The 50,960-nt window shown below is 33.2% G+C and carries 46 protein-coding genes and 5 tRNA genes; 7 read left to right on the top strand and 44 right to left on the bottom strand.

Annotated elements, in window-relative coordinates:
- Positions 1-203: 203 nt before the first annotated feature.
- Entirely contained in the window at positions 204-1,124 is a 921-nt protein-coding gene (locus tag ACWIUX_RS04310; protein WP_448589492.1) for a radical SAM protein, read from the bottom strand.
- A 170-nt stretch (positions 1,125-1,294) separates the two neighbouring features.
- On the opposite strand from ACWIUX_RS04310, the gene ACWIUX_RS04305 reads away from it, so the two are divergent.
- Both ACWIUX_RS04305 and ACWIUX_RS04300 read left to right on the top strand, forming a co-directional pair.
- Positions 1,295-1,738: a DUF3842 family protein gene (locus ACWIUX_RS04305; RefSeq protein WP_448589491.1), complete on the top strand. Its 444-nt coding sequence runs from the start codon at positions 1,295-1,297 to the stop codon at positions 1,736-1,738.
- 1 nt (position 1,739) lies between these two features.
- A complete protein-coding gene (locus tag ACWIUX_RS04300; RefSeq protein WP_448589490.1) occupies positions 1,740-1,934 on the top strand; it encodes a CooT family nickel-binding protein in 195 nt (64 codons plus the stop codon).
- Here ACWIUX_RS04300 and speE read toward each other — a convergent pair.
- From speE to pyrR, 16 genes are all read right to left on the bottom strand, one after another.
- Entirely contained in the window at positions 1,931-2,788 is an 858-nt protein-coding gene (speE, locus tag ACWIUX_RS04295; RefSeq protein WP_448589489.1) for a polyamine aminopropyltransferase, read from the bottom strand. The genes ACWIUX_RS04300 and speE overlap by 4 nt on opposite strands.
- Positions 2,779-3,243: a pyruvoyl-dependent arginine decarboxylase gene (locus ACWIUX_RS04290; protein WP_448589488.1), complete on the bottom strand. Its 465-nt coding sequence runs from the start codon at positions 3,241-3,243 to the stop codon at positions 2,779-2,781. The genes speE and ACWIUX_RS04290 overlap by 10 nt, the downstream gene beginning before the upstream one ends.
- A gap of 37 nt (positions 3,244-3,280) precedes the next feature.
- The gene (locus tag ACWIUX_RS04285) at positions 3,281-4,015 is read right to left on the bottom strand and encodes a TrmH family RNA methyltransferase (protein ID WP_448589487.1); all 735 of its coding nucleotides are present in this window, start codon (positions 4,013-4,015) and stop codon (positions 3,281-3,283) included.
- Complete coding sequence (gene cysS / locus ACWIUX_RS04280) at positions 4,012-5,481, bottom strand: cysteine--tRNA ligase (protein ID WP_448589486.1); 1,470 nt, start codon at positions 5,479-5,481, stop codon at positions 4,012-4,014. Before cysS ends, ACWIUX_RS04285 begins: the two co-directional genes overlap by 4 nt.
- A 2-nt stretch (positions 5,482-5,483) precedes the next feature.
- Positions 5,484-6,146, bottom strand: coding sequence for a serine O-acetyltransferase (gene cysE / locus ACWIUX_RS04275; protein WP_448589485.1), 663 nt, complete (start codon positions 6,144-6,146; stop codon positions 5,484-5,486).
- Positions 6,147-6,169: 23 nt separating this feature from the next.
- Positions 6,170-6,952 (bottom strand): septal ring lytic transglycosylase RlpA family protein, encoded by a 783-nt coding sequence (locus ACWIUX_RS04270; RefSeq protein WP_448589484.1) that lies wholly within the window; start codon positions 6,950-6,952, stop codon positions 6,170-6,172.
- A 57-nt stretch (positions 6,953-7,009) separates the two neighbouring features.
- Positions 7,010-8,896 (bottom strand): ATP-dependent zinc metalloprotease FtsH, encoded by a 1,887-nt coding sequence (ftsH, locus tag ACWIUX_RS04265; RefSeq protein WP_448589483.1) that lies wholly within the window; start codon positions 8,894-8,896, stop codon positions 7,010-7,012.
- A 64-nt stretch (positions 8,897-8,960) separates the two neighbouring features.
- Entirely contained in the window at positions 8,961-9,491 is a 531-nt protein-coding gene (gene hpt, locus ACWIUX_RS04260) for a hypoxanthine phosphoribosyltransferase (RefSeq protein WP_448589482.1), read from the bottom strand.
- Positions 9,488-10,168, bottom strand: a complete 681-nt coding sequence (locus ACWIUX_RS04255; protein WP_448589481.1) for a DUF554 domain-containing protein — start codon at positions 10,166-10,168, stop codon at positions 9,488-9,490. The genes hpt and ACWIUX_RS04255 overlap by 4 nt, the downstream gene beginning before the upstream one ends.
- On the bottom strand, positions 10,165-11,463 hold the full coding sequence (gene tilS / locus ACWIUX_RS04250; RefSeq protein ID WP_448589480.1) for a tRNA lysidine(34) synthetase TilS: 1,299 nt from the start codon (positions 11,461-11,463) through the stop codon (positions 10,165-10,167). Before tilS ends, ACWIUX_RS04255 begins: the two co-directional genes overlap by 4 nt.
- Before the next feature lie 7 nt (positions 11,464-11,470).
- Positions 11,471-11,545: transfer RNA gene (locus ACWIUX_RS04245), tRNA-Met, on the bottom strand.
- A 90-nt stretch (positions 11,546-11,635) separates the two neighbouring features.
- Positions 11,636-14,866 carry a carbamoyl-phosphate synthase large subunit gene (carB, locus tag ACWIUX_RS04240; protein ID WP_448589479.1) on the bottom strand — a complete coding sequence of 1,077 codons (3,231 nt, stop codon included), beginning with the start codon at positions 14,864-14,866 and terminating at the stop codon, positions 11,636-11,638.
- Between the two features lie 58 nt (positions 14,867-14,924).
- A complete protein-coding gene (gene carA, locus ACWIUX_RS04235; protein WP_448589494.1) occupies positions 14,925-16,043 on the bottom strand; it encodes a glutamine-hydrolyzing carbamoyl-phosphate synthase small subunit in 1,119 nt (372 codons plus the stop codon).
- Positions 16,044-16,091: 48 nt separating this feature from the next.
- On the bottom strand, positions 16,092-17,420 hold the full coding sequence (locus tag ACWIUX_RS04230; RefSeq protein ID WP_448589478.1) for a dihydroorotase: 1,329 nt from the start codon (positions 17,418-17,420) through the stop codon (positions 16,092-16,094).
- A gap of 30 nt (positions 17,421-17,450) precedes the next feature.
- A complete protein-coding gene (locus ACWIUX_RS04225; RefSeq protein ID WP_448589477.1) occupies positions 17,451-18,383 on the bottom strand; it encodes an aspartate carbamoyltransferase catalytic subunit in 933 nt (310 codons plus the stop codon).
- Positions 18,380-18,904 (bottom strand): bifunctional pyr operon transcriptional regulator/uracil phosphoribosyltransferase PyrR, encoded by a 525-nt coding sequence (gene pyrR / locus ACWIUX_RS04220; protein ID WP_448589476.1) that lies wholly within the window; start codon positions 18,902-18,904, stop codon positions 18,380-18,382. The genes ACWIUX_RS04225 and pyrR overlap by 4 nt, the downstream gene beginning before the upstream one ends.
- A gap of 114 nt (positions 18,905-19,018) precedes the next feature.
- Between pyrR and argS the strand changes: the two genes are divergently transcribed.
- The 5 genes from argS to hypB are packed head-to-tail and all read left to right on the top strand — an operon-like array spanning position 19,019 to position 23,626.
- Complete coding sequence (gene argS / locus ACWIUX_RS04215) at positions 19,019-20,647, top strand: arginine--tRNA ligase (RefSeq protein ID WP_448589475.1); 1,629 nt, start codon at positions 19,019-19,021, stop codon at positions 20,645-20,647.
- Positions 20,644-21,474 carry a hypothetical protein gene (locus ACWIUX_RS04210; protein WP_448589474.1) on the top strand — a complete coding sequence of 277 codons (831 nt, stop codon included), beginning with the start codon at positions 20,644-20,646 and terminating at the stop codon, positions 21,472-21,474. Before argS ends, ACWIUX_RS04210 begins: the two co-directional genes overlap by 4 nt.
- Before the next feature lie 46 nt (positions 21,475-21,520).
- On the top strand, positions 21,521-22,564 hold the full coding sequence (locus ACWIUX_RS04205) for a M48 family metallopeptidase (protein ID WP_448589473.1): 1,044 nt from the start codon (positions 21,521-21,523) through the stop codon (positions 22,562-22,564).
- Positions 22,565-22,906, top strand: a complete 342-nt coding sequence (gene hypA, locus ACWIUX_RS04200) for a hydrogenase maturation nickel metallochaperone HypA (RefSeq protein ID WP_448589472.1) — start codon at positions 22,565-22,567, stop codon at positions 22,904-22,906.
- A gap of 42 nt (positions 22,907-22,948) precedes the next feature.
- Positions 22,949-23,626, top strand: a complete 678-nt coding sequence (gene hypB, locus ACWIUX_RS04195; protein WP_448589471.1) for a hydrogenase nickel incorporation protein HypB — start codon at positions 22,949-22,951, stop codon at positions 23,624-23,626.
- Here hypB and ACWIUX_RS04190 read toward each other — a convergent pair.
- The 27 genes from ACWIUX_RS04190 to ACWIUX_RS04060 all read right to left on the bottom strand — a co-directional run.
- Positions 23,604-25,703, bottom strand: a complete 2,100-nt coding sequence (locus tag ACWIUX_RS04190) for a transglycosylase domain-containing protein (protein ID WP_448589470.1) — start codon at positions 25,701-25,703, stop codon at positions 23,604-23,606. The two genes, hypB and ACWIUX_RS04190, sit on opposite strands and share 23 nt — an antisense overlap.
- Before the next feature lies 1 nt (position 25,704).
- Positions 25,705-27,423: a proline--tRNA ligase gene (locus ACWIUX_RS04185; protein ID WP_448589469.1), complete on the bottom strand. Its 1,719-nt coding sequence runs from the start codon at positions 27,421-27,423 to the stop codon at positions 25,705-25,707.
- On the bottom strand, positions 27,420-28,472 hold the full coding sequence (gene ispG, locus ACWIUX_RS04180) for a flavodoxin-dependent (E)-4-hydroxy-3-methylbut-2-enyl-diphosphate synthase (protein WP_448589468.1): 1,053 nt from the start codon (positions 28,470-28,472) through the stop codon (positions 27,420-27,422). The genes ACWIUX_RS04185 and ispG overlap by 4 nt, the downstream gene beginning before the upstream one ends.
- The gene (gene rseP, locus ACWIUX_RS04175; RefSeq protein ID WP_448589467.1) at positions 28,469-29,491 is read right to left on the bottom strand and encodes an RIP metalloprotease RseP; all 1,023 of its coding nucleotides are present in this window, start codon (positions 29,489-29,491) and stop codon (positions 28,469-28,471) included. The genes ispG and rseP overlap by 4 nt, the downstream gene beginning before the upstream one ends.
- The gene (gene dxr, locus ACWIUX_RS04170) at positions 29,491-30,618 is read right to left on the bottom strand and encodes a 1-deoxy-D-xylulose-5-phosphate reductoisomerase (RefSeq protein ID WP_448589466.1); all 1,128 of its coding nucleotides are present in this window, start codon (positions 30,616-30,618) and stop codon (positions 29,491-29,493) included. Before dxr ends, rseP begins: the two co-directional genes overlap by 1 nt.
- Positions 30,615-31,388, bottom strand: a complete 774-nt coding sequence (locus ACWIUX_RS04165; protein ID WP_448589465.1) for a phosphatidate cytidylyltransferase — start codon at positions 31,386-31,388, stop codon at positions 30,615-30,617. The genes dxr and ACWIUX_RS04165 overlap by 4 nt, the downstream gene beginning before the upstream one ends.
- Entirely contained in the window at positions 31,385-32,068 is a 684-nt protein-coding gene (gene uppS, locus ACWIUX_RS04160) for a polyprenyl diphosphate synthase (RefSeq protein ID WP_448589464.1), read from the bottom strand. The genes ACWIUX_RS04165 and uppS overlap by 4 nt, the downstream gene beginning before the upstream one ends.
- A 2-nt stretch (positions 32,069-32,070) precedes the next feature.
- A complete protein-coding gene (rpoD, locus tag ACWIUX_RS04155; RefSeq protein WP_448589463.1) occupies positions 32,071-33,141 on the bottom strand; it encodes an RNA polymerase sigma factor RpoD in 1,071 nt (356 codons plus the stop codon).
- A 33-nt stretch (positions 33,142-33,174) separates the two neighbouring features.
- Positions 33,175-33,249: transfer RNA gene (locus ACWIUX_RS04150), tRNA-Val, on the bottom strand.
- 27 nt (positions 33,250-33,276) lie between these two features.
- Positions 33,277-33,352 (bottom strand) — tRNA-Glu (locus ACWIUX_RS04145).
- 93 nt (positions 33,353-33,445) lie between these two features.
- Positions 33,446-34,627 (bottom strand): chromate efflux transporter, encoded by a 1,182-nt coding sequence (gene chrA / locus ACWIUX_RS04140; RefSeq protein ID WP_448589462.1) that lies wholly within the window; start codon positions 34,625-34,627, stop codon positions 33,446-33,448.
- 430 nt (positions 34,628-35,057) lie between these two features.
- The gene (locus ACWIUX_RS04135; RefSeq protein ID WP_448589461.1) at positions 35,058-35,831 is read right to left on the bottom strand and encodes a dienelactone hydrolase family protein; all 774 of its coding nucleotides are present in this window, start codon (positions 35,829-35,831) and stop codon (positions 35,058-35,060) included.
- Between the two features lie 31 nt (positions 35,832-35,862).
- Positions 35,863-35,939: transfer RNA gene (locus ACWIUX_RS04130), tRNA-Arg, on the bottom strand.
- 10 nt (positions 35,940-35,949) lie between these two features.
- Positions 35,950-36,025, bottom strand: a tRNA-Gly gene (locus ACWIUX_RS04125).
- A gap of 44 nt (positions 36,026-36,069) precedes the next feature.
- Complete coding sequence (locus tag ACWIUX_RS04120) at positions 36,070-37,203, bottom strand: branched-chain amino acid ABC transporter substrate-binding protein (protein ID WP_448589460.1); 1,134 nt, start codon at positions 37,201-37,203, stop codon at positions 36,070-36,072.
- Between the two features lie 90 nt (positions 37,204-37,293).
- On the bottom strand, positions 37,294-38,190 hold the full coding sequence (locus ACWIUX_RS04115) for a proline dehydrogenase family protein (RefSeq protein WP_448589459.1): 897 nt from the start codon (positions 38,188-38,190) through the stop codon (positions 37,294-37,296).
- On the bottom strand, positions 38,190-39,821 hold the full coding sequence (gene pruA / locus ACWIUX_RS04110; RefSeq protein ID WP_448589458.1) for an L-glutamate gamma-semialdehyde dehydrogenase: 1,632 nt from the start codon (positions 39,819-39,821) through the stop codon (positions 38,190-38,192). The genes ACWIUX_RS04115 and pruA overlap by 1 nt, the downstream gene beginning before the upstream one ends.
- A gap of 43 nt (positions 39,822-39,864) precedes the next feature.
- Positions 39,865-40,785 (bottom strand): site-specific tyrosine recombinase/integron integrase, encoded by a 921-nt coding sequence (xerA, locus tag ACWIUX_RS04105; protein WP_448589457.1) that lies wholly within the window; start codon positions 40,783-40,785, stop codon positions 39,865-39,867.
- On the bottom strand, positions 40,754-41,287 hold the full coding sequence (locus ACWIUX_RS04100) for an NUDIX hydrolase (RefSeq protein ID WP_448589456.1): 534 nt from the start codon (positions 41,285-41,287) through the stop codon (positions 40,754-40,756). The genes xerA and ACWIUX_RS04100 overlap by 32 nt, the downstream gene beginning before the upstream one ends.
- Positions 41,288-41,319: 32 nt before the next feature.
- The gene (gene hisD, locus ACWIUX_RS04095) at positions 41,320-42,606 is read right to left on the bottom strand and encodes a histidinol dehydrogenase (RefSeq protein WP_448589455.1); all 1,287 of its coding nucleotides are present in this window, start codon (positions 42,604-42,606) and stop codon (positions 41,320-41,322) included.
- Positions 42,603-43,229, bottom strand: coding sequence for an ATP phosphoribosyltransferase (gene hisG / locus ACWIUX_RS04090; RefSeq protein ID WP_448589493.1), 627 nt, complete (start codon positions 43,227-43,229; stop codon positions 42,603-42,605). Before hisG ends, hisD begins: the two co-directional genes overlap by 4 nt.
- Positions 43,229-44,443, bottom strand: a complete 1,215-nt coding sequence (locus ACWIUX_RS04085) for an ATP phosphoribosyltransferase regulatory subunit (RefSeq protein WP_448589454.1) — start codon at positions 44,441-44,443, stop codon at positions 43,229-43,231. Before ACWIUX_RS04085 ends, hisG begins: the two co-directional genes overlap by 1 nt.
- 60 nt (positions 44,444-44,503) lie before the next feature.
- Positions 44,504-47,917 carry a DNA polymerase III subunit alpha gene (gene dnaE / locus ACWIUX_RS04080; RefSeq protein WP_448589453.1) on the bottom strand — a complete coding sequence of 1,138 codons (3,414 nt, stop codon included), beginning with the start codon at positions 47,915-47,917 and terminating at the stop codon, positions 44,504-44,506.
- A gap of 1 nt (position 47,918) precedes the next feature.
- Positions 47,919-48,374: a nuclear transport factor 2 family protein gene (locus ACWIUX_RS04075; RefSeq protein ID WP_448589452.1), complete on the bottom strand. Its 456-nt coding sequence runs from the start codon at positions 48,372-48,374 to the stop codon at positions 47,919-47,921.
- A 44-nt stretch (positions 48,375-48,418) separates the two neighbouring features.
- On the bottom strand, positions 48,419-50,155 hold the full coding sequence (locus tag ACWIUX_RS04070; protein WP_448589451.1) for a PHP domain-containing protein: 1,737 nt from the start codon (positions 50,153-50,155) through the stop codon (positions 48,419-48,421).
- A complete protein-coding gene (locus ACWIUX_RS04065) occupies positions 50,143-50,637 on the bottom strand; it encodes a hypothetical protein (RefSeq protein WP_448589450.1) in 495 nt (164 codons plus the stop codon). The genes ACWIUX_RS04070 and ACWIUX_RS04065 overlap by 13 nt, the downstream gene beginning before the upstream one ends.
- Before the next feature lie 46 nt (positions 50,638-50,683).
- Positions 50,684-50,960 (bottom strand): phenylalanine--tRNA ligase subunit beta-related protein (locus ACWIUX_RS04060; RefSeq protein WP_448589449.1); only part of this gene is annotated, 277 nt, incomplete at its 5' end.

Below are 50,960 nucleotides of genomic sequence, written 5' to 3'. Positions count from 1 at the left end.
AAATATTCTTTTACAAACTTTACTACTTCCCTTTCGGTCTTACAGTTTCTTAAAAATTCTTTATATAAATCTGCAAACCTAAATATTTCTTCCTTACTTGACACAAACCATGCATTCCTTTTCTTTCTAAATAAAACGTCTTTTAAATCTGACATATAGACCTCCAGATATTCTAATTTTTGATTTTACAAAGCAGTGCACAATCATTTCTTAATAATAAAGTTTTTTCCCTCATATACCTTTTGGCTAATTTTACCCTCCTCAGACAGTTTATTTAATATTCTAGATATATCTTCATCGTTTGCACCAAACACGTCCATCAGCTCTTCTTTAGAACAAGGTCTGATGCTTACCATTTTAGCAATAGAAAGTTCTAAAAATTCATGAAAATCCATATTCTTATCTGCAAAGGGTTTTATCAACTCAGCATTTAAATCCTTTAACTCAGAGTAAACGTGCATTAATTCAAAGTTCGTTAATTTTCTAGCCATTTCCTCAGCAGGCGGCCTGTCTATTGTGCCAATTTGAAATCTGTGAGGGTTTATAAACTTAACTGCCCTTTTCAGGTCGCTAATATCCTTCTCGCTATCGTTAAGGTCCTTTACAAACAAGACTTCAAGCCACACTTCCCCTTTAAACTTGTCTCTAAATTCCTTTATTCCATTTATGATTTCATCAATCTTTAGACTGCCATGAGGTCTATTAATCTTCCTAAAAGCCTCTTGATTTGCAGCATCAAGACTTGGTATTACCACATCAGCATCCATCAAATCTTGTTGCACATCATTTAAATTTAAAAGACTTCCATTGGTAAGAACGGCAATCTTAGCAAGGTTAAAGCTCTTAACATATCTAATAAGCCTACCAATATCCTTATTTAAAGTAGGCTCTCCGCTACCAGAAAAGGTTATAAAATTAAATTTCCCCATTTTCTTATAATTTTCTCTAAAGTCTCTTTCAATCTCAACTGGATCGTAAAAGGATCTTCTATCATTTATAAGATTCGTTGTCCTTCCCACTTCACAATAGACACAATTAAAATTACAAACTTTGTGAGGAATTATATTTATCCCGAGGCTCAATCCTAGTCTTCTTGAGGGCACAGGCCCAAATAAAAATTGCATAAGAACCTCCTGCTTTTTTAATATATATCTAGTATAGTATAGACCAAATTACTTTTAAAATATAAAAAGGAAACACTAAACTTTACAAGCTTAAATTTTCCCTAAGAAACAGCCTTATTTTTACTGAAAACAAAATTTGATATAATAGTAAAAGCAAATTAGGAGGGCAAATGGACGAGAAAATCATTAAAATAGCTATAGTTGATGGACAAGGCGGAGGAATAGGACAACAAATAGTACTAAAAATTAGAGAAATTCTATCAGAAATTATCGAAAGAATAGAAATAATTGCACTTGGAACAAATGCGTTTGCCACAGTTAACATGCTTAAAGCAAAAGCAAACAAGGGCGCATCAGGTGAAAATGCCATAGAAAAAAACGTTTTGGAAGCAGATTATATTCTTGGTTCAATTAGCATTTTAGTTGCAGATTCTATGATGGGAGAATTTACACCAAAAATGTCAGAAGCTATTGCAAAATCAAAAGCCATAAAGATCCTTCTACCAATTAATCAATCAAATATTGATATTGCCCTCACTCAGCAAGAACCCCTCCCCCATCAGGTTGAAGACGCAGTGATGCGTTTAAAAAATTACATTGAAAGGATGAATTGAAATGTGTGAAGCGAGCGCTTTTTATAAAAACCAGGAAAACACAGAAACCCTTATTTTAAGAGATGTTGCTCTCTTAAAACCAGAAGAGAACAATTTATGGTTTTTAGTAAATATTTTCGGCGAACAAAAGGAAATACACGCCAAATTGGTTGAAATCAACCTTTTACAACATAAAATAATCTTCCAGAAAATTTAGACATCTGATAAAGAATTTTTAAAAAATTTAGGCAGAGCAAAGGAAGCTTTGTGAATTTCGGGCGTGTAATATCTTAAACCCTCAATACAGGCTTTGTCAGAAAGTTCCATTAAAGGATCTATTGAAATAGAAGCAAAACCAAAGCTCCACATGCCTGAAGGATAAGTTGGAATAAATGCTAGGTAGTTTTTAAAAATCGGAAATATCTCTTTAATCTTTTTACTAATTTCCTTTATAAAATCCAGATGGCACCATGGAGACTCCAGTTGAAACACTAAGATACCATCACTATTAAGAATTCGTTTTACATCTTTAAAAAAATCAGTTTCAAACAGTCCAACTGCAGGTCCTATTGGGTCGGTAGAATCAACAATAACTAGATCAAACTTTTCAGAAGTTTGCCTAACAAAATTTATACCATCGCAGATGCAAAGTTCAAATCTCGGATCACTGAAACTGCTTGATAAGGTAGGGAAAAATTTCTTACTCACTTCTACAACCATCTCATCAATCTCAACCTGCTTTACACGCCTAACATTTTTGTGTTTCAAGCATTCCCTTGCAGAACCTCCATCTCCTCCACCGATTATTAAAATCTCCTTTATCTTATCTGACAAACTTAGCGGAACGTGAGTAAGCATCTCGTGATAAACAAACTCATCTCTTTCAGTAAGCATTACTTTCTCGTCTACAAGGAGTATTTTGCCATAGCTTATTGTTTGAAGCACTTCAATCTTTTGATATTTTGAATGCGCACTAAAAAGTATATCTAATACGTCAAAATATATTCCTGATCCTGGAAGGTGCTCCTCTCTAAATTGAAAAATTGGTAAATTATTCTCTTCTAATACCATAAAACCACACACGCAAAGGCACATGCCGCTTTTTCAACTACAATATCAGTAGCGACCGCCTTTTTTTCTAAGAGTTTAAAGCCTCTCATTGCAAAACCTTCTTCCACCATCTCTAAAACTGTTTTTTCAGCCTCTTCTTTACTACCACAGCAACTATATTCCATAATCAAGCCGGGCAACTTTGGATCTTCTGGAATTCCAATGCCAGCTGCAGCAGCAATTCTCTCTCCCTTATTCGTACTTATTTTGCTCGCATAAGCAATAGGAACTAGAGCTCCATATGGTAGAACTAAATTTTTAACCTCAACAGCGGATGGGGGCAAAATACTACTAACTCTTAAAAGATTAGTATTTCCTACACCTGCGCTAAGCAAGGCACCATCAAATGCATTAAGAGCATGTTCAGCATTACAGTTTCCAAAAGAAATAAAGTATTTAGTTGGTATTGGTAACATTAAAAATCCTCCTTAAAATAAATTACCAAAAACAATATTATATCTCAAAATTCTTTTGTCTAAGTATTTCATACAATAGAATACCAGAAGCTACAGATAAATTTAAAGAGTTGAAATTGTTTGGCATGGGAATATACACGCTTTGATCTAAATCGCGCAAAAATACATCAGAAAGGGATTTTGACTCAGAACCAAATACACAACAAATAGGAAGTTGATATTTAAAAACATCATATCTTACCGATCCTCTCTTTTCTACACCAATAACGTTAACTCCCTTTTTTTGCAGCTCTTTTGCAAAATATCTTAAATTAGTAACCCTTACAACTGGTATATTTAACAGAGAGCCTGTAGAAGCCTTGATTGCAGCAGGGGTAATATCAAGAGATCGATGTTTTGGCAAAATTATACCACCTACTATGCCTGAGGCCAAAGAAGTCCTCGCAACTGCACCAATATTACGAACGTCCATAATCCCAGAAAACGCCAAAAGAACCTTTTTGTACTTTATTGCATTAAGAACAGTTTCTTCCTCATCAGAATATTTGAATTTCTTTACAAACATTACAATTCCCTGAGAATTCGGGAAAAGCTTTTCTATCTCTGAAAGGTTCTTGTAAATAACAAGGGATTTCTTGTCCTCGTTTTTTTGTAAAAAATCTTCTATAGCCTTAACCCTCTTATTTTTCGCTATCAATAGCTCGTTAAATTCTACCCCTGCTTCAATAGCGCTAACAACAGGATGAACCCCAAATAAAAATTCTCTTTTCATCTCTTCTTTACTCTTATACCTCTTGGTAGGTCCTCTAATAAGAAGCCACTTTTATTAAAAAATTCTCTTATTTTATCAGCATCTTCATATAACTTCTTCTTTTTAAAAAATTCTCTTAGGCTTAATAACTTAAAAATGTTTTCGTCATTGACCTCTTCAAATAGTTTAAAATTCTCTTTATAAGAGCTTAAAATCTCAAATTCTTTAGACAACTCTTCCCTTGAATAGAACAACACCACTGGATTGTATTGTAAGCCCAATATCTCAATCATAGACAAAATCTCGCTGATATTATCAGAAATAATTCCTTCCAACTCAAATGTAGGGGATTTCTCATATTCTGAAACAACCGAATTAGTATATCTAATCTTTTCAAAAAGACAGGAAAGAGCTAAGGGGGTATTCAGGTCATCACATAAAGCAGCAACAAAATTATTCGGAACCACACCTTTTTTTCTTCTTATAAAACCAAAAGAAGAGCAAACATCAATAACATTCTTAATCTTATCCCAAGCCTCATTTGCAGAGGCTAAATTTTCTGGAGAAAAAACAACAGGACTTCTATAATGGCTGCTTAATATAAAAAGTCTTAAAACCATCGGATCGTATTGTTGATAAATATCCCTTAAAGTTTTAAAATTTCCTAAAGACTTTGACATCTTCTCGCCTGATATGGTAACAAAACCGTTGTGCAACCAATAATTTACAAACTTTTTACCCGTATAACCCTCCGATTGAGCTATCTCGTTCTCATGATGAGGAAATATTAAATCTTGTCCACCAGCGTGAATGTCAAAAGGAGAACCGAAGTGTTTCAATGACATAGCAGAGCATTCTATGTGCCAGCCAGGTCTACCTTTGCCAAATGGACTGTCCCAAAAAGGTTCATTGGGTTTTGATGCTTTCCACAAAACAAAATCTAAGGGGTTTTCTTTATAAGGCGAGGAATCAACCCTATAATTTTCAATCAGATCATCTATTGTTTTGCCAGATAACTTTCCATAATCTTTAAATTTTTTTATTGAAAAAACAATATCATCGCCAGCTTTATAAGCATAACCCTTTTCCATTAAAACAAGAATAATATTAATCATTTCATCAATATATTCGGTAGCCTTGGGATACAGTGTGGCTCTTAAAACGTTTAATTTATCCATGTCCTCAAAGTAGGCATCTATAAATCTACTAGTAAGTTCTTTCCAATCAGCCCCTTCTTCTTTTGCCCTTTTTATTATTTTGTCATCAATATCTGTAAAGTTTTGAATGTGAAAAACTTCATATCCCTGACTTAAAAAGAATCTTTTCCACACATCCCAAACAACATAAGATCTCCCGTGACCCAGATGACAATAGTCATAAACAGTTACTCCACAAACATACATCTTAATTTTTCCATCTTGAATAGGAACAAACTCTTCTTTTCTTTTAGTTAAGGTATTGTAAAGATAAATTTTATTGTCCGACAAATTTAAGACTTTACCTCCAAATCAATAATTTTTTTAAGCTTTAAAATCTCATTTTCCAACTCCAATATCTTTTGATCCTGCTTAATTAAATAATCCTTTAAAGGATCTGGCAACATGTTATGGTCTAATTGGGACAACTTTGTCTTAATGCCATTTCTCACAACTATTCTGCCAGGATTTCCTACTACCGTAGAATTCTCAGGAACAGCCTTTATTACCACGGCTCCAGCTCCAATTCTTACGTTATCTCCAATAGTTATGGGGCCAAGCACTATTGCACCTGCACCTATTACAACATTATTACCAATTGTAGGGTGTCTTTTTCCTTTTTCCTTACCTGTCCCTCCTAAAGTTACATATTGATACAAGGTTACATCATCGCCTATTTCGGTAGTTTCGCCTATTACCACACCCATACCGTGATCAATAAAAAATCTCCTACCTATAACAGCACCTGGATGTATTTCAATACCTGTAAGGGTTCGCGATATCTGAGAAATTAAGCGGGGAATGAATGGAATTCGTTTCTTCCATAAAAAATGTGAAAACCTGTGAAGCCATATAGCATGAAGACCTGGATAGCAAAATAATACTTCAAAAATATTCTTTGCAGCTGGATCTCTTTCAAATACTGTATTTATATCTTCTCTTAAAGTCTCAAACAATTTCTTTAAATATCATTTCTTTATTATTTAAGTAAATCAATTCTTACCGGAGCAAGACCCGAACTAATCATACCAAGTCTTTCAGCTGCACCTTCTGATAGATCTATCACCCTATTTCTATCCCCCATCCTATCTGTTATAGTAACTATTACACTTTTGCCGTTGTTTTCATTAGTTACAAGTACAACAGATCCAAGTGGGAGCCACCTATGAGCAGCAGTTAAATTTGAAGGATCGAATATTTCACCATTAGACATATATCTGCCTGCAAGATTACTGCCATACCATGACGCTATACCCTCTTGAATAAATTCTTTGGAATAATATTTGTGGTCAAACATGATCCCTTTGTTATCTTCTGGGTTATACCCTAACGATTTTTGAAGATTTGAAAGCCACATATTTGTGATATCACTATCGGATAAACCTTGTAAAAAAGCCTGGCTTCTATTTATTTTAAACAGCAAATCATCTCCACTATAGCAACAAAAGTATTTGCCCTCAGTTACAAACCTAATATTAGATGGGTCATAATTCGCATCTTTTGATCCAAAATATTGATTTATAGCGTTAGAAACTTCATCTGCTTCCTTTTTAATTCTATTAAAACTCTCTTCATCGAACGAACTTAACGTCAGAAATTCATGATTGTTTACAAAAATCTGAACTTTTTCGGGAAAAACTAGATTTTCCCTTACAATCCCAATAGTTTTCGATTCCGAAGCTTCGCAGTTGTTACAGCAAACTAAAAAGAAAAGATTAAAAAATATCAACATTAAAATCAGATATAATACCTTTAATCTCATGAAACCGCCTCCTCTAGCTAAATTTTCGCCCTCTTTCGAATTTTTGATTTTGAAATACTAATTTACTTCCTTTATATTACCGCTAGCATTAACGTCGCTTGATATGCTTTCCTTAGCTTTGGACTCACCGTTACTTTCTTCATCTTCAAATTTGCCGTTTAAGTAGTCCAAAAGACTATCTCCTTGTAACGTTTCATTTTCGATGAGCTTCATAGCAATTTTATTTAAAGTGTCATAGACATTTAATAATATACTTTTTGCATTTTCATAACAACTTTCAACAATTCTTTGAACTTCAAGATCAATTTCATTAGCCATATTTTCACTATAATTTTTAGTTTCAAAAAGGTCTCTGCCCATAAAAACATTCTCGCTTCTTCTACCCCAAGTTCTTGGCCCAAGGTGTTCGCTCATACCATATTCCATAACCATCTTCCTAGCTAGTTCTGTAGCCCTTTGAAGATCGTTTTGAGCGCCCGTTGTCACTTCCTTAAAAACTATATCCTCTGCAGCCCTTCCTCCCAAAAGGACGCATATGTTATTCATCAACTCGGTTTTACTGACAAGATATCTATCTTCTCCAGGAAGCTGTAGTGTATAGCCTAAAGCCATACCTCTAGGTATAATAGAAATTTTATGAATTGGATCCGTACCCGGCAAATTGTGCGCTACTAGCGCGTGTCCTGCTTCATGAAATGCTATTATTTTCTTATCCTTTTCAGAAATAACTCTGCTCCTTTTCTCTATACCAGCCACAATTCGATCAATAGCATCCTCAAATTCAGCCATCGATATAGTTTTCTTGCCCTTTCGGGCGGCAAGCAAAGCAGCCTCGTTCACTAAATTAGCAAGATCTGCTCCTGCAAAACCAGGCGTTCTCTTTGCGATCACATCTACCTTAACTTCTTCCTCTATTGGCTTTCCTGCTAGGTGAACTTCTAATATTTGCTTTCTGCCTAAAAGATCTGGTCTATCAACTGTAACGTGCCTATCGAATCTTCCTGGTCTCAAAAGCGCAGGATCTAAGACATCAGGTCTATTTGTAGCAGCCATTACTATAATTGTTTCATCTACCTCAAAACCATCCATCTCTACGAGTAATTGGTTTAGAGTTTGTTCTCTTTCATCATGACCTCCACCAAGTCCAGTACCTCTCTGCCTTCCTACAGCATCAATTTCATCAATAAATATAATACAAGGCGATTGATTTTTTGCCTGTTCAAATAGGTCCCTAACACGCGATGCTCCAACACCTACGAACATCTCTACAAAATCTGAACCCGATATGCTAAAAAAGGGGACTTTTGCTTCTCCTGCTACTGCCCTAGCAAGCAAAGTCTTGCCACATCCTGGAGGACCAACCAATAAAACGCCTCTAGGAATTTTTGCTCCCATTGCTCTGAAAGGCGCTGGATTTTTTAGAAAATCAATTATTTCTTCAAGTTCTTGTTTTGCCTCATCTGCTCCTGCAACGTCTTTAAAAGTCGTTTTGGTCTTTTCTTGATGGAAAAGTTTTGCCCTTGATTTTCCAAAGGACATAGCCTGACTTGCTCCACCCTGAGCCTGTTTCAACATGAAAAGCCAAAAACCAATCAATATCAAAATAGGAAATAGTTGTGTAAGTATTGATACCCACCATCCACTATCACTAGGCGGCTCAACCCTAATATCTACCTTTTTTTCCGTTAAAGTTTTGATTAGCGAAGGATCGTTCTGTGGGTAATATACTGTAAACGAAGTCCCATCTTTTAGTTTACCGTTAATCACATTTTGAGAAGAGGAAATATTTACTCTTCTAACCTCTTCCTGCTTAACTTTATCCATAAACTCTGTGTAAGAAAGTTCTTGATTGCTAACTTTCTTTCCACTACTTAAAACCACTGTTAATACTACTACAATTAATAAAATTATAAGATAAAAAGTTACACTCTTAGTTATTTTCAAAAACTCATATCCCCTTTTTTAAGAAATGTTAGTTAAATATTGTATCTTTTTTTATACACACGTGTCAAACAAAAGAAACCATATACAAATCTTTCAAATTACGATATTTTTCAGCATAGTCTAATCCATAACCAACAACAAAATAATCAGGAATTTTTAGTCCGAAATAATCTACAGCAGGTCTTGTAGTATTATTGTCTTTTATCTTATAGAACAACACAACCGACTTAACGCTTAGAGGATTTTTTTGCTTAAAAAAATCAATAAGATACTGTAAGGTAAGCCCTGAATCTAAAATATCTTCTACGATCAAAACGTGATAATCAGTTAGTTCCCTTTTAATGTCCTTAATCAACTTAATTTTCCCAGAACTACTTGTTTTATTCCCATAACTTGATACCTCTACAAAATCTATTTCCAATGGCAAAGATATTGATCTTGCAAGATCAACAAGGAAAAAGGCGGCACCTTTTAATACCCCAACTAATAAAATTTTTTTCCCATAATAATCAGCATCGATCTTTCTCGCCAATGAATCTATAGTTCTTGCAATCTCTTCTCTGCTGACTAAAATTTTAAGCTCGTGTTCTTTCACAATATTCCTCCAACTTTTGAAAAGATAACCACTAAAATTAGGGCAAAGATATAATTAATTGTTTTAATTCTAGTCAACCCTAGCAAGTTAAAGCCAATGCCAATTAACATAATTCCACCAGTCGCGTAAAAATTACTTGCAATGTAAGCATTGTCAAATACCGGAGAAAGCACTCTTGCAAAAAGAGTCAATGAACCTTGATATAGTAGGATTGTTATAAAAGAAAAGAAAACTCCAATTCCCAAAGAAGATGCCAGAAATAAACTAGATACGCCATCAAGAGCTGATTTTAGCAAGAGGATAGAATAATCACCCTTTAATCCGTCTTGGAAAGACCCTAAAATACTCATAGGGCCAACACAAAATAACAAGCTAGCACTCATAAATGCATTTACTATATCTCCCTTCTGAACTCTTTTATTTACGTAATCTCCTAATTTCTCAACAATCCCATCAAGTGAGATAAGTTCTCCTATCAATCCACCCAAAATCAACGAAAGTAGAACCCAAAAAATACTTTTAACCTCCAAAGACAGCTTTAAACCAATCAAAAGGGTTACTAAGCTAATAGCGTTAATTACTATTTTTCTATACCTTTCTGTTAAACGAGATCCCATAAATAAGCCTATACTACTACCGACAATCACAGAAAGGGCATTAATCAATGTTCCTGTCATTTTACCTCCAGAAATAGTTTAAATTTTTCTAAAAATTTATCAAAATTAATTTTAATATCAAAAGCTTTAAAAAAGGCTTCATCAAAATATTCATTTGGAGCCCATTTAAGAATATTTTTATAAAAAATCATTGGAACAAACTTATAATAAAATTTCTCACCTTTGTTAAAAAATTTATGAAGATAAACCTTCTTTCCGTTTAAAACAAGATAATCTGAATTTCTAAAAAACCTTAACTCTAAAAAAATTCCCTTATCTAGGGGATTATAAACCTTTATTCCTAGATTTTCAGGTATATTGCTTAAATTGTAGCCTTTTACAAAAGAAGAATCATAGAGTACAAAAATATTTTTGTTTTTATATACTCCAAAATTTTTAAACGAAGGCAAAGAAACTTTTTCTTCTCCCTCTAAATATTTACATATTGAATCAACTTCGTTGAAATTATAAGCTATATCCAAAGAAAATAAGAACTTTATAATTACTCTTCTAATTAAAGCGATATCAAATTTCAATAATTTTTTAATAAAGACGATTTTTGCCCAGGGCATAGAGAAAACAACATCTTTGTAAATCTCATCAGTAACTTTCTCAAGATAACAATCCTCATCCTCTACCAATCTTATAAAAGAATCAAAGTGCGTTAAAGAATTTTGCCAAACACTCTCTATCTTAGGAGTTATTTCTTTTCTGATAAACACCCTCTTATAATTAATATCCTCATTATAAACGTCAGATATGTATTCCAACCTTAAAAATTCACACAAAGATCTTATCTTATCTCTTTTCAAATGGATTAAAGGACTAATAATATTTATACCTTTAAATCGTCTTATTTCCTTTGGGGACAACATGCCCTTGATTCCCGTTCCACGACAAATATTCCAAAGAAAGGTTTCAAACCTATCATTTAAATTGTGTCCGGTAAACAAAGTATTTGAAGTTAACTTATTAATAACGTTATAAAAAAAGATAAACCTTCTTTTCCTGGCTTCTTCCTCGCTCAACCTTTCAGGATCTGTAGATGAACCAAAAATTACTCTAAATTTATATCTCTCAGCATAAGTAGTTATTAGGTTTCTTTCATAAATTAGGTCCTTTTTTCTCCAACCGTGATCAAAATGAAGTAATGTAAATTTATTTTTGAAGTCAGTCTTTGAAAGCACAAAGGCAAGAAAAACAGAGTCAGCTCCGCCAGAAATAGCTATGCAGGGATTTAAAATAACAAGGTTAGGGTTGTTTAAAATGCTATTTATATGTCTAATGATGTTGGTTATTTCAGCTTCTATGCACATAAAAAAATGGTAGCGGCGAGTGGATTTGAACCACTGACACAGCGGGTATGAACCGCTTGCTCTGCCTCTGAGCTACGCCGCCACATAAGAGCAAACTTATTTTAAAAAAATATTTTAATAAAGTCAAGAAAAATCTAGAAAGTAATTCAAACATAAAAACTTTATCCTAACTCTAATTATTAAGAATTTTATAAAAATCTTGAATAGATTTAACTTCTATTTCAGAATTCTTTAGAGCTTCAATAGCATTAACCGTAGCAGCTGCTCCTGCAATAGTTGTAATAGTAGGTATATGGTGCAAAAGAGCCATTCTTCTTATCTTATAATCATCCTTTCTTGCTCCCTTTCCAGAAGGAGTATTAATAATAAGTTGAATTTGATTATCTTTAATCATATCAAGTATTGTAAAACCGTCCTCACTAGCCTTTTTTACTTCGGTAACCTTTATGCCGTTATATTTTAAAACTTTAGCAGTACCCTGAGTAGCAAATATATTAAAGCCCATATTCACGAGACTCTTTACAATAAAAACTATATTTCTCTTATGCTTGTTTGAAACGCTAACGAAAACATTCCCCCTTAATGGCAAGTCAACTCCTGCTGCCAATTGGGACTTTGCGTATGCCTTGCCGAATTCAAAATCTATACCCATTACTTCTCCCGTAGATTTCATCTCTGGTCCTAAAACAGTGTCAACGCCCGAAAATCTTCCAAAAGGCAGCACTGCTTCTTTCACAGCCACATAAGGCAAGTCTAACCTTTCACGAATTTTAAAATCTTTTATTTTCCTTCCAAGTGATATTTGTGTTGCAAACTTTGCTAAAGGAACACCAATAGCTTTACTTACAAAAGGAACTGTTCTAGAGGCTCTAGGATTCACTTCAAGAACGTATATTTTATCTTTAATAGCATACTGAATATTAATTAATCCCTTTACGCCCAATTTCAAAGCGATCTCTCTGGTAATTATAGATAGATTATCTATTTCTTCCTTCGTTAAACTAAATGATGGCAAAACACAGGCTGAGTCACCAGAATGAATCCCTGCCTCTTCAATATGTTCCATAATACCGCCTATAAAGACCTCTTCTCCATCACAAAGCGCATCAACGTCAATTTCTATTGCATCTTCCAAAAATCTGTCAATAAGAACTGGCTTAGCCTCAGAAACCTCCACTGCCTTTTTTATGTATTCCATTAAATCTTCATCATCGTAAACTATCTCCATAGCCCTTCCACCTAGAACATATGAGGGTCTTACTAAAACTGGATACCCAAGCCCCTTTGCAACCCTTAATGCCTCATCTGGAGATTTAGCTATACCTGCTGCTGGTCTAAATATCCTTAAACCCTCTAAAAATAGATCAAATCGCTCTCTATCTTCTGCCATATCTATTGCTTCTGGAGAGGTTCCCAAAATTGGAATACAAAATTTTTCAAAAGCTTTAGCAAGTTTTAAAGGAGTTTGACCGCCAAATTGTATTAGAGTGCCAAGTGGGTCAACCTTTTCAATAATATTTACTACATCCTCAAAGGTTAGCGGTTCAAACAAAAGTTGATCAGAGGTATCGTAATCTGTAGAAACAGTTTCAGGATTACAGTTAACCATGATAGCTGCCTTACCCATTTGTTTAACAGAATCAACTGCGTGAACACAACAATAATCAAATTCAATACCCTGTCCAATTCTATTAGGACCCGCCCCCAAGATAACTACTGATTCTTTATCTTTAACCGGTGTTAACTCATTCTCTTGATCGTAAGTAGAATAGTGATATGGAGTAAAAGACTCAAACTCGGCCGAGCACGTATCAACAGTCTTATATACAGGAAATACTTCGAGTTTTTTTCTATATTTAGTTACCTCTTGTTCGCTTGAACCGGTAAGAAACCCTATTTGAAAATCAGAGAAGCCATCTTTCTTTAAACAAAACATTTCTTCTTTAGTTATGGAGTACAAATTTCTACCTTTCAATTCTTTCCCAGTCAAAACAATCTCTTCAAGTTCTTTCAAAAACCACTTGTCTATACCAGTCAACTCGTTTAATTTGTCCGTACTCATACCAATCTCTAACAATCTATGAATAACAAAAATTCTATTATCTTTGGGATTTTTAAGTTCACCTATCAAATCTTCCTTTGTTAAGCCTCTTAAATCAGCATCCTTACCATCAAAGCCAAATCCCATTCTGCCATTTTCAAGAGATCGGATAGCTTTCTGGAAGGCTTCCTTAAAATTTCTACCTATAGCCATTGCTTCTCCTACAGATTTCATCTGAGTATCCAATACTCTTGGCGTCCCAAGAAACTTTTCAAAATCCCATCTAGGTATTTTAACTACAACATAATCAAGTGTAGGTTCAAAAGATGCAGGAGTTTTCTTGGTAATATCATTTGTAATTTCGTCAAGCGTATATCCCACAGCTAGGAGTGCAGCAATTTTCGCAATTGGAAAACCAGTAGCCTTTGAAGCAAGTGCAGAACTTCGAGAAACTCTAGGGTTCATTTCAATAATTACAATACGCCCATCCTTAGGATTCATTGCAAACTGAATATTAGATCCCCCTGTATCTACTCCGATTTTCCTTATAACTCTAATAGCCATATCTCTTAAAATTTGATATTCTTTATCTGTCAAAGTTTGGATGGGAGCAACCGTAATGCTATCTCCTGTATGAATACCCATTGGATCAAAATTTTCAATAGAACAGATTATTACAACGTTATCCTTTTTATCTCTCATCACTTCTAATTCAAATTCTTTCCAATTAAGCACGGATTCCTCAATCAGCACCTGATGTATCATGCTTAAATCAAGACCATTAGACACATGATATCTTAAATCGTCAAAATTATACGCAATACCTCCTCCTGTTCCGCCTAAAGTGAAGGAAGGCCTTATAATAAGAGGAAACCCAAGCTCAAATGCGATCTTTTCTGCCTCGTTTAAACTGTGAGCAATACCACTTTTGGGAAGATCTATACCAATTTCTTTCATTGTTTCCCTAAACAGGAGTCTATCTTCGCCTTTTTTTATGGCTTCTGGGTTTACACCTAACATTTCAACGTTATATTTTTCCAGAATTCCATTTTCAGCCAGATTTACAGCAACATTTAAGGCAGTTTGTCCACCTAAAGTTGGTAAAATTGCATCTGGTCTTTCTTTTCTAATAACTTTTGTTACAACTTGAGGGGTTATCGGTTCAATATAAGTGTGGTCAGCCATTTCAGGATCTGTCATAATAGTAGCAGGATTAGAGTTTACCAAAACCACCTCATAACCTTCACGCTTCAAAGCTTTAATTGCCTGAGTTCCTGAATAATCAAACTCACACGCTTGGCCAATTATTATAGGTCCAGAACCAATTATTAAAATTTTTTTTATGTCGGTTCTCTTTGGCAAAATTTATCACATCCTTAAAATATTTAGATATAGAATCAAAAAATTCCCTATATAACTTCTAACTATTTTTCATCATTTCACAAAACTGCTTAAACAAATATCCAGAATCGTGAGGTCCTGGACTTGCTTCAGGATGATATTGAACAGAGAACATCGGCAGCCTTTTATGTCTGATACCTTCAACAGTTTTATCATTTAGGTTAATATGAGTAACTTCCCAATTTGATTTATCAATTGATTCATAATCAACAGCAAATCCGTGATTTTGTGAAGTAATCTCAACTTCATCAGTATCGAGTCTTTTTACCGGATGATTTCCACCGTGATGTCCAAATTTTAACTTAAATGTTTTTGCACCCGAAGCCAGTGCCATCAACTGGTGGCCTAGACAAATTCCAAAAATTGGCACTTTCCCAAATAACTCTTTAATAGTATTAATTGCATAACTTACAGCAGCAGGATCTCCAGGACCATTCGATAAAAAGATGCCATCTGGTTTTATTGATAAGATTTCCTCTGGACTGCTAAACGCAGAAAATACCGTTAACTTACACCCTAAAGCAGTTAATATTTTAAGTATATTCCATTTAATTCCATAATCTATAACCGCAACATTAAAATCTCCTTCACTCTTAAATCTCTCGCTGATCCATTTGTCAGTTCGATTCCAGGTATACCTTTCTTTTGGCGTAACATCCTTTACGAGATCTAGTCCTTCCATAGAAGGAAAAACTTTTAGCTTCTCATAAAGTGATTCAGGATTCAGATCTAAAGTAGATATAATGCCGTTAAGAGCCCCCCTTGTTCTTAATTTTCTCGTAAGCAATCTGGTATCTATATTATCAATGCCCACTATATTATTCCTTTTTAAATAAGAATCTAGCGTTTCTTGTGACCTCCAATTTGAACTTCTATCCTTATATTCTCTTACGATAAAACCCTTTGCAAATGGCATAGCACTTTCTACGTCTTCATCATTCACCCCATAGTTTCCAATCAAAGGATATGTCATTGTTACGATCTGACCAAAATAGGAAGGATCAGTAAGTATTTCTTGATATCCGCTCATACACGTATTAAAAACAACTTCACCCATAACCTCTCCTTCAGCTCCAAAAGACCTTCCCAAAAAGAAGCTTTTATCTTCAAGCAAAAGCACAGCTTTTTTAAAATTTATCAAATAAACACGTCCTTTCTTTGATTTTCTATCATTAAAAATTAAACTTTAAAACTTACATTTAATGCTTTTTATAAAACTCTTATCTTTATAAACTAATTTTCCATTATAAAAGGTAGCTAGAGGAAAGCCAAATAATGTTTTGCTAAGAAACGGTGAAAGCTTGCACTTGGAATAAAACATTTTAGATTCTACCAAAAATTCCTTATTCTTTTTGAAAATAAAAAAATTCGCTTTAGATTTATCTTTTAGTTCCAAAATAGGCAGAGAAAAGATCTTAGAGGGATTGACAACCATCCACTTAATTACATCCTCTAAATTGCACTTATTATTCATGACAAAATTTGTATATAAAACAGCAAAGGCGGTTTCAAGCCCAGGAGTTCCAAAGGGCGCTTGACTATAATCTAATTCTTTCTCTTCAAGAGTATGAGGTGCATGATCCGTGCAAACCATATCTATCAACCCCTCTTTCAGAGCGTCAAAGAGCCTCTCCATATCTTCAACATCTCTAAATGGAGGTTTTACCTTAAACCTAGTATCAAAGATAGGTATATTTTCACAATTGAAAACGAGATGATTTACAGTAACTTCAGAAGAAACGTTTAAGCCTTCTTCTTTAGCTATTTCAATGTATTTTAGGGAATATCTAGTAGACAAATGAGCTAGATGCAACCTTGACCTAGTTTCTCTAGCTAATGCAATATCCCTAGCCACTGAGATCTCCTCGGAGGTGTAAGGAATTGAAGCAATGCCATAAGCTCTCGAGATTTTCCCCTCATGTATTATCCCATTGTCACTCAACACAAGGTCTTCTGGATGGTCTATTATAATCCCATCAAAGGCCTTCGCATAAATCAGAGCCCTTCTGAGAATCTTTGTTGTAATTGGTTTTCCATCATCAGAAAATGCTATTGCCCCCTCCTTTTTCATTTCAAGCAAAGGAGACAATTCCTCACCTAACTGACTTTTTGAAACGGCACCAACAGGATAGATTTTAATAAGTGAATTTTTACTGATATTATTCACTAAATAATTTACAAGATATGCATTATCAACTACCGGATTGGTATTCGGCATCGTAAAAATCTGTCCGAATCCGCCTCGCGCAGCAGCTTTAGATCCAGAAACAATATCTTCCCTTTCTTCTTGACCTGGAACTCTCATATGAGTATGTACATCAGTTAGTAACGGCATTACAACAAATTCTTCGCCCTCAACAACCTCTACATAGTCAGATTCATCATATGAATCTATATAGTTTACTGTACCAGATTGATCAATATAAAAACTAATTCTTTTTGAGCTTAGATCAGAAAAAAAAACCAAAATATTTTTAAACAACACTTTATCTAATTTATCCATTACTTTATCCATTAAATAAATACCTCGCCCTTTTTATTTTATTTAAGTTGGCAATGTTATATTATCTTTATGCGCTAATAAGTGATAAAAAATAGACATCCTTATTGCTACGCCGTTTGTTACTTGATTTCTAATAAGAGAATTTTTACCATCTGCAATTTCAGATGATATCTCAAGACCCCTATTCATAGGTCCAGGGTGCATTATTATCACATTGTTATTTTTAGACAATCTTTCGCGATTTAATCCATAAAAAATGGAATACTCCCTAGTATTTGGAATCCAGGCGCTTGCAGCCCTCTCAAGTTGAATTCTTAAGACAATAATTGCATCTGCATCCTTGATAGCCCTATCTACATCCCAATACACATCTACATCCCATTCTTTTTCAAACTCTTCTCGCACAAGGGTAGATGGACCGCAAAGCGAAACCCTAGCCCCAAATTTCTTTAAAAGCCATATGTTTGATCTAGCAACTCTACTATTTAACACATCTCCTAAAATCAAAATCCTTTTATCCTTAAGATCACCAAAATGCTGCATTAAAGTAAAGGCATCAAGCAAAGCCTGAGAAGGATGTTCGTTTGAACCATCTCCAGCATTAATTACTTTTGCGGATGTAAAATTAGTAATGTATTCAGGCATTTTTGATATGTGATGTCTTATTACAATACAATCTGGTTTCATAGCATTAAGCGTTAAACAGGTATCTTTAATTGTTTCACCCTTTTTAGTAGAACTCTGAGACACAGACAAATTTATAACATCAGCTCCAAGTGTCTTCCCAGCAATTTCAAAAGAAGTCCTTGTCCTGGTGCTTGGCTCAAAGAAGAGGGTTAAAATAAGCCTGCCTTTTAAAATCGGTATCTTCTTTGTAGGTCTACTTAAAACCTCCAAAAATTTTTTTGCATTATCAAATATTTCTAATACTTCATCTAAATCTAAAAATTTCGTGCTAAGTAGGTGGGAAATCACTCTACAATAATCACCTCATCTACATTATCAATCTCTTTAAGTTTGACTCTTACATCCTCTTTTAAAGAGGTAGGGACATATTTACCTAAATAGTTTGCATTAATTGGAAGTTCACGATGTCCTCTATCAATAAGAACTAATAATTCTATTTTTTTAGGCCTACCAAAATCAAAAATAGCTTCTATAGCACCTCTAATAGTCCTTCCCGTAAAAAGCACATCATCAACAAGTATAATTGAACGGTCTTGAGTTGAATTCATATTTGTAGTTTTTAAAGGAATTTTTTTGTTGATATATAAATCATCCCTATAAGGAGTAATATCTAACTCTGCTGTTTCAAGTTTGATTCCTTTATCATTTAAAAAGATATTTGCAACGCGCCTACTTAAAAAAACCCCCCTTGTCCACAAGCCTACCAATAAAAGTTTCTCAAAATCTTTGTGATTCTCATAAATTTCATAAACTAAACGATGAAGTATCTTATTAATTTCCTGCTCATCTAAGATCTTTGCCTTGAGCATAATACCTCCCTGTTAACTATGAATATGTTACTACATTTTTTACAAACTGTGAATTATTTAGTCTTATTGTATAATTGATTATTGAAACTCTAACTCTTAAAGAGGAGGTTTTACTTGTCTTTTTATAATTACTTAAAAACAGAAACGCTAAAACACATCATTAATCTTTATCCAGAAATTAAAGATCCAGCATCTTTTGTAGAAATACAAATCTCAAACCCTCAATACGGTGATTATACCATCCTAAGTTCAATGAAGCTTGCAAAACATCTAAAAGAAAGCCCCCTAAAAATTGCTGACAAATTGGCTCAAAATTTTAACAATAAAGATAGCTTTTCTGTCCAGGTTGCAAATCCTGGTTTTATTAACATCACCCTCAAGGAAGACGCTCTACAAGATATTTTAAAAAACTTTTCTATTAAGTCCTACTTAAACGGCTCCGAATCCAAGAAAATCCTTATAGAATACGTCTCAGCAAATCCCACTGGGCCTCTACATATAGGACACGGCAGATGGGCTGCCTTTGGAGATTCCTTATCAAGAATTTTAAAGGATTATGGTTTTGATGTACAAACTGAATTTTACGTAAACAATTATGGAAATCAAATGGAACTCTTTACCCTATCAATAATAGCAAGAATGAAAGAAATCCTAAAGGAAGATTATGCCTTTCCCGAAAATGGTTATCAGGGTGAATACGTTATAGAAATTGCAAAGAAAATCCTCAATAAATATCCTTTCCTTGCTAAGGAAGATAAAAATCAACACTTTGAACTCATAAGAGAAGAAGCCCTAAATATAGCTCTTACAGAACAAAAAGAAACATTAAAGAATTTTGGTGTTCTATTTGATTCATTTTTTTTCGAAAGTAATTTACATCAGGAAAACAAAATAAGTAAAATAATTGAACTTTTAGTATCAAAAAATCAGACATATAAAAAAGACGGTGCACTTTGGCTTAAAACCTCCAACTATTTCGATACAGAAGATAGAGTATTGATTAGAGAAAATGGACTTCCTACCTATTTTGCGGCAGATATAGCATATCATTATGAAAAATTTAAAAGAAATTTTGACATCTACATAAACATATGGGGAACAGATCACCACGGTTATATAGCAAGACTCAAGAGTGCACTAAAGGCTTTGGGTTTGCCAGAAGAAAGGCTTATCATACTTTTAGGTCAACTAGTAAATCTTTATAAAAATAAAAATCTTATAAGAATGTCAAAGAGAACTGGTAATATGGTAACTTTAAAAGAACTTTTGGAAGAAGTGGGGCCTGACGTTCTCAGATTCTATTTAACATCAAGATCGCTAAACAGCACAATAGACTTTCACATAGAAAAAGCAAAGGAAGTCACAATGGACAACCCGCTATACTATATACAATATGCATGTGCAAGAATTTCAAGCATAAAAAGGAACATTGCTGAAGAGATACCAAACAATCTAGATGAATATTCGAAATATATCAAAACACAGGAAGAATATGAGATTATTAAAAAAATTGATAACTTTGATTTTTTCAGAGAAAAGGCTGTTAGAGATTACGAACCTTACTACCTCGTGAATTATATGTTGGATCTTTCAAGACTATTCCATATTTATTATCAAAAAAACAGAATTATCAACCAAGATAAGACAATCCAATGGTCGAGGTTATTTCTAATCTTAAGAATACACGAAATTCTATCAAAGGGGTTATCGTATTTAAATATCATACCATTGGAGAAAATGTGAAATCAAAGTTTCTTTTAATAACAATATTAACATTTTGCCTATTTTTTAGCTTATTTAGTAACATTAAAGCGCGTGCAAGCGATCAGCTTCAAGTCAATCTTTCCATCACAGGAAACGAAATGCTAGATGGCAATTACAGTTCAATAAGTTCAATTTATGTTCATGTAAAAGCTGATACAAATTTAATTAAAGAAATTGTTCAAAATACACCCGATTATGGGCCTGTTCTTGAATCATGGCTTAAACTTGGAAACAAACCTCCTGTAACAGGTCCAAAATTAATTTACAGACTTGATTTTTATTCTCCTGATGGCAGATCTATGTATGCAACTGACATAGTTTTCTTCGCAAGAAAGTATTCAGTTGTTAGTGATAACGGTCAGAGGAGGCCAGTTACCGAAATAGTAGATGAAACCAATATTGTAATTCCAGTAAAGATAGAAATTCAAGGTACTTATAAACTTTTAATAAGTCATGAAGGTAGACCTATTTACGTTAAAAATATTGTCCTAGAAAAAGACAAAGAAGAGAATAAAACTCCAACTGAAACGATAACTCCTAATCAGGAAAACACTAATAAAACTCAAAAAGCTAATAACTTTTCTGATTTTTTACCCATCATACTTACAATTGCTGGTATTCTATTGATAGTCATATCTTTCTTTATTATTATTATAGCTGTTAAAAGATTTCCCAAAAAACCAGAGGCAAAATGTCCTTTTTGTCATAGAACACTTTTTGACGAAAATGATACATTTTGTTGTTATTGTGGGGCTTTATTAAGGCCAGAAAAAAAGCAAAATAACGACGAAAACGAAAATGTATAAAAAAAAATTAATATTTTTTATTCTTATTTCAGTATGTTATACTCTTTTGAACATTAAGTGCAGTGCAAGTTCTCAAACTATAGTTAACTACGATGCAGACTATAAAGAAGGCGAAAAGATTGCAAAAGAAATTGAATCATACTATAAAATTGTAAAAGATCCAGCAGTTCAGGAAAGATTAAACAAAATTGGTGAGCGACTGCAAAAATATGCCAGAGATTTCTCAGGAGTTAAAGACTTAAAATTAACGATAAAGGCATATTATAGCAATGACGTTAATGCTTTTGCCTTGCCAGGCGGTTTTATCTTTGTTACAACAGGCATGTTAAACTTTGTAAGAACCGATGATGAGCTAGCGTGTATATTATCACACGAAACCGGTCATGTAGTATTAGATCATCACAGAAAGCAAATGGAACTTCAAAAGAAATACGCCCTTGTTGCGCTTGCAGTAATAATAGCGTCAAGAGGAAACGCCGCAGCGTCAGAATCTGCAAGCCTACTGTCGATGGCAATGATGAATCAATATTCTATTGGCTTAGAGAAGCAGGCAGATGAGTTTGCAATTAAGTGCGCAATGGCTTGCGGTTACAATCCAGTTGGTTTACTCACAACAATGGAAAGACTTAATGCAAGAGAAAGGAGTTATCAAGATATAAATTGGGGAATTTATCAAAATCACCCAGAAACAGAAGAAAGAATTCATTATATTATCGCAGATTTAAAAAAATATGGAGTTGTAATCAACAGAAGAATTGCGGCTGATTACTTTAGAGTAACCAATAATGGACCTAACGTTTATATTGAAAAGGATCTCTGGTTTAATTTACAAGATTACCCTACAATCTTTCCAAACCCTTTCATTGATTTGACATCAGTAATTAAAAATTTAAACCTCGCTTTTGACAAAGAACCAAGTATCTATGATATAAGAGTAGTTGATGACAATAAAAATGTTATAATTGATATCAAAAATATATCAGTTATTTGTGCAAAAAATACTGATGAAAACAGGAAAATTCTTGAGGATTTATGTTCGAGATTAAAAAAAATAGTTTGGAAAAATTCACTTTGGGAGGCTTTTAATTAAATGCATGAAGCAAGCATTGTGCAAGAAATTATCGATATAACAACCGAACAGGCCAAACAAAACAATGCAAAGAAAATTCTTGAAGTAGAAATAACTGTAGGAGCGGGTGCAATGATTGAAACCGACCTTTTAGCTTCAGCTTTTGATATCATGAAATACGAAACTATGTTGGAAAATGCTACTTTAAAGATTAATAAAGTAAACTTAAAATTACATTGTCTCAACTGTGGAAAGGTGTTTGAAAGTAATAAAATGGTAATGGAATGTCCAAATTGTCACTCTTTTGAAACAATAATTGAATCTGGTAGAGAGATGTTAATTAACAAAATTATTGCAGAATAGTTTTTTTACAAAATTACAAAAAATCAATAGAAAGGGATAATTATGGAAACTAAGGATATAAACTTAAATATTCCAATTCTTTCAAAAAATGTTAAAGAAGCAGAAACTAATAAAAAGATTTTTGAATCAAAAAGATTATTAGTTATAAATCTTATAAGTTCTCCTGGTTCAGGTAAAACAACGCTTTTAGAAAATGTTGCCCCAATGTTAAATGATTTTGGCTATCCTTCTTTAGTTATAGAGGGAGATATTGCTACTACAAGAGACGCAGAAAGAATTAATAAAAAAAATATAAAGTGCGTACAAATTAATACACATGGCATTTGTCACCTTGAATCAAAAATGATAAGAAAGGCCTTCGAACAACTTCATGTGGAAAACGAAAAGATCCTGTTCATTGAAAATGTAGGCAATCTTGTTTGTCCAGCAGAATTTTATTTAGGAGAACATGAAAAGGTAGCAATATTAAGCGTTACAGAAGGCGAGGATAAACCAGAAAAATATCCATTACTTTTCAAAGAATCTTCCTGTGTTCTCTTAACAAAGGTAGATCTCTTGCCTTTCCTCGATCTTAGTAAAGAAGATTTCATTTCAGAAATCAGAAAATTAAACAACACATCTCCTATTTTTCTTGTCTCAAAAAAGGAAAAAGACTCATATTATAAATTTGTTGAATGGTTAATTCAAAAATACCTTTCTATCTTTGGGGAAGGACAATGATTGCATTGTTCTCGTGTTTAGGAAGATTTACAGGCTTGTTTTTCTCAGTTGAGCCTTGAGTTCCTTCAGTAGGGTTTTCTTTAGGTTTTTTCTCTTTAGGAACATATGGACCACCAGGATATCTATTATCGTATTCTGTAGGAACCTTGTCTTTTGGAAAGGATTTTAATATGGGGTTTGGACACTTATCCGTTGCTAGCTTGTCTGAATCACCACAAACCCAAACGCTTACTTCACTGTTACCTGGAGATCCAATAGGCTCAGAGCTTTTTGGAAAATAGGCAACAGGTGTACCTGCAAGTGCACTTTTCATAAATGATGCCCAAATTTCTGCAGGAATAGAGCCACCTACCACACCGTACATTGGAGAATTATCATCATTCCCTACCCATACTCCACAAACCAAATTTGGAGTAAAACCTATAAACCATGCGTTTCTAAAGTCATCAGTAGTACCTGTTTTCCCTGCAGCGGGCCTACCGATATTCGCTGCCATACCAGTACCATGTAATATTACGTTGGCAAGCATATTATCAAGCACAGCTATATATTTTTCATCAAACACCCTTTGAGGTATAGGTTTGTTTTCTTCTAAAACTTTCCCATTCCTATCTAAAACTTTAGTCACAAAAATAGGCTCTACCCTAATGCCCCTATTTGCAAAAACTCCATAGGCAGAAGTAAGTTCAAGTAAATTCACATCACTTGCGCCTAAAACAAGAGCTAAATTCGGGCTCAAAGGGCTCTTTATGCCAGCTTTTCTTGCAGTTTTTATTGCATTTTCCACTCCTACTTTTGCAAGTAGTTTTACGCTTGGAACATTTCTAGAAAGCATTAGAGCCTCCCACATAGGAATATTACCCATAAAAGTTCGATCATAATTCTGGGGACTCCAAGGACCTTCAGGAGTTGGATAGGTAACAGGTGTATCAGACAACATGGTATCAGGAGTCATTCCCTCTTCTAAGGCAGTTAAATAAACAAAGGGTTTAAATGCAGAACCTGGCTGTCTTTCAGCCATAATTACTCTATCAAATTGACTTTTCTCGTAACTAACTCCTCCAACATAAGCTCTTATTTCTCCATTTTGAGGATCAATAGCGACAAGAGCACCTTCTGAAACGTGTAGATATTTATATTTGTTCACATATTCCTTTACCAAATTGTCGGCTTCTTCTTGCATTTTATAGTCAAGAGTTGTATAAATCTTTAAACCACCCGTATAAACTTCATTGTAACCGTATTTCTTAGCCATTTCCTGCAAAACATGATCAACAAAGTATGGGGCTATACCTCCCCATTTGGAGTTTGAGTGTGCAATTTTAATTGGTTGTTTGTATGCCTCTTCAGCTTGAGCCTTAGTAATAAAGCCGACATCAACCATTCTATTTAGGACAATTTTCTGACGCTCTTTGGCTAATTCAAAATTTCTTACAGGAGAGTAATATTCAGGTGCGCTTATCAAACCCGCAAGCATTGCAGATTCTGCTAAATTCAGATCTTTCACGTCTTTGTTGAAATAATATTTTGAGGCTGCTTCAACACCATTCGTTCCATGGCCTAAGTATATCTCGTTAAGGTAAAGCTCAAGAATTTTAGGCTTACTTAAAGTCAGATCTACCCTTATTGCAAGAACCAGTTCTACTAATTTTCTCATTATAGTTTGTTGTGGAGTAAGGTAAATATTCTTAACCAGCTGTTGAGTTAGAGTACTTCCTCCTTCAACTTCCCTTCCATGAACAACATCTGTAATAAAAGCTCTTATAATTCCTATCGGATCAAAACCAATCTCAGAATAAAATCTTGAATCTTCAATTGCTATAACTGCATCTTGCAAACTTTTTGGGATATCTTTCAGCGGCACCACTATTCTGTTTTCAGAATCATACAGAGTAGTTATCAATTTTCCATTTCTATCGAATATTTGTGTGGCTTCAGGTGGAGCATAGTTTTCAAGACTCTCAACATTTGGAACCTTAATAAAGGAGTAAATCGTAACACCAGCTAAAAGACCTACAATAAAAAGGGTAAGAAAAATCCCTATAAAAATTGCAAATCTCTTAACTTTATTAAGCATATTATATTATCTGCCTAAGTTTTAAAGATACATAAACGCTGGTCTCATCAGGAGGGACAAGGTTTGAACTTCCATCTCTTCTTACTTTTATCTCAATAAGACCCGAATCAGAAAAGTGGCTTCCTATAATAATTTTAATTGGAATCCCCAAGAGATCAGCATCTTTAAATTTGACTCCTGCTCTCTCATCGCGATCGTCAAACAGTACACTAATGCCTCTATCCTTTAAATCATAAAAGATCATCTCAGATGTTTTAAATTGACTGGTATCATTTATATTAGCAGGAATTATAATAACTTGATAAGGGCAAACAGAATTTGGCCATATAATACCAAACTCATCATGATGTTGTTCTACAATTATTGCTAAAAGCCTTGATATACCAATTCCATAACATCCCATTACAAAAGGTTTCTCTTTACCATCTTCATCTTTGAAATAAGCCTTCATTGGTTCGCTGTATTTTGTGCCTAGTTTAAATACATGACCTGCTTCACTTCCGGTACTTTCCAACAACTTAGCACCACATTGAGAACAAAATTCTCCAGCCTTCGATACTCTTAAATCAAAAACCTTTTCAGTATAGAAATCCCTTTTAAAGTAAACATTCTTATAGTGATAGCCATCTTTATTAGCTCCCGCATAAAATGCTACATTCTCAACACAAACTCTCTTGTCACATATTAAATTTATTTTACTATCAATTTTCACAGGTCCTATTGAACCAACCGATAGTCCTAATTCCTGTTTAATTTCTTCAGAAGTCATCATAGATATCTCCTTGCCACCCAAAGCATTTTTTAACTTTACTTCGTTTAGTTCGTCATCACCAGCTAATACTATCATAGTTGGTTTCCCATCTATCCTATATATTAGTGATTTTAGAATATACTTTTGATTTACGCCAATATATTCTGAAACCTCATCAACCGTTCTTGCACCAGGTGTAGGAATAATTTCTAAATTATATAAGTCATTATTACTACTATAAAAAGGCTCATAAGTTGAGGTAGCCTTTTCAAGATTAGCAGCATAAGAGCATTTCGAACAATAAAGTATTTTATCCTCTCCAAAAGGAGTTAAAACCATAAACTCATGAGAAACACTTCCACCAATAGCGCCAGAATCTGCTTCAACAGATTTAAAATTTAAACCCATTCTATTAAAAATTTTTTCATAAGCGTGAAACATATCCCAATATGTTTTGTCAAGATCTTCATCGTTCCTGTGAAAGCTATAGGCATCTTTCATAATAAATTCCCGCGTTCTCATTAAGCCAAATCGAGGCCTTATCTCATCTCTAAATTTTGTCTGTATTTGGAACACGGAAATCGGAAGTTGTTTGTAAGAATTAACCTCCCTTTTTATTAAGTCAGTTATAACTTCCTCATGTGTGGGACCAAGGGCATATTCTTTTTCGTGTCTATCCCTTAATCTCATAAGTTCAGGCCCATACATTTTCCATCTTCCTGAAATTTCCCAGATTTCCTTTGGTTGAAGAGCAGGAAGAAGTAATTCCTGCGAATTAATATTGACCATTTCTTCTCGAACTATATTTTCAATTTTCAATAAAACTTTTCTTGCCAACGGCAAATAAGTATAAATACCTGAACTAAGTCTTCTTATATAGCCAGCTCTTAACAAGAGAACATGACTAATAGCCTCAGCATCACCGGGCACCTCTTTTAAAGTTTTGAAAAATAATTTGGATAATTTCATAAGTCCTCCTGACAGATAAGAGATTCTAGTTCATCCAAAAAAACTTTTTCGAGATTATCGTTATCGATTTTTTTTATTATTTTTCCATATCTAAATATAAAAGCAAACTTTTTAGCGCATGCAATACCTAAATCTGCCGATTTAGCCTCAGAAGGACCATTAACGGCACATCCCATAATGGCAACTCTCAAGGGCTTTTTTACGCTTAGAAGTCTTTTTTCAACAAGTTTAGTTAATTTCCCTAAATTTACTTCTGTTCTGCCACAAGTTGGACAGGATATTATTACTGGTCCAGTTTCAAGTTCAAGCGATTTGAGGATCTCTTTCCCCACTTTAACTTCATCAGTTGGATCTGCACTGAGAGATACTCTAATTGTATCCCCAATACCCTTGCTGAGTAGTATACCAAGAGCAACGCTTGATCTTACTGTTCCCTGGAAAAGAGGGCCCGCTTCAGTAACTCCTACGTGTAAAGGATATGGAAATTTTCTAAATAACAGTTCATAGGTTTTTACAAGCAAATTTACAGAGAAGGTTTTTGCACTAATTATAATATCGTTAAATCCTACATCTTCCAACAGCCTTACCTCTCTGGACACCGATTCAACAAGGGCACCAACCGGATCTACCTCAAACATGCCAAGAAGATCTTTAGGTAGCGAACCTTCATTTACACCAATTCTAATAGGAATTTTATTGCTCAGTGCAGCCTTAACAACTTCTAATAGATTATTTTTCGAACCAATATTGCCAGGATTTATTCTAATCTTAGAAACTCCTGCATCAATAGCCTTTAGAGCTAATCTATAATCAAAATGAATATCAGCCACAACTGGTATTGATACCTTTTTAACAATTTTATAAAGCGCTTCAGCTGCTTCATTATCTGGTACAGCCAATCTTACCAAATCAGCTCCCGACTTTTGAATTTGTTCAATTTGTTTAACAGTAGCAGCAACATTCCTCGTATCTTTTTTTGTCATTGTTTGGACAAATACTTTACCCGATCCAAAAATTAAATCTTTAACAACAACACTTCTCCTATTCATCTCTTGAAGATCCTTAATATATCAAAATAACTAACAAATATCATTAATAAAATTAAGAAAATAAAGCCAGCCACGTGTATTAAATTTTCTTTTTTAGGATCTACAGGCTTTCCTCTAATAATTTCTACAATTATAAAAAGAATCCTTGAACCATCAAGCGCAGGAATTGGAAGCAAGTTTAATATACCTAAATTTAAAGATAAAAAACCTATAAAAAAAATAAGGGCAGTAGGACCTTCATTGGCAGCTTGACCAAGCATGTTTGCTATTCCTATTGGACCAGCCAAACTTCCGACAGGCATTTTGCCTGTTATCAACATCAATATACTAGTAACAAGCGCAATAGACCAAGATATAGTTTGTGTAAATCCCATTAATATTGAATCAACAATGGAATATCTCTTTAAAGTTCGATCAAACATTATTCCAATTATATATCTGTTTTCCTTTTGATCGAATTCCGGAGTAAGACTAATATTTATATCTTTCCCATCTCTTAAAACAGTTAAAGTAATTTTTTCACCCTTTGAATTAGAAATCATCTTTATTAGATCATTGGGCGTTTTAATTAAAATTCCATTAACAGCGACAATCTTATCTCCAACCTTTATTCCTGCTTTTGCAGCTGGAAAATTGTCATTCACAGATTGAATTCTTAGATCGGGAACGTATATACCCTGAGTGAAAACCAATGTAAAAAGAAACGCTGCCATAATTATATTCATTACAGGACCAGCTAATATTACTAAAATTTTTTGAAAGGATTTAATTTGATCAAACCTTTTAGTCCCGGGTAATACCTCTCCCTCATCTAGACCAGCAATTCTTACAAAGCCTCCCAGAGGTAATATTCTAACGCTTAAATCCGTTTCCTTATACTTGCTTTTAAAAATTCTTGGACCAAAACCAATAGAAAATTCGTATACACCTACGCCAAAAATTCTTGCAAATATGAAATGTCCACCTTCATGAACAAGAGTAGCAACAAAAATAACTAAAACAAAAATTAAAAAGCTCATTAAAGTTTATATTCCTCCAACAATTCTAAACTTTTTATCACAGTTTCATTATAAATCAAATCAACATCTTCAAAAGAGGTTATATTTCCAGAATTAGATTTAGACACGATTAGTTCTAATATTTTAGGGATTTTTAAGAATGAAATTCTTTTTTCTAAAAATGCATTTACCAAAACCTCATCACAGGCAGCAAGCGCGGCAGTTTTAATCGAACCACCTTTTAAGGCTTCATAAGCAAGTGCTAAACATGGAAAATCTTTATAGTTAGGCTTTTCAAATTCCAAAACTAAGCCTCTCTCAAAATTTTCTTTATGGCCAACCCATCTTTCAGGATAAGAAAGTGCATGTTGAATAGGTATACGCATATCCGGTTTATAGTACAAAATTTTAACAGATCCATCAAGAAAAGAAACTAAAGAATGAACTACACTAGTTCTGTTAATAAAAACCTTAATTTTTTCTGGTTCGAAACCAAACAAAAAGGAAGCTTCTATAACTTCAAAACCTTTATTCATCAAATTAGCTGAATCAACTGTAACCTTTGGACCCATTTTCCACGTAGGATGGGATAACACTTCTTCAACTGATGGATCTTTAACAAACTTCTTTTTATAGAATGGTCCTCCTGAAGCCGTCAAATATACAGAATCGACAAAGGATGTGTCTTCGTTTTCTAATAATTGAAAAATGGCATTATGCTCGCTATCTACGGGTAAAATTCTTTTGCCAAGTTTCTTAGCATAATTAACAATCAAACTTCCACCATAAACAAGAATTTCTTTGGTAGCAAAAGCAAGATCCTTGCCAGAATCCAGTGCAGCTTTAGCAATATACAAAGAATCTTTGCCAATCCAAGCCAACAATACTGCATCAGCTACTGTTTCTCTAATCATTTCCAAAATTCCTTCAAAACCATAAAAAGTTTTATTTGGCTTATTTCTAAAATTTTCTTTGTACAACAAACTCACGCTTTCTGGATGAAATTCCTCCACCTGTTTTTTCAATTGCTCTGATGCCCTTCTTGCAGCTAAACCAACAATTTTTAACTTGTCAGAATGAGCTCTTACAACTTCTAATGTTTGAGTACCGATAGAACCGGTAGAACCGATTAGAATTATCCTCTTCATTTAATTTTCTCAAGATAAAAAATCATAAAGTACAAAACTGGTGAAGAAAAAAATAAACTATCAAACCTATCAAAGAAACCTCCATGTCCCGGTAAGAAACTTCCAGAATCCTTACAATCAAAAGCTCTTTTGATTAAAGACTCACTAAGATCTGAAATTTGAGAAATTATATTAACAACAAATCCTACCAAAAGCAAAGAATAAAAAGGTTTTTGCAGTAAAGTTGAAAAAAGTAAAAAGGGAACAATTCCAAATATCATACTAGCAAATGCGCCTTCCCAAGTCTTTTTAGGAGAAACGTTTGAAAGCCTGTGCTTGCCAAAATTTTTGCCTACTACATATGCCATAGAATCGCCAAGCCATAAACTTGTCATAAGAGCAAATGACCAAAAAAAACCCTTATCAAGGCTTCTAATGAGATAAAAAAACGATAAAGAAAAAGATATAAAAAAAGAAGTAGCAAAGGAAAGACTAAGATCAAAAAAACTATATTTGTTAAAGAAGATTATCGATGTAATAAAAAATAGCAACATACTTAAAAATATTGAAAAAGATAAAAAACCAAAAATATTTCCAAAAAAAATTATAAAAGAAGCTAAATAAGTAACTAAAGGCATTTTATAATTTTTATTCTTCATCATCACGCTAAATTCATATGTAGAGAATAAAATTAGAACTGAAAGAAGTAGTATAAGCCAAAAATTACCTGCATAAATAAGAAATAATAAAAGAGGTATCCCCCAACAAGCTGTTATTATCCTGAAAATCAAGAAGTACGCCCTCCAAATCTTCTTTGTCTGCTATGAAATTCTGCAATAATATTGTCCAAATCCTTTTCTGTAAAATCTGGCCAAAATTTATCAACAAAAAAAAGTTCCGTATAAGCTATCTGCCATAATAAAAAGTTGCTTATTCTCTTCTCCCCGCCCGTTCTTATCAAGATATCGGGATCTGGAAAAGGATATGTCAAAAGCATCTTGCTAAAATTTTCTTCATCATAGTTAGAATCTAAAGATTTTATTTTAGCAGCCGTATGTAGTATTTCTTTTCTTGAACCGTAGTTAAATGCAACTCCCAGATTAACCTTTATAGGAGAAACTTCAATTTTTTCAGAAGTTTCAATTAGGTTTAATACATCACTCGATAAGTTTTCCCTTAGAGAAAAAAATTTTAACTTAACGCCTTTTTTTGACCAATCTTTTATATACTTTTCAATTCCATCATAAAAAATCTTAAAAATTCCTTCAATTTCTTCTTTGGGTCTTTTCCAGTTCTCGGTTGAAAAGGCATAGACGCTTAAATACGGAATATCTCTTTCTATAAAGCAATTAACCATTGCTTGTAATTTTTTAAATCCTTCAAGGTGTCCGGTGGAAACAGGTAGTAATCTAGCCTTTGCCCATCGTGCATTACCATCCATTATGATGGCAATATGTTTTATTTTTGACATATCTAAACCAAATAATCCCTAAGTTTACGGCTTCTACTTGGATGTCTTAATTTTCTAAGAGCTTTAGCCTCAATTTGACGAATCCTTTCTCTGGTAACACCAAATTCCTTTCCTACCTCTTCAAGAGTTCTAGCATGGCCATCCACAAGCCCAAACCTAAGTCTAACCACATCTCTTTCTCTAGGTTGTAAATCCTTAATTACCTCTTCCAAATCTTCTTTTAACAGACGATAAGTCACTGCATCCAGAGGAGATGAAATTGACTCATCAGCTATAAAATCTCCTAGGTGACTATCTTCATCTTTGCCTATAGGAGTTTCGATGGAAATTGGTTCCTGAGAAATTCTTTTGATTTCATGAATTTTTTCGACATTTACCTCCATCTTTTCAGCTATTTCTTCATCAGTGGGTTTTCTACTTAATTGCTGACTTAGATTTCTAACAGTCTTTTTATATTTATTAATTGTTTCAACCATGTGTACCGGTATTCTTATTGTCCTTGCTTGATCAGCTATTGCTCTGGTAACGGCCTGTCTAATCCACCATGTTGCATATGTTGAAAATTTGTATCCCTTTCTATAATCAAATTTTTCAACTGCCCTTAATAAGCCCATATTCCCTTCTTGAATAAGATCAAGAAACAACAATCCTCTTTTTGTATACTTTTTAGCAATGGAAACTACCAGCCTGAGATTTGCTTCGGCAAGCTTTTTCTTTGCTGCCTCGTCTCCATGAAATGCTCTTTCTGCTAAATATTTTTCTTCTGAATGAGTTAAAAGAGGTATTTTTCCAATTTCTTTAAGGTATTGTCTCACTGGATCTTCAACCATAGGAACGCGTTCTTCAGGCATTGTAAGAACGTCTTCCGCTGAAACTGCTTCTGTATCGTTAACTATCTTTAAAAGGTCCTGATCTTCGTCTTCTACATTTCCAGCCTCAATAGACTTTATTATGTTATCTAAATCTGACGGTTCCTCTAAATCATCAAAATAATTAGAAAAACCCTTATAAGTTTGGCTATCTGGATCTGGTATTTGTGGATTTTTCTTAACCTTTTTAGAATTTTTAGGCATTTTTTCACCTTCTAAAATGAAGTTTATAAAAAATGGTGGGCGAAGTAGGGTTCGAACCTACGACCCCCTGCGTGTAAAGCAGGTGCTCTTCCACTGAGCTATCCGCCCATTATCTAAGAAGCTAAATAACAAAAATGGTACCTCCAAGGGGATTCGAACCCCTGTTTCAGCCTTGAAAGGGCTGTGTCCTAGTCCCCTAGACGATGGAGGCATCGTTAATATTCTACAAAAAAGATAAAAATTGTCAACCACGCCAAAATTCTCCAATTTACTCTATTATAACCTAAAAAACAAAAAAAAGTATTTATTTTAAAGTTTGTATTAAAAAACCATAGTAAATATAAGACGAAATAGAGATTATAATCACTATCCATATAACTGGTTTTTTATAATAAAGAGATAAAAAGCTTATTATCATAACCAAAAAGGTGAATGGGTCAACTATAGTTTGAGGAAAAAATTGAACCCCCAAAGACAAGAGAAGCGAAGTAAGAGATGTAATCACACCTATCATGCCTCTATAGAACCAAATCTTCCTACTCAACATGTCATAAAATGGATTAACTAATATTAACAAAACTATAGGAGGCAAAAAAGTAAACAAAAAAGCCAACATTGCACCTAAAATACCCCCATAGACATATCCAATGTATCCAGAAAGACAAAGAACTGGACCAGGGGTAATTTGACTAATAAGAACAGCATCCAAATAAGCGTTTTGAGTTAAAATATTGTTGTCCACAACGAATGTCTTATGATATAGAGGTAGAGCTGACTGAGCACCTCCAAACGCAAGCAAGCTGATCTTACTCAAAACGATACAAAAATAAATAAATTTTGGAAAGAAGATAAAGACAACAAGGTACAATGACACTAACATTAAAAAAGCATATATGAACTCTTTATATGAAAATTTTTCAATAGCCAAACTTCTTATAGGCGGCACGTCGATTTTAAATAAAAATGCTCCAAAAAAAAATGAAAATATAAATACGTATACAATTTCAACATTATGCAAAAAAATGACGAAAGAAAAAAGAAGCAGTATTATTTGCTTTCCAGATTTAATATACTTTTTAAAAAATTGTAAAAATGCAACGAAAAAAAATGCGACCACAAAGGGCTTTAAACCTTTAAAAACCAAATTTATTATAGTTGGATTACCATGTGAGTTTAAAAATGCAAAGAGTATCATCATCAATATTGATGGAAAAACAATCGCAAGAGAGCAGATAATTCCATACCAAAAGCCAAACGCCCTATAAGCTATAAAGCCTACAAGATTGCTAATAATCGAACCAGGTAAAAACTCTGTAAGAGTAATGCCTCTTAAAAATGAATTATCACTTACACATGAGTATTTCCTAACAAACTCATTTCTTAGAGTAGGTAACATTGCAACTCCACCAAATGCAGTAGAGCCCAAATACAAACATTTTATAAAAAAATGCAAGGGAGTAGGACAAGAATTAATAATTTTTTTCATATAAATGATTTTATCATAGATAGCTCTACAGTTAAGATGTTTATTGATACAATCATTGATATAATTAAATCCCAAAAAATAAAATAACAAAAATTTAAAATAACAAAAATTGCTATATATTTTTGAATCCATTTTTCATAATCGTTTCATAATCAGTTTCAGGCAAAATAGAGTCACTAAAAACAGGCCTGAAAACAATCTCTAGGATATTTTCAACAAAGACAAGTTTGCTATCATTGATGATTCCAAATACTCTATAGAATCAGGGAATACTTAATGTTGTAATTTTTCTTCTCACTAGCAACATAATATCTGTCTAAAAATGCGCCTTTATAGAGAAATATTTGTACCTTCTTTCTTGCATTATCCAAGAAAAACAATTAGCCTACATTTTATTTATTAGCACTTTAATTTATATTTTTTTTAATCTTTATTTGATATTCTCCTTTAAAAAGCTGATAGCAACGGACCAGGATCTCTTGTCTGCCAATTTATTATAAGCTACTCCTTTGGATGGATCTGTGCCTGCTTTTTTATTAGTAAATGAATGAACGCTGTTACCATAAAAAACAAACGACCAGTCAGCTTTTACTTTTCTTAACTCCTCTTGAAATTTCAGTACTTGTTCGATTGGCACATGTGGATCGTCTGCCCCATGCAAAGCTAATACTTTAGGCTTAAAGTTTCCGGGGACAGCTTCTAATGGAGTATCTAGGCCTGCATGAAAAACTACCACATTTTTAAGATCAGCACCACTCCTCGCTAATTCAAGCGCTACTGTCCCTCCAAAACAGTACCCTATTGCAGATATATTATTTTTCTTAACGACATCAAGTTTTTTAAATTCTTCAAAAGATGAATTAGCTCTTTCTCGCATTAAAAGTCTGTTGTTTTTATAAATAGAAGAGAGCTCCAATGCTTCTTTTTGATCCTTTGCTATTTTACCATCTCCATAAACATCAGCAACCAGAACTATAAATCCTTCTTTTACAAAATTTCTTGCTTTCTCAAGGGCAAAATCACTCATACCCAACCAATCAGAAAATAACAAAATCCCAGGAAGTTTAACTTTATTATTCGAATCATAAAAAAGAACGCTTTTTAAGATAGTTTTCTCTGAATAATATGAAATATTTTTCTTTTTAATACTGATATTTAAAGCATTAGTGGGGCTACATTCATAAATCAAAGAACTTTTTTTCACGCTTTACCCCCTTAAAATAACTTATTAAAAATGGCGCGCCCGACAGGATTCGAACCTGTGACCTACGGATTAGAAGTCCGCCGCTCTGTCCAACTGAGCTACGGGCGCTCCAAATACATGGAGCGGGAGACGAGATTCGAACCCGCGACCCTCAGCTTGGAAGGCTGATGCTCTACCGACTGAGCTACTCCCGCTCACATGTTGAAATTATAAACTAAAAAAGCAAAATTGCCAACCCCTAGATCTCCACAAACTTTTCATTTTTAACTTCATAAACAGTAATCACTTTATTAGTTGTATCACCATTGGGCGCAAATGTCGTTTTTCCAAGTACACCATTATAATTAGTTTCATCAAGAAGTTTTATGAGAGCTTCGCCCTTGGCAGTTGGATCCTTTTCAAGCGCTGCTGCTAATATTTTTACAGCCTCATAAGCAAATATACCATACGCACCTGGTTCTCCATATTTAGCTTTATATACAGTCAAAAAATCCTTAGCGTTTGGATTTGTTTCAATATTGAGTCCTATATTCGTTACTATGTCACCGTTAGCAGCAGCCCCTGCTATTTTCAAGAATTGAGGATCATATAAGCCATCAGGCCCTACTAAAGGCATCTTCATACCCAAATCTCTCATCTGCTTAGTTATCAGGGCACCTTCAGGGTAATATCCCCCAAAATAAATAGCATCAGGCTTAAGAGTTTTAAATTTGGTTAAAATAGCCGAAAAGTCCTTTTGATCCTCAGATACACCCTCAAATGCTAAAACCTTCCCCCCTAATTTTTCAAAACTATTCTTGAATTCTGTAGCTACACCTTGTCCATATGCAGATTTATCTTGGAGAATTGCAATATTCTTATACCCTTTTTTAAACAGAAAATCTGCAGCAAAACTTCCCTGAACGTTATCAGTTGGAGCAACCCTAAAAATATTTTTTAGTCCCTGTTGAGTAAGTTCAGGGTTAGTAGAAACTGTTAACATTGGAATATTAGCTTGTGCATAAATTTTAGAAGCAGGTATTGAACATCCAGAATTTACGTGCCCTATTACTGCTACTATGCTTGGATCGCTGACAATTTTCTGCGCTACAGAAACAGCTTGTTTTGGATCTGCTGCATCATCAAATATTACTGCCTCTAATTTTTTCCCCTTAATTCCTCCCTTTGCATTAATTTCATCAATAGCCAAAATTGCAGAATTTTTCCAATCTTCACCATACTTTGCCTGTGAACCAGTCATAGGACCTACAACTGCAACCTTAATTGTAGAACTCGAGCTCTTTTGCTGATTTCCAGAACAACCAGCTAACAACAGGCCTACTCCTACTAAGACAAATGCTAAAAACATAAAACCCTTAAACTTTGAAAACAAATTAGCACCCCCTAAAAAAATTTTTTAACACATAATATTTTATTACATTATTTACTTAATAATATATAAAGATTTTTTATAGTATAAGCGTTATTTTATACCAAGCGCAGTCATAATGATATTCGGATTCTCCTTCAATCTTCTTCTTACATAAGATAACCATTCTTTACCGTATGGCACATATATCCTTAATCTATGCTTCTTAGAGAGTATAAAATCTCTTAATTCATCACCGATTCCCATTAACATTTGAAATTCATAATCGTTTGTTTTTAAATTATATTTCTCAATTAGTCTCATAGCATGAAATATTAATTTTTCATCATGAGTTGCAATACCAACATATGCTTTTTTACTAAAAAGCTTCTCCAAACAATAAATATAATTTTCATTAATCAGCTGTGGGTTTTTATAAGCAATTTTATACGGTTCAATATAAATACCCTTACAAAGTCTTATGTTCAAGGGTTTATCAGAAAGTCTTTCAATATCATCAACCGTCCTTCTTAAATAGGCCTGCAAAACTGTACCTACATGTCCTGGAAATTCCTCCCTTAAAAGCCTATACATTTTCAAAGTATCAGTTGTATACGGTGAATTTTCCATATCAATTCTCACAAAGTTATCTAACTCTTTAGCCCTTTTTACTATCTTTCTGATATTTTCATAGCAAAGTGCTTTATTTATAACAAGTCCCATCTGAGTGGGTTTCAAGGAGAGATTTGCGTTTAAAGATTCTTTTTTAATTGTTTCCAAAACCTTTATACATTCATTCCTAAAAAAAATAGTTTGATCTTCGTTAACTACTGATTCACCCAGGACATCAATAGTTGACATTATTCCCTTTGAGTTCAAATCGATTGTTGCCTTAATTGCATCAGAAAGGGATGGACCTGCAATATATTTTCTTGAAAAAAAATCTATAATCTGTTCCGGAATATAATCAATTATATTTGATGTAACAAAATTAAAGATATTATTTAACATTATTTGTCCTCCATAAAGGGATACTGAAAATTTTCAGGAGAATTGAAGGTTTCTTTGACAGATCTAGCGCTTGTCCATCTAATAAGGTTTAACAGACTACCTGCCTTATCATTTGTGCCACTCGCCCTAGCTCCTCCAAATGGTTGCTGTCCCACCACTGCACCTGTTGGTTTATCATTAATATAAAAATTACCTGCACTTGATTCAAGAATTTCAATAGCAAGATTTATAGCATCTCTATCTTGAGCAAATATTGCACCTGTTAATCCGTATATACTTGTTTTATCGCACAAATAAAGGGTATCTTCAAATTTATCATCATCATATGGATAAAACGTTACTACAGGACCGAATATTTCCTCCTCCATTGTTTTGAAATATGGATTTTCTGTAACAATCACTGTAGGATCTATAAAATAGCCTACGCTATCGTCACACTTTCCACCAAATAAAATTTTGGCTTCATTATGGTTTTTTGCATAATCTATATAAGACTTTATCTTCTCATAAGATTCTCGGTCTATAACTGCATTCATAAAATTTCTAAAGTCTTCCACTGACCCAATTTTTATTTTGCTAAGCTCATTTAAGAGGTCATCTTTAATTTTTTTAAACATTGATTTGGGAATATAAACTCTTGAAACTGCAGAGCACTTCTGTCCCTGATATTCAAAAGAACCTCTAATAATCGCTGTAATTAAACTTCTTGTATTGGCAGAATTATGTGCAAATATAAAATCCTTTCCTCCAGTTTCACCAACAATTCTTGGATAGGTTGTATAATTTGAAATATTATTAGCAATCGTTTTCCACATATAGTTAAAGGTATCATAACTTCCAGTAAAATGAAGGCCTGCAAACTCCCTTGCTGAAAAAACTAAATTACCTATAGCTGAACCCTTCGCAGGAACAAAATTGATCACCCCATCAGGAAGACCAGCTTCTTGTAATATCTTCATAAACATATAGGAAGGATAAACAGCACTTGATGCAGGTTTCCAAACAGAAACATTTCCCATTATTGCAGGTGCAGTAGGCAAATTGCCTGAAATTGAAACAAAATTAAATGGAGGAACAGCAAAAACAAAACCTTCAAGAGGTCTATATTGCATTCTGTTCCAAAAACCCTTTGGAGAAATGGGTTGATCTTCGTAAATCTTATTTGCAAACTTTACATTGAATCTTAAAAAATCAGCAAGTTCACAAACACAATCTATTTCTGCTTGAAATGCATTCTTGCTAATTGAAAGCATAGTTATAGCATTCATTACATATCGGTACTTTGTACTAAGTAGCTCAGCAGCCTTTAAAAAAATCGCTGCTCTTTCTTGAAAATCAACTTTTGACCAGACCTTTCTTGCATTCAAAGCAGATTCAATTGCTAAGCTTATCTCTTCTTTACCTGCCCGGTAATAATGTCCAAGCAGAATATCATGTTGATGTGGACATCTTATATCAATTTTGTCTTCAGTTTTAATCTCCTTACCACCAATGATTAATGGAATTTCAACATTTTCTGAAAGCACTTCCTTTAAAGCAGCTTTTAAATTATTTCTTTCTTTACTCCCCACCGCATAATCATAAACTGGTTCGTTGATTGGTTCTGGAATTTTTGCTATACAATTCCTCAAAGTTAAATCCTCCCTCTACATAAAATAAATAATTAATTAATTATTATAAGTTACTTTTTTGACTTAAAACAATATCAAAATTTTCAAAAGCTCTAAAATACTCTCTTTTTAATTCCTCGTATACTAAATGAGTGTAAATTTGAGTAGTCGAAATAGACTCATGACCGAGTATCTCCTGTATAGTTTTAATGCTAGCACCTCCACTAAGCAAATGGGTAGCAAGTGAATGTCTAAAAATATGTGGATGTAATTTCAAATTCAAGGAATTTCCTACCATTTTACAGACTTTCCAAATATATTGTCTTGAAATAGGTTTTCCCCTAGAATTAACAAAGATATTTTCGCACTTTGGTTTTAAATTTTGTTGCCTATATGCTAAGTATGATTTAAATAATTCTAAGAGGTCATGATGAAAGGGAATAATTCTTTCCTTTGAGCCCTTTCCAAAAATCCTTATATCCTTTCTCTCGAAATTTACATTATCAATTTTCAGATCTAATAATTCAGAAATTCTCATCCCAGTAAAATATAACATCTTAAAAATAAGCAATTCTCTAATAGTAAACAACCCAGAATTAGACATAAATTTAAAAATTCTCGTTATATCTTCCTTAGACAAAAAGATCGGTAATCTCTTTTCTTTTTTCGGTAAAAAAACTTCTGGAATTTTTCCTTTATAATAGCCTTCTTGAAATGAAAAAATAAAAAATTGCTTAATTGCAACCAACTTCCGTTCAAGGGAAGAGGCTTTATAATTGCTTGAGATTAAATGATCTGAATAATAAAGCAACAACTTTTCAATACCAATATCATCATTTATGGTATTTTTAAAAAAATTAAAGAAAGCCTGTATATCACATCTATAAGAGTTTACAGTATTTTGAGAATATCCTCTTATAAAAAAAAGATAGCTCACAAAGGCATTTAGAGCTTCATTGCCTTCTTGTAAGATAAAGGACTGCAAGCACTGTTTTTGCGTCTTTAATCTTCCTCTCTAATACCATCTTTTCTAGGTCTTTTATATTATATTTAACAACATTAATTACTTCATCTTCATCAGGATTAACCCCAACATACTCTAAATCCTCACAAAGCATAATATGCATATATTCATCAGTAAATCCTGGAGTCGTGTATAAAGAAAAAATCCTCTTAACTTTATTAGGTCTATAACCTGTTTCCTCAATAAGTTCTCTTACTGCAGCAGCTTCTGGAGATTCATTAGGATCCATTTTTCCTGCTGGAATTTCTAATAATTTTTCCCCAGGTGCATATCTAAATTGTTCTACTAGAATGATTTCTTCTTCATTTAGCAAAGCAATTATACCTACCGCATTAGAGAACTCTACTACTTCCATCCAAGTTCTGTGCTCTTGCTTTCCCTTTTTGATTTTTACCCAATCTCTTCTTACTTTAATTATCTTGCCAGAATACATATATTCTGTATATACTTTATCTTTCTTCATTCCTTAAGCACTCCCTTAATTAATAATTTGTTTCATTCATTTCTACAAAGCATTGCATTCTTATGTGCACTAAAACCTTCTACCTCTGCTATCAACGAGGCATTTAAAAGTTTTTTTAAAGCATTTTTACTTTTTATTTTAGAAAAATTTACTCTTTTTAGAAAGTCATATACGTTTATCCCAGAGAAATAGCGAGCGCTGCCTGAAGTTGGTAAAACGTGACTAGGTCCAAGTATATAGTCTCCAAACGGTTCACAGGTCAAATTTCCCAAAAACACGGTACCTGCATTTTGGACTCTATCAAAGAGCTCTTCAGAATTTTCGCAGGCAATTTCAAGGTGTTCGGGAGCTAAAATATTTGAAATACTTATCGCGTCTTCAAGAGTAGGAGCAAATCCAAAAAACGAATTTTGAAGTGAAGATTCTATTATGTGTTTGTTAAAAACTTTAAGAGCAAACTCTTCAACTTTAGCCTTTACTTCTTTTAAGAATTCAATATCAGTGGATATCAAACCAGTCTTTGCATTTTTATCATGTTCTGCTTGCGATAGAAAATCCCAGGCGATCCAAGATGGATTCACTTTACCATCAGAAACTATAAGTATTTCAGAAGGACCCGCCATCATATCAATAGCCACTTCTCCGAAAAATTGCTTTTTGGCAATGCTAACAAAATCATTACCAGGACCAAAAATCTTATCAACTTTCTTAATTCCCAACCCCAAAGCCATAGAAGCAATGGCTTGAATCCCAGAAAGTTTTACTACTTTTACCTTTTTGCAATTGCAAGCAAGAATAGCTGAAGCTATGTATGGATTTATTTTTCCCTTGTTTGGCTTTGAGCATACATATATATTGTTAACTCCCGCAACATCCGCAATAACTACAGTCATAAGAATTGTTGAGGGATATGCACTCAATCCTCCAGGAACATAAATACCCACATTCTCAATTGGAGTCCACTTAAATCCTGACTCTGATTCATCTGTCTCATATTTGAAAGATTCAACTTTAACGCCTTCATGGTACCTTCTTATTCTTTGGGCAGAGTACCTTAAAGCATCTGAAACGTCAAGCGGTACAAGTTTTGCCTGAGAAATTATCTCTTCTTCAGATACTATTAACCCCATGGATAAATCATAATCATCAAATTTTTTAGAATATTCCTTTACTGCTTCAAGGCCTCTTGCTTTAATGTCATTTATAATACTTATAACGTCTTCCATAACTTTATTGTTTTGAAAAGACAAATTTCTCTTCCACAATCTTTGGAGCTCTGCCTCCTTTTTTAACAAAAGAAAATCATCAATCAATATCATTTAATTACCTCCACAACTCTTGATATAAATTCGCTTATCTCTTTTCTCTTTAGTCTATATTTAGCATCATTAACAACTAAACGACAAGTTGAATGTAATATCGTTTCAATTTCTATAAGGTTATTGGCCTTTAGAGTATTCCCTGTAGAAACTAGATCGATTATTGCATCAGAAAGGCCTACAATAGGTGAAAGTTCTACAGAACCTCCAAGTGGAAAAATTCTAACCTGAATTCCTCTTTCAATAAAAAATTTTTTTGAGAGATTTTGATATTTTGACCCTACCTTCACAAGGGAGTGAAAGTCATCTACAGATTTATAAGGGCTATAGCTTGGAACGGCAACAGATAACCTGCATTGACCATAACCCAAATCTAAAATCTCAAAACAAGACATTGATGTTTCTTCAATAACATCTTTACCAATAAAAGCGACATCTACAACGCCTTCTTCTACATAAAGCGGCATATCAAATGGCCTAACTATTACTAAAGACAACTGCTGATTTGAATCTTCTATCAAAAGCTTTCTACCAAATTCAGAGGGAATTTTATACCCAGAATTTTGCAGCAACTTTATAGACGGATTAAATAGAACTCCTTTCGGCACAGCTATTTTAAGCATTAACAAAAAGTCATCCTTTCTCTGTTTCCACTAAGAGTATCAACAATCCAACCTGATACTCCTGAGGATTCCAATTTCAGTATATAAACCATTCTTTTTGCCCTCTTATTTTTTGAAAATTCCAAAGCTTCATTAAAATCTCTACTCCTTAGATCCATTTCAACCTTGATACCTTGATCCCTGTAAGAAGCAGCCAAATTCCACACCCAGTGCAAGGGTATACCGTCATTAAAACATAAGAGCACATCAACATTTATTGGTTTTAGATAATTTGTCTTTAAAATTTCATAAACCTTATCTAAATCAATAGCAAACCCAGAAGAAGGGCAATTAAAATTGAACAAAGAGTATAGATCATCGTATCTGCCACCACCACCTATTGAATTTGGTGAACCAGGAACAAAAACTTGGAAAATAAAACCGGTATAATATGAAATTTCATTAATTAAAGAAAGATTAATGTAGTGTTTTACTCCAGCACTTTTGATTTCAAAACTTATCCTTTCCAAATTTTTAAAAGCAGGGAGCAAAAAATCAGGAATCAATTCAATTCTAGAAAAAACCTCATCTGGCGTTCCTGTAAGACTTGGCAAATTTTTAATAAAATTAGAAATCTTAGGATCTTTAATTTCATTTGCAATATAGTTTAATGTTACCCAATCTTTTTTTAAAAAAGAATCAAATAACACTTTTCTGTAATGTTTAATTATGTCTAAATCTAAAAGTTTTTTTAATATTTCAAAGTTTCCAATTTCAAGATAAATCTCATTAAATCCAATTTCTTTTAAAGTCATAAAAATCAATACAGCAAGTTCAACGTCAGCTAAAGTGTTCTTATCAGCTCCAATAATCTCTACTCCACATTGTCTTATTACACTATGTTCTGAGGTAACCCTAAAAACATCAGATGAATAAAAATATTTCAAAGGAAATGGCCCGCTTTTTTTCCTAGCAGAAACCATCCTTGCAATAGAAACAGTTAAGTCAGGACTAAGAACGCTAACCTTCCCAAATCTGTCAATAAACCTAATTGTTTTTTCGATAAGTTTCTCATCGAGCGCTACCTGCAATTTGTCCCAGTTCTCTAAAACTGGTGCAGCTATCATCACAAACCCATTTTTTTTCCAAAATCTTTTTATTTTATCTTCTATTGTACTTCTGCACAAAAACTCTTCAGGTAGCAATTCTACGGATCCAGAAAAAGATTTATCCACATTAAATAACACCCCTTTAAAATAAATTTAATTTTAACTTAATTATAATTAGTTTCTTTACTAGTTATTTTCTTCCAACCAACACTCAATACCTCTAAACTTGCTAATTCTTTCTATAATATCACTTTGGGTATCCACAAAATAATTCGAATCAGCTAAACAAAGTTTTTCCATATTATCGCTTACATAGTGAATGACTAAAGGTATATCTCCCTTTAGGGCTAAAAGTTCCTCCTTTAATCTCATAATTGAACCTTCGGAACACAACTTACCATAAAATTTTATATGAAATATTTTTCTATTAATTTTTCCAATTTGATCTATGATTATCCGTGATTCCTCATCTTTTTTTATAAGTCTCCCTTCAACCCAAACGATATCATTTTCTTTTAATTCATCAATAATAGTTTTGTCCTTTTTCGAGTATATGCACTCTATACTCCCAGTCAAATCTTCGATGTTCAAGACAAAGAAAAATGAGCCGTCTTTTTTGAAAACCTGTTTTTTACTAAAAATAATACCGCACACCTTTACTCTCTCAACTTCAACTTCATTCAAAGAACAGATATTGAAATTTGCAATACTCTCTATCAGAAATTTATAAGGCTTAAGCGGATGTCCACTAACATAAAGTCCAAGAACCTCTTTTTCAAAAGCAAGCTTTAAACCTGGGTCGAAATCCTTTTTAGGAACAATTTCAATATCATCAAAGTAAAGCTCTTCTTCATCCAGGGTATCATTGAACAAACTTTGCCCACTTTCTGTTTTTGTACCCCTTTTTACCATTGTCAAAACTTCATCTAATTGATCCAAAAGAGTAAGTCTATCATTATATAAACTATCAAGTGCGCCAGCCTTTATAAGACTTTCATAAATCTTCTTGTTAACAGATTTCGAACTAGTTCTACAAATAAAATCTTTCAAATTTTTAAAGTTGCCGCCAGATAGTCTACTTGAGATTATTGAATCAATTGCAGCTTTACCAACACCTTTGATTGCAGAAAGTCCAAACCTGATTTTATTTCCTATCACAGTAAAACTCTCTTCACTTTCATTTACATCAGGAGATAAAACCTCAACTCCAAATTTTTTAGCTTCTTTTATGTACTCAGCAACCTTATCCGTATCTGAAGCTATAGAAGATAACAATGCTGCCATATATTCAGGAGTATAGTGAACCTTTAACCAAGCAGTTCTATAAGTTATAAGAGCATAAGACGCACTATGAGATTTGTTAAATCCATACTCAGCAAATTTTGCCATATCATCAAATATTTTTTCAGCCTGTTCCTTTGAAATCAAACCTTTGTTTATAGCCCCTTCTACAAACTTTGGTTTCTGTGCCGCCATTACTTCTGCCTTCTTTTTGCCCATTGCTCTTCTCAAAAGGTCTGCTTCTCCCAGAGAAAATCCTGCTAGTACGCTTGCAAGTTGCATTATTTGCTCTTGATAAATCATAACCCCATAAGTCTCAGAAAGTATTGGCTCAACATCCTTATGAATAAAAACAACAGGTTCTTTCTTATGTTTACGTCTAATAAATTGCTCAAGCATTCCAGAATTCATTGGGCCAGGCCTATATAGAGCAAGTATTGCTATTAAATCCTCAAATTTATCAGGCTTAACCTCTTTCAATAATTGTTGCATTCCTGAACTTTCAAGCTGAAATACTCCAAGGGTTTCACCTTTTTCTAAAAGCTCATAAACTTTAGGATCATCAAGGGGAATATTTTCTATGTTAACTTTAAAGCCTCTAGTTTTCTCAATTAACTCAAGTGTTTTACCTATTACTGTTAGATTTCTTAAGCCTAATAAATCCATCTTTAGAAATCCTGATTTTTCAACATCTTCCATAGGCCACTGGGTTACTGGAACTTCACCTTCAGATGGCCTTTGTAGCGGTATCAAATCATAAATAGGAAAGGGAGAGATAACTACTCCCGCAGCGTGAACAGAACTATGACGCGTAAGCCCTTCTAATTTTATACTTTTTTCCCAGAGTTCTTTTAAAGACGGGTTAGAATTTAAAAATTGCTTGACTTCCTGCAGTTCTTCAGCCTCTTTTAATGTTGTTTGTGAACCAGGTTTGTTAGGAATTAATTTTGCAAGCTTATCAACAATGCTCAATGGCTTTCCTAAAGTTCTGCCAACATCTCTAATCACTGCTCTTGCATTCATAGTGCCAAAGGTACCAATTTGTGCTACATTCTCTTGGCCATATCTTCTAACTAAATAATTTAAGACCTCTGCCCTCTTCTCTATGCAAAAATCTACGTCTATGTCTGGTGGGCTTACTCTTTCTGGATTTAAAAATCTTTCAAATAGTAAATTATATTTCAACGGATCAATATCAGTTATTCCGAGAACATATGCAACCAAACTCCCTGCGGCTGAACCCCTACCAGGTCCAACTTGGATTCCGTGCTCTTTTGCATAGTTAATATAGTCAGATACTATTAAAAAATAACCTTCGTATCCCGTTTTGTGAATTATATCGAGCTCAAATTTTAAACGTTCCTCAACCTCTTTAGTAACATTGCCATTATATCTTCGAATTAAACCCCTTTCAATTAACATATTCAAATATTCCCTTTCTGTCATACCATTAGGACAAGGAAACCTGGGTACTGTTACCTTACCAATAGGCAAATCTAAATTGCATTTATCAGCAATTATCAAAGTATTTTCAACAGCTTCATCACAATATGAAAAAAGCTCCTTCATTTCTTCAGCACTTTTAAAATATAAAGAGTCGGTATTAAATTTCATTCTATTTTCATCATGAACTGTTTTTTTTGTCTGGATACAAAGTAGAACGTCATGAAATTCAGCATCCTCTTTGTTTGTATAATGGGAATCATTTGTTGCTATCAAAGGAATTTTTAAATCCTGAGCTATGTTTATCATTATTGGAATTAATTTCTTTTCTTCAGGCAAACCGTGATCTTGTATTTCAAGATAAAAGTCATCACCAAATTGTTGTTTAAAAACTTTAGCAAGTTCTACTGCTTGATCCTTTTTATTAGAAAGAATTAACTGTGGTATTTTTCCATACATACACGCGCTAGAAACCAAAAGACCTTCTTTGTTTTCAAATAATGTTTTTAGATCAATTCTCGGTTTATAGTAAAATCCTCTAAGATAACCAAAAGAAACCAATTTTACTAAATTCTTATAACCACTAAAATCTTTCGCGATGAGAATTAAGTGAGATAAATGAGACTCAGAATTCGCATTAGATCTCACTTGCTTATTCATATCGTCTGTAATATAGACTTCACATCCTATTAAAGGCTTTATGTTATGTTCCTTTGCTAAAGAGTAAAATTTAAGAGAACCATACATATTACCGTGATCAGTCAGGGCAAATGCATGCATTTTGTTATTTTCTGCTTTAATAACTAGGTCCTCTAACCTACTTGCTCCATCTAGTAAACTATACTCGCTATGAACGTGAAGGTGCACAAAACTCATATCAATTACCCTTATTTGAAAATTCTACAAAACCCAGGTCTCTATCATAAACAATTTTCCACAAACCATTCTCTTTCCTTAAAACATATTGCGTCATTTTTCTGTCTCCTCCTATCAAAGTCACAAGAACATTAACGTAAGCTTCATTATCAATAGTTTTAACATCAACTACCCTATATCTTACTTCCTGATAAATATTTCTTGTCCACCCACTATAAGCAATTCCATACAACTCTTTTTTAAAAATAGATGGATAATTAGTGTATATCTCATAAAAATCGTCATTTTTCTTGCCATCTAAATATTTTTCAACTACAAAGCTAGGAGTCTCAGAGCTTATATAATATTTTGGCCCCACTTGATTAATAAACCAATAAAGGGGCAGAAAAATTACTATAAACATTGCTATCAGAATTTTGAAAAATCTTTTAACATGCCACCATAATTTGTCAAACATAATTTATTAAAACACCCTTTTTCCCCTTTTTATAAAGAAAATCATTAGGCCTTCTTCTTTAAAAAAGAGAATTTTTTTTTCATAAGTTTCTCACTTCTAATAGTCTTTATCAAATTTTCAAACTCATCAAGATCAAGAGAGTTTATAATATCATTTTTCCTTAAATAAGATTTCCTTGCAGTCATAACAGAACAATAAAACCTTGTATTAAATTGTTTAATATTATGGAGATCGGTATTTACTGCATATAAATTTTTAAACCTATCTTTATAAAGTTTAATCGAACTTGAATCCAAATCTAACCTAGCTGGATTCCCATTAATTTCAATTATAGTCTTGTATTCCGAAGCTAACTTCAACAATCTTTCAAGATCAACGCTATATATAGGCAAAAAACCTACAAGTCTTCCACTTATATGACCAATCATGTGCACATAAGGATTCTTAATAGCCCTTTCGAGCCTTGAAGTCATAGCATTTTTATCAAGATCATAGTTAAGGTGTATTGATGCTATTACAAAATCCAAATTTTCTAAAATCAAATCAGGATAATCTAGAGATCCATCTTCTAATATGTCAACTTCCGCACCTTTAAATATTTTAAAGTTTTTAATATTTTTATTTAACCTGTCAATTAGATCATTTTTCTCCATTAATTTGTCAATATCTAACCCTCTTCCCTGAGAAAGAGAGACTGAATGATCAGTTAAAACTATATATTGGTAACCTTTAGAAATATAAAAGTCTACTAATTCTTCAATTGAATTACCACCGTCACTAAAATTTGTATGAACATGTAAATCTGATTTAATATCACTAAACTTTACAATATTCAGTTCTTCCTTATTTTTAAAAAATTCACACCCACCACATCTTAACTCAGGATAGATATAATTGAAACCAAGTTTTTCATAAAGATCCTTTTCACTATTCACTTCTAATTGTTTATTATCAATAAAGAAATTATGTTGAAAAACCTCAAATGATTTAAAATTTTGTCTTGCTAAATCAATAAATATTTCGTTATGTCTTAAGGTCCCACTCAAGAACCACTTTTGAGTTACAAAATTTTTATTTATCAAGTAAATTTTAACTTCCATTTGGTTTTCAGTATCATAAAGCAATATATAAAAGTTTGTTTCATATAAATATTTAAAATTTTTCCAATTAATATTTTGAAAATTTAAGTTATTTTTTAAAACTAATTCCAATGGATAAACCATTTCTTCAAATCTTAAAAGAGAGCCAACTGGTTCTAAGGAAGCACAAAACTCTTTTAGTTTTTTAAAACATCTAATTGCTTCCCCAATTGGTCTTTTAGAGCTCTTAAAATACAAAAGAAAGAAATCGTAAAATTTTGACTCCTTAAAATAATTATTAAGAGCTTCTCTAAATTCTTTTTTAAAATAGTATGCCCTATAAGTAGATAAAGGACCATATATATTATTTTTGGCTAAAAGTTCATCATCTAATACACTACCGCAAAATTTAAAAAGAGCTTTATTAAAATTATTTATTTTACTTAACTTTGTTTCTTCTTCCGTTTTTATTCCAGCAAACATCTTTCTTAACTTTAACTTCATACTTGATGAAAGCTGGCTTTCATCCTCTCCAAATACGATTTTATAAGATTCTTTATTCCATTTAAAAACAATATCATAAGCTAAGCAAAACTCAGAAACATTACTAACATTTATTAATTCGTGAAAATCTATTATTTTCTTTAATCTTCTGGCTACATCAGCTGCTCTTTGATTGCTTTTATAATTTAACTTTTCCATGGCAAAGAAAAATTAAGCGGAAAATATTTGAAAAAATTAGTATTAAATTCCAACAAATAGTTGACAGTTTGTGAACTCTTCCATTGATCTGAAAAAAGCATATACATTTTTGCCCAGTCAATAGATTTAACTACTAAACTTATTATCAAGATAGACAAAAAAACATTTACAAACCCAGCCAGAAAGGAATTTTTAGATATTCTTGTTATACCTAAAATATCTGCCATCAATAATAAAAACTTACCAATTAAGGCGTTAAGCATAAGAAGAGTGAAAACAAAAGAAATACTTATAAGACTATTCCCACTAAACAGCAAAGCTTTTGAAAAAAATGTTATTGCAATATTTATTAAATGAGGTGTGAAATATAGCGATAGAAAAAAGGCAAATACAAAAGTAAAAACTACAATTAAACCGGTTTTGTAACCACTAAAAAAAGAAATTACAAAAGCTACCAATATTAGCAAATCAATCAAATTCATAAATTTAACTTAGCCTCACTATCAGATGATAAATGAAGGAAATTATTTAGTAATTACTTTCACTTCTAATTTGAATTCCCAAATTATCTTTCAATCTTTTTATAATTTTCTCTAGCCACTCGTTTATTTCTTCGTTAGATAAAGTCTTTTCCTCACTCCTAAATCTTAAACTCAAAGTTATACTTTTCATATTTTCTGGAATACCATGCCCTTGATAAACGTCAAGAATAGTAATATTTTCAAGTATTGGACAATTTAACGCTTTTAATTCATTATTAATTTTAGAATAAAAAATTTCATTTGATATAAGCATTGAAATATCT

The sequence above is a fragment of the Thermodesulfobium sp. genome (assembly GCF_053498235.1).
Note: the sequence above shows the minus strand (reverse complement) of the source record. Positions and strands in the feature narration are given on the sequence as shown.

Coding starts and splice junctions, on each gene's coding strand:
- ACWIUX_RS04310 (WP_448589492.1), bottom strand. CDS start 1,124: ATGCAATTTTTATTTGGGCCTGTGCCCTCAAGAAGACTAGGATTGAGC.
- ACWIUX_RS04305 (WP_448589491.1), top strand. CDS start 1,295: ATGGACGAGAAAATCATTAAAATAGCTATAGTTGATGGACAAGGCGGA.
- ACWIUX_RS04300 (WP_448589490.1), top strand. CDS start 1,740: ATGTGTGAAGCGAGCGCTTTTTATAAAAACCAGGAAAACACAGAAACC.
- speE (WP_448589489.1), bottom strand. CDS start 2,788: ATGGTATTAGAAGAGAATAATTTACCAATTTTTCAATTTAGAGAGGAG.
- ACWIUX_RS04290 (WP_448589488.1), bottom strand. CDS start 3,243: ATGTTACCAATACCAACTAAATACTTTATTTCTTTTGGAAACTGTAAT.
- ACWIUX_RS04285 (WP_448589487.1), bottom strand. CDS start 4,015: ATGAAAAGAGAATTTTTATTTGGGGTTCATCCTGTTGTTAGCGCTATT.
- ACWIUX_RS04270 (WP_448589484.1), bottom strand. CDS start 6,952: ATGAGATTAAAGGTATTATATCTGATTTTAATGTTGATATTTTTTAAT.
- ACWIUX_RS04255 (WP_448589481.1), bottom strand. CDS start 10,168: ATGACAGGAACATTGATTAATGCCCTTTCTGTGATTGTCGGTAGTAGT.
- tilS (WP_448589480.1), bottom strand. CDS start 11,463: ATGTGCATAGAAGCTGAAATAACCAACATCATTAGACATATAAATAGC.
- ACWIUX_RS04230 (WP_448589478.1), bottom strand. CDS start 17,420: ATGGATAAAGTAATGGATAAATTAGATAAAGTGTTGTTTAAAAATATT.
- pyrR (WP_448589476.1), bottom strand. CDS start 18,904: ATGCTCAAGGCAAAGATCTTAGATGAGCAGGAAATTAATAAGATACTT.
- hypA (WP_448589472.1), top strand. CDS start 22,565: ATGCATGAAGCAAGCATTGTGCAAGAAATTATCGATATAACAACCGAA.
- hypB (WP_448589471.1), top strand. CDS start 22,949: ATGGAAACTAAGGATATAAACTTAAATATTCCAATTCTTTCAAAAAAT.
- ACWIUX_RS04190 (WP_448589470.1), bottom strand. CDS start 25,703: ATGCTTAATAAAGTTAAGAGATTTGCAATTTTTATAGGGATTTTTCTT.
- ACWIUX_RS04185 (WP_448589469.1), bottom strand. CDS start 27,423: ATGAAATTATCCAAATTATTTTTCAAAACTTTAAAAGAGGTGCCCGGT.
- ispG (WP_448589468.1), bottom strand. CDS start 28,472: ATGAATAGGAGAAGTGTTGTTGTTAAAGATTTAATTTTTGGATCGGGT.
- rseP (WP_448589467.1), bottom strand. CDS start 29,491: ATGAGCTTTTTAATTTTTGTTTTAGTTATTTTTGTTGCTACTCTTGTT.
- dxr (WP_448589466.1), bottom strand. CDS start 30,618: ATGAAGAGGATAATTCTAATCGGTTCTACCGGTTCTATCGGTACTCAA.
- uppS (WP_448589464.1), bottom strand. CDS start 32,068: ATGTCAAAAATAAAACATATTGCCATCATAATGGATGGTAATGCACGA.
- rpoD (WP_448589463.1), bottom strand. CDS start 33,141: ATGCCTAAAAATTCTAAAAAGGTTAAGAAAAATCCACAAATACCAGAT.
- chrA (WP_448589462.1), bottom strand. CDS start 34,627: ATGAAAAAAATTATTAATTCTTGTCCTACTCCCTTGCATTTTTTTATA.
- ACWIUX_RS04115 (WP_448589459.1), bottom strand. CDS start 38,190: ATGTTAAATAATATCTTTAATTTTGTTACATCAAATATAATTGATTAT.
- ACWIUX_RS04100 (WP_448589456.1), bottom strand. CDS start 41,287: ATGAAGAAAGATAAAGTATATACAGAATATATGTATTCTGGCAAGATA.
- hisD (WP_448589455.1), bottom strand. CDS start 42,606: ATGATATTGATTGATGATTTTCTTTTGTTAAAAAAGGAGGCAGAGCTC.
- hisG (WP_448589493.1), bottom strand. CDS start 43,229: ATGCTTAAAATAGCTGTGCCGAAAGGAGTTCTATTTAATCCGTCTATA.
- dnaE (WP_448589453.1), bottom strand. CDS start 47,917: ATGAGTTTTGTGCACCTTCACGTTCATAGCGAGTATAGTTTACTAGAT.
- ACWIUX_RS04075 (WP_448589452.1), bottom strand. CDS start 48,374: ATGTTTGACAAATTATGGTGGCATGTTAAAAGATTTTTCAAAATTCTG.
- ACWIUX_RS04070 (WP_448589451.1), bottom strand. CDS start 50,155: ATGGAAAAGTTAAATTATAAAAGCAATCAAAGAGCAGCTGATGTAGCC.
- ACWIUX_RS04065 (WP_448589450.1), bottom strand. CDS start 50,637: ATGAATTTGATTGATTTGCTAATATTGGTAGCTTTTGTAATTTCTTTT.